57 protein-coding genes, 1 tRNA gene and 3 pseudogenes (2 of these 61 running past the window's edge) are annotated in these 56057 nt (G+C 62.0%); 24 read left to right on the top strand and 37 right to left on the bottom strand.

Going from position 1 to position 56057, the window contains the following annotated elements; translation table 11 throughout:
* On the top strand, positions 1 to 426 hold the 3' portion of the coding sequence (locus BGP02_RS14115; protein ID WP_286798781.1) for a PDR/VanB family oxidoreductase. 519 nt of this gene lie to the left of the window's left edge; the window shows 426 of its 945 coding nt (coding positions 520-945); the start codon falls outside the window, past its left edge; its stop codon occupies positions 424 to 426.
* Between the two features lie 249 nt (positions 427 to 675).
* Here the strand turns inward: BGP02_RS14115 and BGP02_RS14110 are convergent, their stop codons facing one another.
* From BGP02_RS14110 to BGP02_RS22435, 7 genes are all read right to left on the bottom strand, one after another.
* Positions 676 to 843, bottom strand: coding sequence for a hypothetical protein (locus tag BGP02_RS14110; protein WP_017235157.1), 168 nt, complete (start codon positions 841 to 843; stop codon positions 676 to 678).
* Positions 844 to 2062: 1219 nt separating this feature from the next.
* Entirely contained in the window at positions 2063 to 2344 is a 282-nt protein-coding gene (locus BGP02_RS14105) for a hypothetical protein (RefSeq protein ID WP_017235159.1), read from the bottom strand.
* Between the two features lie 106 nt (positions 2345 to 2450).
* Positions 2451 to 3383, bottom strand: coding sequence for a DNA/RNA non-specific endonuclease (locus BGP02_RS14100; protein WP_232424695.1), 933 nt, complete (start codon positions 3381 to 3383; stop codon positions 2451 to 2453).
* Positions 3384 to 3434: 51 nt separating this feature from the next.
* Entirely contained in the window at positions 3435 to 3593 is a 159-nt protein-coding gene (locus BGP02_RS14095) for a hypothetical protein (RefSeq protein WP_017235161.1), read from the bottom strand.
* Positions 3594 to 3711: 118 nt separating this feature from the next.
* Complete coding sequence (locus tag BGP02_RS14090) at positions 3712 to 4356, bottom strand: FMN-binding negative transcriptional regulator (RefSeq protein ID WP_268567553.1); 645 nt, start codon at positions 4354 to 4356, stop codon at positions 3712 to 3714.
* A gap of 109 nt (positions 4357 to 4465) precedes the next feature.
* Entirely contained in the window at positions 4466 to 6088 is a 1623-nt protein-coding gene (locus BGP02_RS14085; protein WP_017235163.1) for a restriction endonuclease, read from the bottom strand.
* A gap of 43 nt (positions 6089 to 6131) precedes the next feature.
* Positions 6132 to 6332, bottom strand: a complete 201-nt coding sequence (locus BGP02_RS22435; protein WP_442796461.1) for a GFA family protein — start codon at positions 6330 to 6332, stop codon at positions 6132 to 6134.
* Between the two features lie 329 nt (positions 6333 to 6661).
* Between BGP02_RS22435 and BGP02_RS14080 the strand changes: the two genes are divergently transcribed.
* The 3 genes from BGP02_RS14080 to BGP02_RS14070 all read left to right on the top strand — a co-directional run bounded on the left by BGP02_RS14080 (position 6662) and on the right by BGP02_RS14070 (position 8617).
* The gene (locus tag BGP02_RS14080) at positions 6662 to 7351 is read left to right on the top strand and encodes a phosphatase PAP2 family protein (RefSeq protein ID WP_017235164.1); all 690 of its coding nucleotides are present in this window, start codon (positions 6662 to 6664) and stop codon (positions 7349 to 7351) included.
* A 137-nt stretch (positions 7352 to 7488) separates the two neighbouring features.
* Complete coding sequence (locus BGP02_RS14075; protein WP_286798758.1) at positions 7489 to 8019, top strand: glycine cleavage system transcriptional repressor; 531 nt, start codon at positions 7489 to 7491, stop codon at positions 8017 to 8019.
* The gene (locus BGP02_RS14070) at positions 7988 to 8617 is read left to right on the top strand and encodes an SRPBCC family protein (RefSeq protein WP_017235166.1); all 630 of its coding nucleotides are present in this window, start codon (positions 7988 to 7990) and stop codon (positions 8615 to 8617) included. The genes BGP02_RS14075 and BGP02_RS14070 overlap by 32 nt, the downstream gene beginning before the upstream one ends.
* Before the next feature lie 105 nt (positions 8618 to 8722).
* Here BGP02_RS14070 and BGP02_RS14065 read toward each other — a convergent pair whose 3' ends face one another.
* Together BGP02_RS14065 and BGP02_RS14060 are read right to left on the bottom strand one after the other, a co-directional pair.
* Entirely contained in the window at positions 8723 to 9481 is a 759-nt protein-coding gene (locus tag BGP02_RS14065) for an IclR family transcriptional regulator (protein WP_017235167.1), read from the bottom strand.
* A 350-nt stretch (positions 9482 to 9831) separates the two neighbouring features.
* Complete coding sequence (locus BGP02_RS14060; RefSeq protein WP_286798756.1) at positions 9832 to 10740, bottom strand: NAD(P)-dependent oxidoreductase; 909 nt, start codon at positions 10738 to 10740, stop codon at positions 9832 to 9834.
* A 296-nt stretch (positions 10741 to 11036) separates the two neighbouring features.
* Between BGP02_RS14060 and ybgC the strand changes: the two genes are divergently transcribed.
* The 9 genes from ybgC (at position 11037) to BGP02_RS14015 (ending at position 18087) form a co-directional block, all read left to right on the top strand.
* Positions 11037 to 11495 (top strand): tol-pal system-associated acyl-CoA thioesterase, encoded by a 459-nt coding sequence (gene ybgC / locus BGP02_RS14055; protein WP_026132192.1) that lies wholly within the window; start codon positions 11037 to 11039, stop codon positions 11493 to 11495.
* Positions 11496 to 11534: 39 nt separating this feature from the next.
* Positions 11535 to 12209, top strand: coding sequence for a protein TolQ (tolQ, locus tag BGP02_RS14050; protein WP_017235170.1), 675 nt, complete (start codon positions 11535 to 11537; stop codon positions 12207 to 12209).
* A 21-nt stretch (positions 12210 to 12230) separates the two neighbouring features.
* Entirely contained in the window at positions 12231 to 12665 is a 435-nt protein-coding gene (gene tolR, locus BGP02_RS14045) for a protein TolR (RefSeq protein ID WP_026132193.1), read from the top strand.
* The gene (gene tolA, locus BGP02_RS14040) at positions 12662 to 13708 is read left to right on the top strand and encodes a cell envelope integrity protein TolA (RefSeq protein WP_286798754.1); all 1047 of its coding nucleotides are present in this window, start codon (positions 12662 to 12664) and stop codon (positions 13706 to 13708) included. The genes tolR and tolA overlap by 4 nt, the downstream gene beginning before the upstream one ends.
* A gap of 101 nt (positions 13709 to 13809) precedes the next feature.
* The gene (tolB, locus tag BGP02_RS14035) at positions 13810 to 15102 is read left to right on the top strand and encodes a Tol-Pal system beta propeller repeat protein TolB (RefSeq protein ID WP_017235173.1); all 1293 of its coding nucleotides are present in this window, start codon (positions 13810 to 13812) and stop codon (positions 15100 to 15102) included.
* A gap of 30 nt (positions 15103 to 15132) precedes the next feature.
* A complete protein-coding gene (locus BGP02_RS14030; protein ID WP_017235174.1) occupies positions 15133 to 15630 on the top strand; it encodes an OmpA family protein in 498 nt (165 codons plus the stop codon).
* Positions 15631 to 15640: 10 nt separating this feature from the next.
* Positions 15641 to 16384, top strand: a complete 744-nt coding sequence (ybgF, locus tag BGP02_RS14025) for a tol-pal system protein YbgF (RefSeq protein ID WP_261938834.1) — start codon at positions 15641 to 15643, stop codon at positions 16382 to 16384.
* Between the two features lie 405 nt (positions 16385 to 16789).
* On the top strand, positions 16790 to 17905 hold the full coding sequence (locus tag BGP02_RS14020) for a YeeE/YedE family protein (RefSeq protein WP_150564634.1): 1116 nt from the start codon (positions 16790 to 16792) through the stop codon (positions 17903 to 17905).
* A gap of 106 nt (positions 17906 to 18011) precedes the next feature.
* Positions 18012 to 18087: transfer RNA gene (locus BGP02_RS14015), tRNA-Lys, on the top strand.
* 159 nt (positions 18088 to 18246) lie between these two features.
* On the opposite strand, the gene BGP02_RS14010 is transcribed toward BGP02_RS14015, so the two are convergent.
* Positions 18247 to 18618 carry a single-stranded DNA-binding protein gene (locus tag BGP02_RS14010; protein ID WP_017232391.1) on the bottom strand — a complete coding sequence of 124 codons (372 nt, stop codon included), beginning with the start codon at positions 18616 to 18618 and terminating at the stop codon, positions 18247 to 18249.
* Positions 18619 to 18808: 190 nt separating this feature from the next.
* Between BGP02_RS14010 and BGP02_RS14005 the strand changes: the two genes are divergently transcribed.
* On the top strand, positions 18809 to 18976 hold the full coding sequence (locus tag BGP02_RS14005) for a hypothetical protein (RefSeq protein ID WP_017232392.1): 168 nt from the start codon (positions 18809 to 18811) through the stop codon (positions 18974 to 18976).
* 45 nt (positions 18977 to 19021) lie between these two features.
* Here BGP02_RS14005 and BGP02_RS14000 read toward each other — a convergent pair whose 3' ends face one another.
* The 4 genes and pseudogenes from BGP02_RS14000 to BGP02_RS22355 all read right to left on the bottom strand — a co-directional run bounded on the left by BGP02_RS14000 (position 19022) and on the right by BGP02_RS22355 (position 20301).
* Positions 19022 to 19351 carry a BrnA antitoxin family protein gene (locus BGP02_RS14000; protein ID WP_286798749.1) on the bottom strand — a complete coding sequence of 110 codons (330 nt, stop codon included), beginning with the start codon at positions 19349 to 19351 and terminating at the stop codon, positions 19022 to 19024.
* 10 nt (positions 19352 to 19361) lie between these two features.
* Complete coding sequence (locus tag BGP02_RS13995; protein ID WP_017232394.1) at positions 19362 to 19628, bottom strand: BrnT family toxin; 267 nt, start codon at positions 19626 to 19628, stop codon at positions 19362 to 19364.
* Between the two features lie 180 nt (positions 19629 to 19808).
* A pseudogene (locus BGP02_RS13990) lies at positions 19809 to 20162 on the bottom strand (cysteine hydrolase family protein); the annotation flags it as partial.
* Complete coding sequence (locus BGP02_RS22355; protein ID WP_353744109.1) at positions 20068 to 20301, bottom strand: hypothetical protein; 234 nt, start codon at positions 20299 to 20301, stop codon at positions 20068 to 20070. The gene BGP02_RS22355 and the pseudogene BGP02_RS13990, both read right to left, overlap by 95 nt.
* Between BGP02_RS22355 and BGP02_RS13985 the strand changes: the two genes are divergently transcribed.
* Positions 20230 to 20394 carry a hypothetical protein gene (locus BGP02_RS13985; protein ID WP_017232396.1) on the top strand — a complete coding sequence of 55 codons (165 nt, stop codon included), beginning with the start codon at positions 20230 to 20232 and terminating at the stop codon, positions 20392 to 20394. The genes BGP02_RS22355 and BGP02_RS13985 overlap by 72 nt on opposite strands.
* A 40-nt stretch (positions 20395 to 20434) precedes the next feature.
* On the opposite strand, the gene BGP02_RS13980 is transcribed toward BGP02_RS13985, so the two are convergent.
* Both BGP02_RS13980 and BGP02_RS13975 read right to left on the bottom strand, forming a co-directional pair.
* Positions 20435 to 21247 carry an IclR family transcriptional regulator gene (locus BGP02_RS13980; protein WP_017232397.1) on the bottom strand — a complete coding sequence of 271 codons (813 nt, stop codon included), beginning with the start codon at positions 21245 to 21247 and terminating at the stop codon, positions 20435 to 20437.
* Positions 21248 to 21421: 174 nt separating this feature from the next.
* Positions 21422 to 21988 carry a VOC family protein gene (locus BGP02_RS13975; RefSeq protein ID WP_150564200.1) on the bottom strand — a complete coding sequence of 189 codons (567 nt, stop codon included), beginning with the start codon at positions 21986 to 21988 and terminating at the stop codon, positions 21422 to 21424.
* Between the two features lie 145 nt (positions 21989 to 22133).
* Here BGP02_RS13975 and BGP02_RS13970 point away from each other — a divergent pair, with 145 nt between their 5' ends.
* The 3 genes from BGP02_RS13970 to BGP02_RS13960 all read left to right on the top strand — a co-directional run bounded on the left by BGP02_RS13970 (position 22134) and on the right by BGP02_RS13960 (position 25976).
* A complete protein-coding gene (locus tag BGP02_RS13970) occupies positions 22134 to 22985 on the top strand; it encodes a fumarylacetoacetate hydrolase family protein (RefSeq protein WP_261938837.1) in 852 nt (283 codons plus the stop codon).
* 56 nt (positions 22986 to 23041) lie between these two features.
* On the top strand, positions 23042 to 24565 hold the full coding sequence (mhpA, locus tag BGP02_RS13965) for a bifunctional 3-(3-hydroxy-phenyl)propionate/3-hydroxycinnamic acid hydroxylase MhpA (protein ID WP_286798747.1): 1524 nt from the start codon (positions 23042 to 23044) through the stop codon (positions 24563 to 24565).
* Between the two features lie 64 nt (positions 24566 to 24629).
* A complete protein-coding gene (locus BGP02_RS13960) occupies positions 24630 to 25976 on the top strand; it encodes an MFS transporter (RefSeq protein WP_286798746.1) in 1347 nt (448 codons plus the stop codon).
* A gap of 69 nt (positions 25977 to 26045) precedes the next feature.
* On the opposite strand, the gene BGP02_RS13955 is transcribed toward BGP02_RS13960, so the two are convergent.
* The 3 genes from BGP02_RS13955 to BGP02_RS13945 all read right to left on the bottom strand — a co-directional run bounded on the left by BGP02_RS13955 (position 26046) and on the right by BGP02_RS13945 (position 29174).
* Complete coding sequence (locus BGP02_RS13955; protein WP_261938840.1) at positions 26046 to 26918, bottom strand: isocitrate lyase/PEP mutase family protein; 873 nt, start codon at positions 26916 to 26918, stop codon at positions 26046 to 26048.
* 95 nt (positions 26919 to 27013) lie between these two features.
* Positions 27014 to 28411 carry an MFS transporter gene (locus tag BGP02_RS13950; protein WP_017232403.1) on the bottom strand — a complete coding sequence of 466 codons (1398 nt, stop codon included), beginning with the start codon at positions 28409 to 28411 and terminating at the stop codon, positions 27014 to 27016.
* Between the two features lie 58 nt (positions 28412 to 28469).
* Positions 28470 to 29174: a GntR family transcriptional regulator gene (locus BGP02_RS13945; protein ID WP_017232404.1), complete on the bottom strand. Its 705-nt coding sequence runs from the start codon at positions 29172 to 29174 to the stop codon at positions 28470 to 28472.
* A gap of 201 nt (positions 29175 to 29375) precedes the next feature.
* Here BGP02_RS13945 and BGP02_RS13940 point away from each other — a divergent pair, with 201 nt between their 5' ends.
* Both BGP02_RS13940 and BGP02_RS13935 read left to right on the top strand, forming a co-directional pair.
* Positions 29376 to 29684, top strand: a complete 309-nt coding sequence (locus tag BGP02_RS13940) for a DUF1153 domain-containing protein (protein ID WP_286798745.1) — start codon at positions 29376 to 29378, stop codon at positions 29682 to 29684.
* Positions 29681 to 30508 carry a DDE-type integrase/transposase/recombinase gene (locus BGP02_RS13935; protein WP_286798744.1) on the top strand — a complete coding sequence of 276 codons (828 nt, stop codon included), beginning with the start codon at positions 29681 to 29683 and terminating at the stop codon, positions 30506 to 30508. The genes BGP02_RS13940 and BGP02_RS13935 overlap by 4 nt, the downstream gene beginning before the upstream one ends.
* Before the next feature lie 92 nt (positions 30509 to 30600).
* Here BGP02_RS13935 and BGP02_RS13930 read toward each other — a convergent pair whose 3' ends face one another.
* From BGP02_RS13930 to BGP02_RS13870, 13 genes and pseudogenes are all read right to left on the bottom strand, one after another.
* A complete protein-coding gene (locus BGP02_RS13930) occupies positions 30601 to 31530 on the bottom strand; it encodes a glycosyltransferase family 2 protein (RefSeq protein ID WP_286798743.1) in 930 nt (309 codons plus the stop codon).
* The gene (locus BGP02_RS13925; protein ID WP_286798742.1) at positions 31523 to 31930 is read right to left on the bottom strand and encodes a GtrA family protein; all 408 of its coding nucleotides are present in this window, start codon (positions 31928 to 31930) and stop codon (positions 31523 to 31525) included. Before BGP02_RS13925 ends, BGP02_RS13930 begins: the two co-directional genes overlap by 8 nt.
* An 8-nt stretch (positions 31931 to 31938) precedes the next feature.
* The gene (locus tag BGP02_RS13920) at positions 31939 to 32850 is read right to left on the bottom strand and encodes a transketolase family protein (RefSeq protein ID WP_286798741.1); all 912 of its coding nucleotides are present in this window, start codon (positions 32848 to 32850) and stop codon (positions 31939 to 31941) included.
* Positions 32850 to 33662, bottom strand: coding sequence for a transketolase (locus BGP02_RS13915; RefSeq protein WP_286798740.1), 813 nt, complete (start codon positions 33660 to 33662; stop codon positions 32850 to 32852). The genes BGP02_RS13920 and BGP02_RS13915 overlap by 1 nt, the downstream gene beginning before the upstream one ends.
* A complete protein-coding gene (locus tag BGP02_RS13910; protein WP_286798739.1) occupies positions 33659 to 34705 on the bottom strand; it encodes an NAD-dependent epimerase/dehydratase family protein in 1047 nt (348 codons plus the stop codon). The genes BGP02_RS13915 and BGP02_RS13910 overlap by 4 nt, the downstream gene beginning before the upstream one ends.
* A 58-nt stretch (positions 34706 to 34763) precedes the next feature.
* A complete protein-coding gene (locus tag BGP02_RS13905; protein WP_286798738.1) occupies positions 34764 to 35561 on the bottom strand; it encodes a phosphotransferase family protein in 798 nt (265 codons plus the stop codon).
* A gap of 73 nt (positions 35562 to 35634) precedes the next feature.
* The gene (locus tag BGP02_RS13900; RefSeq protein WP_286798737.1) at positions 35635 to 36588 is read right to left on the bottom strand and encodes a sulfotransferase; all 954 of its coding nucleotides are present in this window, start codon (positions 36586 to 36588) and stop codon (positions 35635 to 35637) included.
* Entirely contained in the window at positions 36588 to 37652 is a 1065-nt protein-coding gene (locus tag BGP02_RS13895; protein ID WP_286798735.1) for an acyltransferase family protein, read from the bottom strand. Before BGP02_RS13895 ends, BGP02_RS13900 begins: the two co-directional genes overlap by 1 nt.
* Positions 37653 to 37684: 32 nt before the next feature.
* On the bottom strand, positions 37685 to 38773 hold the full coding sequence (gene rfbG / locus BGP02_RS13890) for a CDP-glucose 4,6-dehydratase (RefSeq protein ID WP_286798733.1): 1089 nt from the start codon (positions 38771 to 38773) through the stop codon (positions 37685 to 37687).
* Entirely contained in the window at positions 38770 to 39549 is a 780-nt protein-coding gene (gene rfbF / locus BGP02_RS13885) for a glucose-1-phosphate cytidylyltransferase (RefSeq protein ID WP_286798732.1), read from the bottom strand. Before rfbF ends, rfbG begins: the two co-directional genes overlap by 4 nt.
* Positions 39546 to 41369 carry a hypothetical protein gene (locus tag BGP02_RS13880; RefSeq protein WP_286798731.1) on the bottom strand — a complete coding sequence of 608 codons (1824 nt, stop codon included), beginning with the start codon at positions 41367 to 41369 and terminating at the stop codon, positions 39546 to 39548. The genes rfbF and BGP02_RS13880 overlap by 4 nt, the downstream gene beginning before the upstream one ends.
* 179 nt (positions 41370 to 41548) lie before the next feature.
* Positions 41549 to 43084, bottom strand: a pseudogene (locus BGP02_RS13875) (complex I subunit 4 family protein).
* 293 nt (positions 43085 to 43377) lie between these two features.
* Positions 43378 to 43998, bottom strand: coding sequence for a flavin reductase family protein (locus tag BGP02_RS13870; RefSeq protein WP_286798730.1), 621 nt, complete (start codon positions 43996 to 43998; stop codon positions 43378 to 43380).
* Positions 43999 to 44292: 294 nt separating this feature from the next.
* Between BGP02_RS13870 and BGP02_RS13865 the strand changes: the two genes are divergently transcribed.
* Entirely contained in the window at positions 44293 to 44946 is a 654-nt protein-coding gene (locus BGP02_RS13865) for a DsbA family oxidoreductase (protein WP_286798728.1), read from the top strand.
* Between the two features lie 6 nt (positions 44947 to 44952).
* Positions 44953 to 46359 (top strand): MFS transporter, encoded by a 1407-nt coding sequence (locus BGP02_RS13860; protein WP_017232407.1) that lies wholly within the window; start codon positions 44953 to 44955, stop codon positions 46357 to 46359.
* Positions 46360 to 46410: 51 nt separating this feature from the next.
* Here BGP02_RS13860 and BGP02_RS13855 read toward each other — a convergent pair whose 3' ends face one another.
* The 4 genes from BGP02_RS13855 to BGP02_RS13840 form a co-directional block, all read right to left on the bottom strand.
* Positions 46411 to 46908 (bottom strand): Rrf2 family transcriptional regulator, encoded by a 498-nt coding sequence (locus BGP02_RS13855; RefSeq protein WP_286798727.1) that lies wholly within the window; start codon positions 46906 to 46908, stop codon positions 46411 to 46413.
* A 150-nt stretch (positions 46909 to 47058) separates the two neighbouring features.
* Positions 47059 to 47793: a transporter gene (locus BGP02_RS13850; protein ID WP_150551291.1), complete on the bottom strand. Its 735-nt coding sequence runs from the start codon at positions 47791 to 47793 to the stop codon at positions 47059 to 47061.
* Positions 47794 to 47951: 158 nt separating this feature from the next.
* Positions 47952 to 50705, bottom strand: coding sequence for a magnesium-translocating P-type ATPase (gene mgtA / locus BGP02_RS13845; protein WP_286798726.1), 2754 nt, complete (start codon positions 50703 to 50705; stop codon positions 47952 to 47954).
* A 308-nt stretch (positions 50706 to 51013) separates the two neighbouring features.
* Complete coding sequence (locus tag BGP02_RS13840; RefSeq protein WP_157211361.1) at positions 51014 to 51370, bottom strand: hypothetical protein; 357 nt, start codon at positions 51368 to 51370, stop codon at positions 51014 to 51016.
* A 1170-nt stretch (positions 51371 to 52540) separates the two neighbouring features.
* Here BGP02_RS13840 and BGP02_RS13835 point away from each other — a divergent pair.
* Together BGP02_RS13835 and BGP02_RS13830 are read left to right on the top strand one after the other, a co-directional pair.
* The gene (locus tag BGP02_RS13835; protein WP_017232412.1) at positions 52541 to 52843 is read left to right on the top strand and encodes a putative quinol monooxygenase; all 303 of its coding nucleotides are present in this window, start codon (positions 52541 to 52543) and stop codon (positions 52841 to 52843) included.
* Between the two features lie 30 nt (positions 52844 to 52873).
* Positions 52874 to 55525 (top strand): excinuclease ABC subunit UvrA, encoded by a 2652-nt coding sequence (locus BGP02_RS13830; protein WP_286798725.1) that lies wholly within the window; start codon positions 52874 to 52876, stop codon positions 55523 to 55525.
* A 320-nt stretch (positions 55526 to 55845) separates the two neighbouring features.
* Here the strand turns inward: BGP02_RS13830 and BGP02_RS13825 are convergent.
* Positions 55846 to 56057, bottom strand: a pseudogene (locus tag BGP02_RS13825) (IS3 family transposase) (its annotated part continues 96 nt past the right edge of the window); the annotation flags it as partial.

Here is a 56057-nt window from a genome sequence, read left to right as displayed (position 1 = left end):
CTCGAGCGATACATGGCATCCCAGCCACGCGACGCCCACTTTTACGCTTGCGGCCCCGGTGGTTTTCTGGGGGCCTTCGAACGGGCGTGTCACGACCTGGGGATCCAGAACGGTCACATCGAGCGCTTCTCGGGCGGCACGCCTGCGGCCGAGCCTCGGTCATCGTACGCCGTCACCCTGAATCGGTCGGGAAGAATACTGAGCGTTGAGCCTGGTACAACGCTGTTGCAGACGTTGCTGAGCGCAGGGGTCGAAGTCCCGTACAGTTGCCAGGAGGGCGTGTGCGGTACCTGCAAGACCACAGTGTTGGCTGGCGAGCCAGATCATCGGGACTCGGTGCTAACCGCAACGGAACGCGCGTCCAACACTGTGATGACAGTGTGCGTCTCCGGTTGTCGCACGCCATCACTGCGACTCGATCTGTAGCCGGCGACGGCGACCGGTGTTGCCTGCCCTGTCAAACGCCGCATGCGTCAACGTTGTTGGGTGAATCAAGACCGCAGCGGCACGCCGATCCATGGCGCGCCCGTCGCAACGCTCCCCGCGGCCCAGGTTCCCTATTCGGCGCTTCGGCGCCTTGGCGCAGACGAACACACGCGAACGCGGGACTCGCAGCCGAAGCGAGTCACACCAGCGTTCTTGTGCCCCTCTGGCGGCACGCGACCGTGACGACCATCAGAGCCAGCGCCAGGCAATGGCGACGGCGCCGATGGCAATGCCAACGGAGATGACGACGCCAAACCATGCCAGTTGCGCACGCCGCGCCCGACGACGGCTCGATTCCGAAGTGTCGTAAAAACGACCCAATCCGCCCGAGTACAACTTTTCCCAGCGAATTTCCATGGCGCACCTCACAAATCAATCAAACCGGCCCGCGTGATAATCTTTTTTCTTCTTTATCGAAAATTCTGAGACGCAAGACAATTCGGATAAATCCGGGCAAATCCGGAACCCAGGACTACCCAAAATTCCGACACAGCGCCGTCGGTTCAAGATCGCACTATTCTTTCGATAACGCAATAGCGTGAACCCGCAGAATGCTGCGCCGGCGCCACGAGAGACCACGTCATCGACGATGGATATCAACGTGCTTAACGCGTTTTATCGCAGGCGGCTTCAAATCTTTAAGGGAAATGGCAGCGATTTGCCGCAATTCAGACGTGCCAGCCTTTCCGAAACGCCGTGCTCATGTAACAAAACGTTTCAAAACATCGCGGGTGTGCCGTTGCATCGGGTGATTGAAGCGGCGCGGCGAACGTGCCGAAACCTCCGTAGCATAAGCTCGGGAGGTGGCATAGGCTTGGAAGTCGTGGAAAAGCGTTAGCCGAAGCAACGCGGCGCGGCCGTCCGCCGGAGGCGGTGCCGCGCACGAAAAGGAAGATGGGTGACTTTAGCGTCCCAGGAAGGCCGCACCGACCGACAAGAGCACGAATCCGCCGACGCTACAGGCGATCGCGATTGTCAAAAGGCGTTGAAAGAGCTGCTCGCGCTCGCTCGCGCTGCGATGGGAACGGGGTGCATCGTGATGAATCGTTCCCCAACCACTCGAATACACTTTTTTCCAACGGATGTGCATAAGTTACCTCGCGTTGTTTAGTGTTCTTAGCCTTGCCCGCCATCGATTCACACTGTCGGAATCGACGAGACGCAGGGCTAGTATGCGCTTCGCCGAGCCGCCGTAAACCCCCCATCCGTGCTGCGTCGCCGCAAGCCAACGGCTTGATTTCGATGGATTCCGAGACGAGAGCAAGTGAGGTTGAAGACCGCTCCTCCGACGCAACTCGAGATTCATGAGATGACGTGTCAATGCGACACAATGTCGCAGGTGCGACAAGTTGTCGCGCAACCCGCATGGATCTTGGAATTATGGATTTCAACCGGTGCGACGGGGCCAGTCATGTCGCAGGTGTGACAGCGGTGGCCGGCCGGACGACCCGGGTGTTCGAAGCAGCGTAGGCGTGTCCGGTGCGCGGTATCGTGCAGCGCAACATCGATTATTCGAATAAGCGACAAAGCTGGGGTAAATCCGGGGGAAGGAAATGCGCCCCCCTCCCCGCCAGGGTCACGATTCGAACGGATTTTTCACCTGCCGCGCCGTCGTGCCGCCCGGCGCGCCCGCCTGGGCCGGCAGATCGGCGCGGGAGAGCGTCGCGACCACGGCGTCGAGCACCGCCTTGAGCGTCTGCGCCTGACGCAGCCCTTCGGCATCACGGCGAATCTCAAGATTGCCGAAGAGCGCGACGTGGTCCGTATGGTTTTCGACGTTCAGCTCACCCAGCGTGAGCGCGTCGGCATCATTGGCGAACGGGACGAACGCGTCATTGGCAGAAGACGACGTGGACATTCGGGACTCCTGAATCGAGGGATAGTCAGTCAGTTGAGATCGGCCGACGGGGTGGCCATCCTCAGTGGCGGTGCAAGGACAACGCCCGTGGCGATCGGCGTCGTGCTTAGCGAATGATCGTACGCAAGAAATCGAGCACCGTCTGCACCTCCCGATACGACGGCACGCTCGGATCACGCTTGCGCTTGCCGCCCGCCGCCTTGGGCGCGGGCAGGCGCATAGCCGTGCGCTTGACGTCCGACGGCATGCCCGGGAAGAAGTCGATGCCGGCGAGCGTCTCGAGTTCCGCCACGCTCACCACCGAATAATCGCTCGTGGCCTCGTTCGCCACCAGGTAGGCACCGGCCTGTTTGCGCTTCGGGTCGTAGACGACCTTGTAGAGCTGCGTGGGCACCATCACCCGATCGCCGACCTGCGTGATCGACTTGCCCTTGAACAGCGGGCCCGTAATGACGAACAACTCGCCCCGATCCTGCGCAAGCTTACGCACGCTCGACTCGATGCCCGCCCACAAATATCGATTGTTCTCACTGTTCTGCGGCACCATGTTCGACAGCGAAAAGCTTTCCGACTGCGCTTGCGCATCCGGCATGTCGGCCGAGGGCGCCATGTGCCCCCGGTCGTATCCCGAACGCACGTAATCGCGAAGCTCGGCCCGCTCATCGGCGGGAAGGCGAGATTCGGCATGGAAATTGTTGACGCGCGAGATCTGGCGCGCGTCACGCAAGCCCGCTGCGCTCAGGTGCTCGGCCGACCAGAGCGGGGTACGTGTCACCCCCGAATGCATGACACCGAACGCGCTGAAGCACACTTCGCGCACGTCGCGCTTCATGGCGGACAGGGTAATGTCGGGCGCGGTAGCGGCCCAGTAATGATCCCCGCAGGCCGAAGCGGCGGCGATTGCATGGCCCGACAAAGTCATGACGGACGTCACGACCCCGACTCGGGTAAGGGGGGCCAGAGAGGCGGCCAACTGCCCGGCCATCGCGCGCAAGCGGCTCGCGCGCACCGTGGTGACCGTCCATCGAGACTGCTTCATCGCACTGCTTACGGTAAGACGTGAGGGGGTGCGATTGTAGCGGATGAACCGCTATTCGGGGACGACACTGCTCACACCGTAAGCGGCGCATTGCAGGGTCTGGGCGGGACCGAGGTTGTCGCACTCGTCGGCGTGCGCACTCGGCAGCCACGCCTGCGCCAGGAACAGCACGCAGAGCACCAGCGCGAGCACGAGGAGCAGCGTCTTCATTGCGGCATCCGAGTTGGGATGCCGCATTGTATGCGGGGACGCCCCCACACAACCGGTCCGGCGCGCCCGAGAATTGTTTCGTATCGTTACCGCGCCGCGGGCTGGACGTTCGCCGCCATCACCCCCCGGACACCTCGCCTCGCAGCGCAACGAGCGCGGCCAACGGCTCGCTCAATGCGCCTTCGGCGCGCAGGCCGTCCACCACGCCAACACGATCGGGCATCGCGCGATTCTGCGACATCTTGAATTTGCCTTCGATGCGGCGAATCGGAATTTCCACGCCGACGATAGCGCGCAGCATGCCGTCGATGTAATCGGCCGGCGCCTCTTCCACCGCCCACGGCGCGGCACGCCGCTGCTCCTGCGACTGCGTGAGATCGCCGACGAGACGGCGCAACCACGAGGTATCGTCGATCACACGAGGTTGGCCCCACACATGCACCGCGGCGTAGTTCCAGGTCGGCACGACTTTGCCGTGCTCCGCCTTGGCGGCATACCACGAGGGGGTGATGTACCCTTGCGGGCCGGTAAATGCCACGAGGCAATCGTCGACACCGCGCAGCGCCGCAGCATGCGGATTGGCCCGCGCCAGATGCCCACGCAAGAGGCCGAACTCGCCTTCCTCCGGATACATTAGAAACGGAATCGAATCGGCGATCAGCCCCTGCGAACCGGCGCTGACGAGCAGGCCAAGCGGATGGGTGCGAATGAGGTCGTGCAGGATTTCAGGGCGATCCTCGGCAAAGGCGACGGGCTGGTACATCGACGACTCCGGACAAAAGCAGCGGGAAGGGAATGACGCCGAGCCTACGCCCTTCCATGGCCCTTGGCAAAGACCCAAAACCGATCATTTTCTTGGTGCCACAATACGGTCAGAGCGGCGCGGCGGCGGGGGCGAGTGCCTCGGGCACCCCGACGCTGGCATCGACGCCCGCGTTCTCCTTGAGCAGGAAGACCAGATGATGTCCGGCGAGCAGCTCGATGCGACGATCGCGTGCGAACTCTTCCACCCCATCGTCGAACGCCCCCGTGGTAATCAACATGCCACGGGCGGCGCCAATCTTCTGCATCTCGGCGAGCATGGTGCGCGCGGCGGCGATCTCCAGACGTGCGCCGTGGTGCATGTCGCGATAGACGTGCACGACAACGTCGCCCCCGAAAATCGGATGCGGATCCCACGCACGGCAGGTCAGCATGCCCGCCTGCTCGCCGGGCAGCAGCGGCGGCCCTTCGAAACCGTGCGAGCGCAGCAGGTGGAACATCACCTGCGTGAAGTCCTTGTCGGTGAGTGTCATCAGATTGAAGCGGCGGTCGACGGCGACGTCGGCGTCCGTGACGACCTTCGTCATGTCAACGCCGGCCACCGGCGCGACCGCCTCCAGCGCCTCGGGGCACGCTGATACGCGCGCCCCCAGCGCCGCCAAATGTTCCGCCGGATCGCCCTCGGCCAAGGTGAGCGCCGCGAAGTCGGCGCGCGCCACATGGACGCTCGCCAGACACACGCGGGTATCGCCATCGCTGGCGTACGCATTGAAGACGATGGCGTTCACCTGACGCAGCGGATCCGCCGAGAACAGCTCGTGCAGCGAGCGGAGCACGAGCTGGCGCAACGCGTTGGCATACACCTTCGCGCGGACCGCATCGCTTGCCGGCACGCCCTCCACGCGCCCCTGCGCGGCATGGTAGTGATAGTCGAACGCGACGGGCACAGCGGCGTCGAGCGTCGGCACGTCATAGCCGATGGCGAGCAGCTTGTGATTCTCGACGTAGTGCGCCGCGAGCGTCTGCGTGAACGCTTCGGGATACGGACTGCGGCTGAGCACGATGCGCGCATAGCCCGTGATGGCCGCCGCTTCGCCGCGCAACAGTGCCCCTTCGAAATCGGCCACCGCCGCGTTGTGACGTGCACTCTCGGCCCGTGCAGCTTCCGTGGCCTTTTGCTGCGCGATCTGGAGAATCATCGAACCCTGCGCTCGGCGAACCTTCGATGCCTCGTGCTCGCGTTCCGCATGCACGAACTCGCCACGCGCCTTGGCGACGGCTTGCTCGTAACGCCCCGACGCGCCCGGCATGGCCAGCGCGAGCCGGCCCGGCTTCTCGGGCGCGAAGGCTTCCCACTCGGGCTTGGGCAAAATCTTCGGGAGATGCCGGGTATCGAGCACCGGCGGCGTGGTGCTTGCGCGCAGGTCGGCCGGCGCAATGCGCAGATCGCGCGCGAGACCGTCGGCGAGCAATCGCTCCAGCCGCGCGACCTCCAGTTTGGCCTGAGCGCCCTGCGCGGCCGCTTCGGCTTGTCGCCACGCCACTTGCGTGCGCTCACGCGCAGCGGCGTCGGCGACCGGCGCCGCTTCCATGGCGCGCAATGCCTGATCCACGGCGCGGACTTCCGCCAGCGAGCGCGCCAGCGTTTGCGCATGCTGCTGCTCGCGCACGTGCGCGGCGCGCCAAAACTCACGCGCCAGACGATCAATGATGCTCTCGAATCCCCGGTTCACTACTGCCCCCGCAAGCGATATTGGTTTTGTTTTGTCAAGCCCACTACAACATCCACGACGATCGGAACGACGCCACTCGGTCCGCGCCACGCCGGAAGCGGAAATGCTCACGCAGCGTCGTCGTCGCCGTGGTGAACGCCGCCCCGTGCGCGTTTCGGCAGGTGCCACAGGAACGATGGGCAAAGGGGCCGGAAAACGGGGCCGCTTCATAGGCGTCCGCGCCGCACAGACAACGGCCTTTCATCACGCCCTCCCCCTGAAAACCGCCCGCTGTGCCTTGTGACATCAGGCTGGCACACGACTTTTACGTAGGGGACGATTGTAGGACGATGGCCGCTCGCCAAGCAAAGAATCTTTCGTTTCCTTGCCGGGCGAGCATCTCATGCGCGCAACACGGGTGCCCTGATCGTCATCAAATCGCAATGACGGCACAGACCGGCACATACGCCCCCCGTCCGGGGAAAACGTTGCCCCATTGTCATCAATGACGGTTACCATGGCGCGGTTTCGCCGACGGTCGATTCCGCCGGGGTCCACTCGGATCCGGTTCCATTTTTCTACCGACATCGCGTCATGAACGAGCTAGCGCCCGCCTCCGCCGCCCCTGCCGTCGCCTCGCTTTGCCTGCGTACCGCTTGGCTGAGCGCGTTCGCGTGCTTGTTGCTGGCACTGTTCGCCATCCCGTGGATCGACCGTCCGGTGGTGGACTTCGCGCACGTGCATACTCAAGGTACGCGGTGGATTCAGCACATAGCGGAGTTGCCCTCGCCGCTGTTTGTGCTGGCCTGGCCGACGTTTGGGATCGTTGGCGCCGCGCTCGTCTGGCGACACCGCCTCCCGGCGTGGGCGACGACGCTGTGGCTTGCGGCGGGTGCCGTAGGCGTTGGCAGCGTGCTCAAGCAAGGCCTGAAGTTCGCTTTCGGGCGGACGTGGCCGGCCACGTGGGTTCATGACAATCTGTCTTATCTGCGCGACGGCGTGTTCCAATTCCGGTGGTTCGGCGGCGATGGTGCCGCGTATGCGTCGTTCCCCTCGGGGCATCTCACCGTCATGCTGGCGTTCGCCACCGTGCTCGCGCTGCGACACCCTGCGCTGCGCTGGCCGTGCGCCGTTGCCGTTGTGCTGACGGCCTTCGGCCAGCTCGCCGCCGCTTATCACTGGACGAGCGATGCGCTCGCAGGGGCCGCGCTCGGCATCGCAGTGGGCACGATGTTTGTCGAGGCTTGGCAACGCTGGACCACTCGGCACGGGGTTGCGGTGTAGATGGATTGGCGGGCATGCCGTAGCGGCGCACCGCACGATTGCACTACACTTGAACCTGCTGCGCGCATCGCTCCCCATTGGAGAACGAGCGCGCTGTCTGCGCCGCCTCTTGCCCCTCAGTTTCGACGGAGCCTGTGATGACGACGTCCCTGATTCTCAATGTGATTGGCCCGGATCGTCCGGGTCTGGTCAACGCGATCGCCGATCGCGCGAGCACCGCCGGCGCCAACTGGCTGGAGAGCCGTCTGGCCAATCTGGCCGGCCAGTTCGCCGGCATCATCCACCTGCAAGTCCCCGACGAACACGCCGACGCGCTCACGCAAGCCCTGCAGGCGATGGAAACCCAGGGCCTGCGCATCGCCGTCACGCGCGCCCAGAGCGCCGCCGCCGACCCGGCCGCACGCGCGCTTCAGCTCGATCTCGTCGGGCAGGATCATCCGGGGATCGTCAGGGAAATCTCACACGTGCTCTTCTCGCGCGGCATCAGCATCGATGAACTCGCCACGGAATGCGTCGAAGGATCGATGTCGGGCGGCACGCTGTTTCGCGCGACTGCCCGCCTGCACGTTCCCGCGAGCGTCAGCACGGAATCGCTGCGCGAGACGCTCGAAAGTCTGGCCGACGACCTGATGGTCGATGTCGAACTCGATTCGCCTTCCGGTGCGTGAGCGCGCACCGATGAAGCGGGTCTTCCTGTTCTTCCTCGGGGCGGCCGTCGTCGTCGCCCTGCTCTCGCTGCTGCCCCTGCCGTTCGAGCGCCAGACCCACATCGTGAGCACGGTCACGGTGCAGGCGCCGCCGCAGGCCGTCTACGACTACGTGACCACGCCGGCCAATTGGCCGAAATGGCATCCGGCGTCGCTCGCCGTGCAGGGCGCGACCGATCACTCGCTCGTCGTGGGGGAAAAAGTCGCCGAAGAGTTTCGCCTCGCGGGACGTCACGGCATCATTCACTGGAAGGTCGTCGAGGCGAAGCCGCCGCTCGAATGGCGCCTCGAGGGCGAGATGAACCGACGTCCGTCGGGAGAAGTCCGCTACACGCTCACGCCCGACGGCACGGGTACGCGCTTCGAGCGCGACGTCGTCTATCGCACGCCGAATCTTCTGTTATTGATGCTCGATCCGATCTTCATCGGCCCGCGCATGCGCGCGGAGTCGGCGCAGGGCGCGAAGCAACTCGAACAAATCTTCGCGACCGCGACGGCCGACACCCCCGCGCCGGCGTCGATGTCGTCGGTCGCCACAAGTTCCGCGCAGGCCCACTAGCGGTAGGTGTCGTGATGGCTCGGGGTGGCGTCGTGGTGTCGTAGCGTGCCAGTGGCGTGGTGGCGCGGCGCCGAGGCGTCTCGGTGTCGCCTCGCAGCGCCCAGCCTACTCGTTGAACGTGGCCGCCATCGCCTCGGCCGCCGCCTGAAGTTCCGGCAGAAACGTCATGAGCGCGTCAAGCGTGCGGCGCTGCGCGCTCGCCTGCACCGCGATGGCCGCGCACGCGCGATTGCGGTCGAGCATCACGGGCACGGCCACGGCGATCATGCCCGGCACATGCTCTTCGTTGTTGGTGCCGACCCGGCGCTTGCGCGTCTCGCTCAACTCCTCGCGCAAGTCCTCGAGATCGGTGATGGTGTTCTCCGCACGCGGTCGCAGCGGCAGATGCGCGATCAACTTCTCGCGGCGCGCGCGAGGCAGGAACGCCAGCAGCAGCTTGCCGCTCGCCGTGCAATGCAACGGCACACGCGAGCCCGGCGCGAGCTTGAGCTGACGCGACCAATCCGTCTCGACTCGGTCGAGGTAGACCAGGTCGTCGCCCGAGAGCATCGACAGATTGCACGTCTCACCCAGCTTGTCGACCAGTTGCTGAAGAATCGCATGGCGCGCAGCCGCAGGGCCGACGTGCATCAACGCATTGACGGCCATCGCGCGCACCCGCGACGACGGCTCGTAATGCCGACTGCCGGCTTCGCGCGACACGAGAAACGCCGCTTCGAGCTGCTTGAGAATGCGATGCACCGTCTGCTTGGGCAGACCGATGGCGGCGACAATTTCCGCCAAGGTCATTGGCGTGCCTGACGCACTGAGAATTTCGAGAATGCGAAATGCGCGGACGGCCGCGGCGTTCGACTGATTGCTCATGTCGGTACTGGGGTCTCGGGGTCGAGTTGTGTTCTGAATCGTTATCGCTCGCGGCGGTCTCCCTGCTGCTCAACGTCGACACGCCACCGCCCCAGCCCGCTCCCAAGCTGCCACGCCGCCATGCCGTCGCACCGCGACGTCCCGTTTTCCGCATTCTAGTGCCAATCGGCCTTCGTTGACGATTGGAGACAAACCCGGAGATATGCCAAATACCGGATATCGACTGCCGACTGCCGACCGCCCACCGACGGCAGGCGACGACCCAGCCTGCCGCCGGTCGTCCACCGTCGCCCCGCTCGCTACCGGCATGCCAGGGTCGCGACCGCGGCGGCGACCCCCGACGGTGCCGCTCAGGCCTTGCCCGACAACACGCGCAACCGATGAATCAGGCTCGAGGTGTCCCAGCGCGAACCGCCGAGCGACTGCACATCCCCATAGAACTGGTCGACGAGCGCCGTGACCGGCAGCGACACGCCGTTGCGCTGTGCTTCGGCCAGGCAGAGACCCAGATCCTTGCGCATCCAGTCTACCGCGAAGCCGAAATCGAACTTGCCGTCGATCATCGTCTGCCCGCGATTGTCCATTTGCCAGCTCGCTGCCGCCCCTTTGCTGATGACGTCGAGCACGAGCGGCATGTCCAGACCGGCACGCTGGCCGAAGTGGATCGCTTCCGACAGTCCCTGCACGAGACCGGCGATGCAGATCTGATTGACCATCTTGGCCACCTGCCCCGCGCCGGCCTCGCCCACGCGCGTGACGGCTCGGCCGTAGGCGCCCAGCGTCGGGGCCACCCGGTCGAACGCCGGCGCGTCGCCGCCGCACATGATCGTCAGCACGCCGTTCCTGGCACCGGCTTCGCCACCCGAGACGGGGGCGTCGACGAAGTGCAGCCCCTTCGCGCGCGCGGCGGCGTAGAGTTCGCGTGCCACGTCGGCCGAGGCCGTTGTGTGGTCGACGAAGACGGCGTTCGCCTTCATGCCGGCGAAGGCGCCGTGCTCACCGAGCACGATACTGCGCAGGTCGTCGTCATTGCCGACGCAGGCGGCCACGATATCGGCGTCGCGCGCTGCCTCGGCCGGCGTGGCGGCGGCCGCACCGCCATACTCGTTGGCCCATTGCTGCGCCTTGGCGGCCGTGCGGTTATAGACCGTGACCTGATGACCGGCACGTTGCAGATGACCGGCCATGGGATAACCCATCACGCCCAGGCCGAGAAACGCGACACGGACAGACGTTGCTTGCGATGAAGGGGAAGTCAATTCGAGGGCCTCGCAGGTTGATTCGCTATGAGGGAACCCAGGGGCGCACGAAGCAGGGGGCACCCGCGGGGTCCTGTCTGAAATTCAGGGGGCTTGCGAGCCACCATTATAAAGATGGGCAGCCCTCGGGCGCCAGCGCAATCCCCCGCCACACGGGGGATCCGCGCAAATTGGCCCCAGTTTGGTGCGCCGCGGGGCTTTCAGTAATTCCCCGTAAACATGAGGCCATCGTTACCGTTTGAAAAATTGTGTTTCCGTGACTGGCGTTGGTCTCAGGTTCCGCTACAATGCGCGGCATGGCTGATTTTGATACCTGTTGGTCAATTCGCGTTTACTACGAGGACACGGACGCCGGAGGCGTCGTCTTCTATGCCAACTATCTGAAATTCTTTGAACGGGCCCGAACCGAGTGGCTTCGTTCGCTCGGCATCGAGCAGCTCGCGCTGGCCCGCGAAACCGGCATGATTTTCATTGTGCGTGCAACCGCACTCGACTATCTGGCCCCCGCCCGGCTGGACGATCTCCTCACCATCAAAAGCCGCATCGAGCGCGTTGGCGGCGCCTCTGTCGATTTTCACCAGGAAGCCTGGCGAGACGCGCCGGACGGCAGCAGCGAACTGTTGGTGCGCGGCAGCATCAAAATCGGCTGTGTGGCGGCCAACACGCTGCGCCCAGGCAAGATTCCCGCGAACGTGCGCCTCGCCATGCTGTCGGCCGCCGCAGCGGGTGAGCCGCCCCGTTCGGCAGCCGCCTGAAGCCAACAACAAGAATTCCGGTCAGTCAATAACCACACCATGCCCGATCAAGACCTTTCCATTATTTCGCTGGTCCTGCATGCCAGCGTGCTCGCTCAGGCCGTCATGGGCCTGCTGCTGGTGCTCTCGCTGCTCTCGTGGACCCACATCTTCCGCAAGATCTTCGCGATTCGCCGCGCCCGCACCCAGACCGAGCGCTTCGAACGCGATTTCTGGTCGGGTGGCGACCTTCAGGCGCTCTATCAAAGCGCGCTGAACAACCGTCATCAGACGGGGGCGCTCGAACGCATCTTCGAATCGGGTATGCGCGAGTACATCAAGGCGAGCGAGAAGGGTCTGCACGATCCGAGCGCCATTCTGGACGGCGCGCGTCGTGCGATGCGCGCTTGCTATCAACGCGAAATGGACTCGCTCGAAGCCAATCTGCCGTTCCTCGCATCGGTCGGCTCGGTGAGCCCGTACATCGGTCTGTTCGGCACGGTGTGGGGTATCATGAACGCTTTCCGCGGCCTGTCGAACGTGCAACAAGCCACGCTCGCCAATGTAGCGCCCGGTATCGCGGAAGCACTGGTGGCGACGGCCATCGGTCTATTCGCCGCAATCCCTGCCGTGGTCGCCTACAACCGCTTCGCCAACGACATCGACCGACTGTCGATCCGCTTCGAAAGTTTCGTCGAAGAATTCTCCAACATCCTGCAACGGCAGATTCACTAAGCACTCCGGGAGCGCCGAGACATGGCAGGTTCTATGCGCAACGCTCGCCGCGGCCGTCGCGCCATGGCGGATATCAACGTCGTACCGTACATCGACGTGATGTTGGTGCTGCTCGTCATTTTCATGGTGGCCGCGCCGCTGGTCGCGCCGTCGATCGTCAACCTGCCGAGCGTCGCCAACGCGAGCCCGCAGCAGCAGACGCCGCCCGTGGTCGTCAACATCGAAGCCGACAACCGGATGCTGGTGCGCTACAAGGACGGCGAGAACACCATCGAGCAGCGCATGGGCGCCGCCGATCTGACGGGGTTCCTGCAAGGACGCCAGGCCGCAAACCCGGATCAACCGGTCGTCATCGCCGCCGACAAGTCGGTGCGCTATGAAATCGTCATGAACGTGATGTCCGATCTCAAGGCCCAGGGCGTCAAGCGCGTGGGCCTGCTCGTCAAGCAGAAATGAGCCGCACCGCAGCCCGCACCGACCGTGCCAATCGCCCTATCGGCCCGCGCAACGATGAGCGGGGCACGGGTCGGGCATTTCTCCTCGCGCTGTTCATGCACGCGCTGCTGTTCGCGCTGCTCTTCTATGGCATGCGCTGGCAGAACAGTTCGCCGGCCGGGTCAGAGGCCGAGCTTTGGACACCGTCCGAAGTCGCGGAGCCGACGCCGCCCACGGTGACGCCACCGCCAACGCCCGCGCCGCCCGCCGTGGCCGCGCCGACGCCGCCGGTTGAAGACGCCGACATCGCCCTCCAGCAAAAGAAGCGCAAGCAGGAGCAGCAGGCCGCCGAGCAGGCACGCCTGCTCGAAGCGCAGCAGGAGAAGGCACGTCAGGAAGCGCTCAAGCAGAAGCAACTTGCCGAGCAGCAGGCAGCAGCCGACATCGCTCGCAAGAAGGCGGCGGAGGAAGCCGCCCGTCAGCAGAAGCTGGCCGACCAGAAGAAGGCCGACGAGTTGAAGCATCAGAAGGATGAAGCGGCGAAGAAGGCCGAAGCGCTCAAGCAGCAGCAACTCGTCGATGCACAGAAGAAGGCGGACGCCGAGAAGAAGGCCCAACAAGACAAGGCGGCCAAGGCCAAGGCCGCGCAGGAAGCGGCGGCACAAAAAGCAGCCGACGCCGCACGCGCGCAGCGTCTGGCGGCGTTGCGCGGGATGGCCGGAGGCACGGCCGGCGCGACCGGCAACGGTCTGGGCTCGCAGGCCGGCGGTACGGGCTCGGGCGCAGGCGGCACAGCGTCGGCGGGCTATGCCGATCGCGTGCGCGCGAAGGTCAAGCCGAACATTGCTTATGGCGGCGACACCACGGGCAATCCCACGGCCGTCGTCTCGGTACGTCTGGCGCCGGATGGCAGCGTGCTGTCCATGCAGCTGGTCAAATCGAGCGGCAATCCCGCCTGGGACGCCGCCGTGCAGTCCGCTATCACCAAGTCCGATCCATTGCCACGCGACACCAATGGCAAAGCCCCCCCGAGCGTCAACCTTCGCTTCAGCCCAAAAGGCTGAGAGTGTTGTCAAACGGGAACGATAACCGAGCGACGTGAGTCCATTTTCATCCGAGTGTGGTAAAAATGGCGCTTGCACCGCGTAACTGACCAATCGAACGCATGCGAATTTCCAGTCAATATGCATGGCGTGCGCTGGTGGCCACCTGGCTCACCGCAGCGTGCACGATCGCCCATGCGCAGACGCCGCTGACCGTTGACATTACGGGCGTCGGCACCAACCGTTACCCGATCGCCGTGTCCAATTTCAAGGGCGCCGCGCCGACGGACATCGTGTCCGTCGTCAAGGCCGACCTGAGCAACAGCGGGCGCTTCAATCAGATCGATACGGGCGGCGCCGCCGTCGGCGTGGACGATTCGGTCGATCTCGGCACGTGGCGCGCCAAGGGGGCGAATGCCTTCGTCTCGGGCACGATCGTCCCCGCGGGCAACGGCAACTTCCAGGTCAGCTTCCGTTTATACGATGCCGTGAACGGACAACCGCTCGGCGGTCTGGCCCTCACCTCGTCGGCCGCGAACTTGCGTCTGACGGCGCACAAGATCGCCGACTACATTTACCAGAAGCTGCTGGGCGACCGCGGCGTGTTTGCCACGCGTCTGTCCTACGTGTTGCACAGCGGCAACCACTACCAGTTGCAGATTTCGGATTCCGACGGCCAGGATGCGCGCGTTGCGCTCAACAGCCGCGAGCCGATCATCTCACCGGCCTGGTCGCCGGATGGCACGAAGGTCGCCTACGTCTCGTTCGAGAAGCGCAAGCCCGTCGTGTACATCCACGATCTCCCGACCGGCCGTCGTGCCGTGTTGGCCAACGAGAAGGGCAACAACTCGGCGCCCGCGTGGTCGCCGGACGGCAGCAAGCTTGCCGTGGCCCTTTCGCGCGACGGCAACACCCAGATCTATCAGGTCAACGCCAATGGCGGTGGCCTCAAGCGTCTGTCGCGCAGCGGCGCGATCGACACCGAACCGCAGTATTCCCCGGACGGCAAATGGATCTACTTCACGAGCGATCGTGGCGGTGGTCCGCAAATCTACAAAATGCCGGCCGGTGGCGAAGGGGCAGGTGCTGCGCAGCGCGTGACCTTCAAGGGGAGTTACAACGTCAGCCCGCGAATCAGTCCCGACGGCAAGTTGCTCGCGTTCATTGCGCGACAAGGCGGCGGATTCAAACTGTGCGTGCAGGATATGAGTACTGGCGATGTTACGGCTCTGACCGACACCAGCCACGACGAGTCACCGAGTTTTGCCGCAAACGGCAAGTACATTCTTTATGCAACGCAGTCGGGGGGCCGCAAGGTTCTCGCGGCAGTCTCGGTGGACGGGCAAACCCGGCAGATTCTTCAGGTTCGGGGAGGGGAAGTTCGCGAACCCTCCTGGGGCCCTTTCATGCAATAACATCAACAGCAACATCAATCGGAGGCTCAAATGAGTTCCCTGCTTCGTAATATCCTCGCCATCTCTTCGCTGGCCGCTCTGGCCGCTTGCTCGTCGGGCGTGAAGCTCGACGACCAGGCTAACGCCAACAAGGGTCAAGCCACGGACGCCCGTGCTGTTGCCCCCGTCGACGCCTCGGCTGACGAACTGAACAACCCGAACGGCCCGCTCGCCAAGCGCAGCGTGTACTTCGGCTTCGACCAGTACAGCGTCGATGCTCAGTACACCCCGATGCTCCAGGCGCATGCTGCGTTCCTGAACAAGTACTCGCAGCGCCACGTGCTGGTGCAGGGCAATACCGACCCGCGCGGCACGAGCGAGTACAACCTGGCACTGGGCCAGAAGCGTGCCGAATCGGTGGTGAAGGCGATGTCGGCACTGGGCGCCAACACCAACCAGATGGAAGCCGTTTCGCTGGGCAAGGAAAAGGCAACGGGTACGGACGAGGCCAGCTGGGCTCAGGACCGTCGCGCCGATCTGGCTTATTGATTGAATCGTCATGACGTCTCGTTTGCTTAAAAACATGATCTGCGCGGTGACGCTCGGCACTGCGGTGCTGAGTCCGCTGGCGCATGCCGGATTGTTCGATGACGACGAGGCGCGCAAAGCGATCCTCGATATCCGCAGCCGTCTGGATTCGGACAAGCAGCGGATCGAGGGGCTCACGCGCAACGTGCTGGATTTGAACAATCAGATTCAGCAGTTGCAACGTGATCTGGCCGACCAGCGCGGTCAGAACGAAGATCTGAAAAACCAGCTTGCGAACCTGCAACAGAGTCAAAAGGATTTCTACAACGACCTCGACGGTCGATTGAAGAAATTCGAACCGCAGCAGATGACCGTCGGCGGCGTGACAGGCACCGTCCAACCGGGCGAGAAAGATGTCTTTGACGCCGCGCTGACGAAATTCCGCAATGGTGACTATAAGGGTGCGCAAACGGCATTCCGAACCTTCTCGGCCAAGTATCCCGACAGCCCGTATCAACCCGAAGCTCAGTTCTGGCTTGGCAATGCGCAGTACGCCAACAAGGATCTGAAGGGGTCGACCGCGACGCTGCAGGGGATCGTGACGAAGTACCCGACGAGCCCGAAGGCTGCCGAGGCAATGCTGGCAATCGCCAGTAACCAGGCGGAATCCGGGCAGATTGCGTCAGCGAAGAAAACGTTGCACGATTTGGTGGCCAAGTACCCGGACAGCGAATCGGCGGCCGAGGCCAAGAAACGTGTGGCCAAGCTGAAGTAAGACGTCTCGCGGGAGACTGCGCGAACCAGCCTGCCGTGTGAGGTCACTCGTCAAACGCATAACGCCGCCTTTGGGCGGCGTTGTCGTTTCCAGCGCATGCCGGATCACCGTCGTTGCCGTCATCGTCAACGCTGCCGCGACCGCCAGGCGCTCCCATCCTTCCGGGCTTTGCGGATGCCGACCGCGACCTCAAGTAGAATACGGGCTTTGCAAGCGTTCGAAGCGCGGCGTCTCAGGGGATGTGTGCGGGTCCGATTGGGTCTGCAGGGCATGACGACCGCACCCGCGATGTGATCGCGCGCAGACTGCGCGCGGCACGTCTGATAATTACCATGCCGGCTACGCCCCGTGGCTCGCGACAACGAATCGAACGGCCGGGCACGGCCGCCATCGCCTTCTCGCCTAATGACCGACGTCGATCTCACCGCCCTCTCCCACACCGTCGTGTGGTTCACCTTTGCGCTGGCCTTCGTGTTTGGCGCTGTGCTGCAGCGCACGCATTTCTGCACGATGGGCGCGCTCTCCGACATCGTGAACATCGGCGATTGGAACCGCATGCGGATGTGGTTGCTCGCCATCGGTGTCGCGACCATCGGCACGGGGGCGCTGGCGTCGCAAGGTGTCATCGATCCTATCAAGGCGATTTACACGACGCCGCGCTTTACCTGGCTGTCGTATCTCGTTGGCGGCTGGCTGTTCGGTTTCGGCATGGTGCTGGCGTCCGGTTGCGGCAGCAAGACATTGGTGCGCATCGGCGGTGGGAATCTGAAGTCGCTGCTGGTTTTCGTGATGATCGGTCTGTCGGGCTACATGACGCTCAAGGGCTTGTTCGCGGTATTGCGCGTGACGGCCATCGATAGCGTGCAAACCACGTTTGCGACATCGCAGGATCTGCCGACATTGCTGGGCGGCTGGTTCGGTGGCGACGTACACCGCGCACAGCTCATTCTCGGGTTGGCGATTGGCGGGGCGTTCGTGATCGCGGCGCTCGCGCGACGCGAATTCTGGACGTTCGATAATCTGCTGGGCGGCCTCGTCGTGGGCGCGATCATCGTGGCGTTGTGGTACGTCTCGGGCAAGTTAGGGTACGTGGCGGAGAATCCGAATACGTTGGAGGAGAGTTTCGTTGCCACGAATTCCGGGAAGATGGAAGCGTTGTCGTTCGTCTCGCCGCTCGCGTACACGATGTATTGGCTGATGATGTGGAGCGACACGAGCAACGTCATCACGTTGGGCATTTCGAGTGTGTTGGGTGTGATTGCCGGGTCGTTCGTCTATGCACTGGTGTCGCGCAATTTCCGTTGGGAAGGTTTTCAGGGCACGGAAGACACGGCAAACCACATGGTGGGTGGCGTACTGATGGGCTTCGGCGGCGTGACGGCCTTGGGCTGCACGGTCGGTCAGGGGTTGTCGGGCGTATCGACGCTGGCGCTGGGGTCGTTCCTCGCGACGGCGGCGATTCTCGTGGGCGGCGTCTGCGCGTTCAAGTACCAGATGTGGCGCATTGAGCGCAGCGTTTGAGCACAAGCCGCGCACAACCGCTCGAATCGCGCCAGAAAGAGCCGCCGTCGCGCCGCCCAGGTATTGACACTATGGTGACAGCGCCGCTATAATTTTGGTCTTCGTTGGGTCGTTAGCTCAGCTGGTAGAGCAGCGGACTTTTAATCCGTTGGTCGCAGGTTCGAATCCCGCACGGCCTACCAAACGAATTCAGGGGGTTACAGGCGCTTCGCTTGTAACCCCTTTCTCGTTTCCGGCGTCATGGAACCACCTTGCCGGCGGATTGCGTCAAGGAGACGCTGGCGCAACCGGCGCTACGCGCTGGCATACCACCTCACAACGCCCCGTCCCCCGCATCTCCTTTAGCGATCGTCGTCCTCGACATGGTCGCCGCTCGCCGGCGCAGACTCTCGTTGGACGGCTTGTCGCTTGCACTTGACGTGGTAGGCCGTCAGCACTGCATGCGCCACCATGTCCAGCGCGGGGCGCGTCTCGCCGTTCTTGTCAGTCCATACCTTCGGCGTGAGCGCACCAGACAGCGAAACAGAATCCCCATCATCCAGCGCTAGCAGTGCGGCCCGCGCATCATCGGCAAAGGCAATTACGTTCACGAACAGCGCCTCGCCGTCGCCCCCGGCCGCGAGAACCTTCGCAGTGGCATATGCCGTGCCGCCTTGCCCTTTGCGCTCAGCGGGCGTTCCGTAGACCTTCCCACCAATCAGACCATCAATCATCTTTCACCTCGTTATCACGCGCGACTGCCGCCCACGCTTCATTTGAACCCTCGAACGTCGAACCATACCCGTTCCACACGCCGGCGTGTTGGATACCCGTGAAGCAGCGCCTGAAACACCGGACAAAATCGCCCACTTGAACCAACGGGTCGACATAGAACGTAGACGAACGAGATTCTCCAGGAGGCAGTTGAATGCAGCCGTGCAGAAGGTGGTGAGCCGCGACGCGAAGCTTACCGGGATGGAAAATCGCGTCGCGTTTGCGTTGCGCACGCTATCCGAAATCAAGCGGTTGAGCGACAAGGGTTCAGGCGATACGGCCAACGAGACACGCAGGTTCGCCATGCGATGGATTTAGCAATTCTAGTGTGACGCTGCGCCCGGAATTTCGGGGCAAACGCCATCAAGGACAGCACGCCGGCAACATGTGATGTGACTTGGCATACTCCCGCAAAGCGTCATTCATTCGCGTCTGCCACCCGTCGCCCGACGCCTTGAACGCCTCCACCACATCACGATCAGCGCGCATGTTCAGCGTCACTTTACGTTGACCTTCCGGCAACGCCGGGCGTCCGCGACGCTTCAACACAGCATCCGCGCGCCCTTTCCCCAACACCTCGGTCAGCACTTCGCGCGCCGGACGCATCTGCCCCAACTGCTGGTCGGTCAACGGTGGGTTATCGGGATCCGTCTCGGCGGCACGCGTGATGGCCGTATCCTCGGCGTCGGTCATTGGGGGGGGTCTACGTTTCGTCATACTTTCGTACCTCGCGTCGGTTGGCTTTGCGAAGGCTGATCACTCGAATCGATTCGTCTCGCACTGTCAACACCATCACATGGAGTCTGTCCCCGAGCGGGCCAAGCGCAACAAACCGCGTTTCGTTGTAGTTGGCGCGCGCGTCGATCTCAAGCAACGCAGCCTCCAAGTCGAAAAACTCGGCAAGCGCCAGCGACAGTCCATGTTTTCTACAGTTTGCCTCGTCTTTCGCTGGATCGAACTCGATTTGCATTGATTTATTGTATGGGCATTAATTTACATACGTCAACGATTTTTTGTATGGACGGAAATCCACGACAAGACACCCGTTGACGAGCCGAACCCATCATCGCAGCAACACCGAATTCGAAATCTCAGCAAACTCCGAATCTACAACCGCCACCCGCAGGAACTCCGACAACTTCAGATCTCCCTAGTCGTATCCGCTCCCGCTATTGCTGCGCAAACCGCCCCACGAGCGTTCTCCCTGTTGCAGGCTCGGGGAGCGACAACATTCGGAGAATATCGAGACCTTGTAATCGTGCATCATCGCATCGCGGGCAGTCGATTCGCAGCCGACGTTCGTCACCGTGCCAGTCACGATCACGGTGTCGATGCCGCGCGCGGCAAGGCGTTGATGCAGGTCGGACGAGCCTTGGATAAAAGCGCTGAACCGCGTCTTGTCGACCATCTCATCCGCATCGCGAACGTCGAGCGGCGGATACAACGCGTGTCCGGGATGTCCGTCGACCAAGGTCTCGCCCAGACTCGCCCCCCCATCCCGCGCCGAATTCGTCGAAGCGCTGCCACGGCGCTTCGCCTGGCACGACCTGCGTGTGACGAATCCAATACACATGACCACCCGCCTCACGCAGCGCGCTCGCGAGCCGATTCACATTCGGCACGATCTCGCGCGCCATCGGCAATTCGCCGGGAAAGCCTGGGGCGACAAAGCCGTTCTGCAGGTCGATGATGTTAAGCGCGGCGCCGACAAGATCGCATCCCTGGCGTGGGGATGATTTTCTCAGGCATCGCTCGGCCATGAGCGGCGAAGTCCGACTATGCGGATCGTCTCGGACGCGCCCCACGCTGCGATGAGGCCACGGCGCCGGTCTGACGGCTCTCGATGACATCCCGCGTGCGCTGTGAAATCCGCGACGCGGCCTCCTTGATCGATTCAACGAGCCGGTCGAGATTGGCGAACTGCAGACGCGGCGTCGGCACGATCACCGCGAGCGCGCCGACCGCCTCCCCTGAGTCGTCGGTAAACAGCGGCGACGCCAGCGCCGAAATCCCGACTTCGAGTTCGTCTTTCGAGAGATAAAAGCCCGCGCGCCGAATCCTGAGCAGCGATCCGCGGAAGTCCTCGAGCGTCGTACCGAGTCCGCTCTGCGCGATGTCCTCGGCATATTGCTCGAACAACCCCGCGAGCTTGGCCTTGGGGAAGGTCGACAGGATCGCCTTCGACGCGGCACCGAGAAAAAGCGGACGTGGACGCCCGCGGCCGTATCGGAGGTCAAGCGATGCGTCGTGCGTCTCTCGATGGGTGTCGACAAGCTCGTTCCCGTACCACCGAGACATCACGGTGTCGAAGCCCGAATGCTCGCTCAGCTCGCGCATGATCGGCCGGCCGACCGCAAGCAGCGGGTCGGACACGCGCAAGTGATAGTCGAGCTTGATGATGCGAGGCCCAAGCCCATAGTCCCCTCCTGCAAAACGCACGAGCAAGCCCGCATCCACCAGCTCTCGCACATAGCGGTAAGCCGTCGGAATCGAGCAATCGAGTTCGGCGCCAACGTCTTCGGCGGACAGGAATAGCTTGTCCTCGGAAAAAAGATCGAGGATGGATAAGACTCTCGTGATGCTCGACATCTGGACAGTGAACCCTGTGGACGTGCGTGAATTATAGCCAGAGCGAGCGGCCGCCTGGTCGGCCCATTTGCACATGCAAAGCGCGCGCGAGGGTCGGACACTCCCCGCAGCATCACGCGAAGCCCGACCCCGATTCAAGCGACGACGCATTGCCCCCTGCTTTTCGTCACCTGATCACACAAGCCCCATGCGTTCCGCCATCTCCGCCTGCCAGACGCTTCGAGGCCGGAAACCAGGCAGGGTGCGCGCATGGCGCTCGACATCCGCCATCAGTTCGGCGTCCGGCCGGTCAAAGTCGACCGGCACACGCATCGGCTGGTCAACGTACCACGGCGTATCGATGAACAGTTCCAGCCGGTTGCCCTCCGGATCTCGTGCATAGATCGACACCGCATTACCGTGGGTCACGGGGCGGATCTCGTCGAGCCCCTCCGCCACAAACTTTTGGTGGAACTGCCTGAGCGTCGCAAGACTGTCCGCCTCCAGCGAGATCTGGTTGATCGGATTGAACGCCAGATGCGCCGGGCGCCCGCTCGCAAGCACGATCTGGTGGTGTACCGCCGGATCGCGACTCAGAAATACCAAGCGCACTTCGCCACTCGGCGTCTGCAACTTGCCACGATCCGTCACGGTGAACTCCAACACCCGCGAATAGAAATCCTCGACCCGCGCCATGTCGTTCACATAGAACCCCATGTGGCTCAACGAGAGACCCTGCCGCTTCTGCTTCATCCCTTCCATGCCTGTCTCCGATAGTGATAAACCCTAACGAAAAACACGTTGTGTCATTCGTTAAATCTAGTTTATTCTCAAAATACGATAAACACACTACTTTTTTACGGCGGTGTGCGGATCAAAACTACCGTTATTTATCATCGGAGCATCAATGAAACTCGTCAGCTTCTCCACCTCTCAGGGTCCTTCGTTCGGCGTGGTTCGCGACGACGTCATCTTCGACCTGGGCAAGCGCCTTGATGGGCGCTTCGCGGACCTCAAGGCGCTGATTGCCGCCGACGCCTTCAGGGAAGCGGCTCAGGCCATCGAGGGCGCGCAGGCCGACTACGCGCTCGCAGACGTGGCGCTGCTGCCGGTCATCCCCAATCCTGAGCAGATCTTCTGCGTCGGCCTGAATTACGCCGAGCACGTCAAGGAAACGCATCGCGAAGTGACCGAACAGCCCGTGATTTTCATGCGGCTACCCGCCTCCCAGGTCGGCCACGCTCGGCCGATGCTGCGCCCGCCCGAGTCTCAGCAGTTCGACTACGAGGGCGAGATCGCGGTCATCATCGGCCGCGGCGGACGGCGCATCGCCGAAGCCGACGCCTGGCAGCACATCGCGGGCTACGCCTGCTACAACGACGGCTCCGTGCGTGACTGGCAGCGTCACACGACGCAGTGGGGGCCGGGCAAGAACTTCTATCGCACCGGCGCGTTCGGGCCGTGGATGGTCACGCGCGACGAGATCACGCCAAACGCGCTGATGACGCTCGTCACCCGTCTGAATGGGCAGGAGGTGCAGCGGGCAACCACGGAGATGCTCATCCACGGTATCGCCAAGCAGATTGCCTATCTCTCGACGTTCACACCGCTTTTCGCCGGCGACGTGATCGTGACCGGCACGCCGGGCGGCGTGGGTGCAAAACGTAACCCGCCGCTGTTCATGAAGCCGGGCGACGTGGTCGAAGTGGAAGTGGATCGCATTGGCGTGCTGCGCAATTCGATTGCCGACGAAGCGTAAAGGTCGTGGCCGGGTGCGGCACGCCGCGCCCGGTGTCTGAACAGCGGGAAACGAACATGTCAAATCAAACTATTCCAACGCCTACATGCGACTACGACGTCGCGATCATCGGCCTCGGCCCCACCGGCGCCACATTGGGTAATCTGCTTGCGATCCAGGGGTTGCGGGTGCTGGTGCTGGAGCGCGACAAAGACATCTTTGCGCTGCCCCGCGCGGTGCATTTCGATGGCGAATGCATGCGCGTGTTCCAGACGATCGGGATTGCAGACGCCCTGCTCCCCAACCTGTTCGTCGGCCCGGGAATGAAGTTCGTGAACGCGCAAGGCCAATTGCTGATCGACTGGCCACGTCCGACCCACATAGGCCCTCACGGCTGGTGTGCCAGCTACAAATTCCACCAGCCCGATCTGGAGAATGCATTGCGCGAGCGCCTCGCGCAGCAACCCAACGTTGAAGTCCGTCTGCGTCACGAGGTGTTTTCCCTCGACGAGACAGCCGACGGCGTTCAAGTCCGCTTCGAGGACACGCGTTGCGGCAAACTGGGACACACCACCGCACGATATGTCGTCGGGTGCGACGGCGCGCGCTCCATTGCGCGGCGCTTCATGGGCACCGAGCTGACGGATCTGAAATCGCACGAACGCTGGGTCGTGGTAGACGTGATGCTCAATGCGCCACGGCCTGAACTGGGCGACGTCTCGATTCAGTATTGCGATCCGGCGCGGCCGACCACTTATACGCGAGGCCCGGGCAACCGTCGTCGTTGGGAAATCATGGTGATGCCTGGCGACGATTCGACGCAACTCACAACCCCGGAATGGCTGTGGGACAAGCTCGCTCGCTGGATCTCGCCGGCCGATGCACGGCTCGAGCGCTCAGCCGTCTACACGTTTCACTCCGTCGTTGCCAACGGGTGGCGTCGTGGCCGGTTGCTTCTGGCGGGAGACGCCGCGCATCAAACGCCGCCCTTCATGGGCCAAGGCATGGCCGCCGGCATTCGTGACGCGTCGAATCTCGCATGGAAATTGGGGGCCGTGCTTCGCGGTGAAGCCTGCGACACGCTTCTCGATACCTATGAATCGGAACGCTCGCCGCACGTACGCGAATTCATCGAGACCGCCGTCCAGCTCGGCGCGGTCATTCAGACCACTCATCCTGAGCTTGCGAACGCTCGCGACGACGAGATGGCCGCAGCGATCCGCAATTTCGTCACGCCGCAACCAAAGCTTGGGCCGGGGGAGTGGGTGGACGACCCCTCGGGCACTGCGGGACAGATTGCCCCGCAGCCTCGCCTGAACGACGGACGGCGGCTTGACGACGTCGTCGGCTACCGATTCGCACTGGTTGCCTTACCGGAGTTGCTCAGCGAGTGCCCGGATCTGCCGGATCAGGCGGCCCGCGCGGATGTCGAACTGATCGCAAGCGACGAAGCCTCGATCCGCGAGTGGTTCCGGTCAACCGGCGCCGTCGCCCAATTGGTGCGCCCGGACCGCTACGTATTCGGTGTCGCGCCTGACAGGCATGCCCTGGCACAACTGTTTGAAGAGACACTGACTCATCGGCGCACGGCAAACGCCTGATCGGCCGCCATCGCGCACGCACACCCCTCGTTGGACAAAGAAGCCAACCCTTTCTGGAGACGTCATGGAGACAACCCGCAACCCTGTCGGCGAACTTGGCCGCTCACCCTCCGCCGGCCTGACACGGTCCCAATGGAAGATGATCCTCATCGCGAGCCTGGGCGGCTCACTGGAGTTTTACGACTTCATTGTGTACGGCTTTTTTGCGCAGTACATCGCCGCGCAGTTCTTTCCGAACGCGTCGGCGCTGTTGAGCATGCTCGCCGCCTACTCCGTGCTGGCCATCGGCTATGTGATTCGACCGCTCGGCGGCATCGTGCTGAGTAGCTGGGGAGATCGTTATGGCCGCCGGCCGGTCTTTCTCGGCTCCATCGTTGTCGTGACCACCGCGACGATTTGCCTGGGTCTGCTGCCGAACTATGCGCACTGGGGGATCACCGCGTCGATCCTGCTGATCGTCCTGCGCATGCTTCAGGGGTTCTGTGTCGGCGGGGAAATGCCCGGCGCCATTACGTACGCCGTGGAAGCCGCGCCGCATCGCGCCGGCCTGGCTGCCGGCGTCATCATCTGCGCGGTGAACGTGGGCGTGTTGCTTGCGACCATCGTCAATCTCGTCATCCAGAGTTCCCTGTCGAGCGCGGATGCCGCGGCGTATGGCTGGCGCGTCGCCTTTTTGTTCGGCGGCCTGTGCGGCATCGTGTCGTACTGGATGCGACGCAACCTCGACGAGTCGCCGGAGTTCAAGAAGATGCAAGGGGCCGTCATCAAGCAACCGTTTCGCGAAACGCTTCGGCACCACGGTAAATCGGTCGCCGCTGCCGCGCTTACGATCGCGGTCATGGCCGGTGTCAATGGCATCCTGTACGGACACATGCCGGCTTACCTCGTGCAACAACTTCACTATGCGCCCCGGACGGCGGCGATCGCCCAGAACGCCTATCTGATCGTCAGTTCGTTTGGCCTGCTCGCCGCGGGCTGGCTTGGCGACAAGGTGCCGCGCCGGTATCTTCTGCGTGCGTCGGCGGCGTTGCTGGTGGTATTGAGTTATCCGTTCTATTACGCGCTGGTCGGCCACACCGTGAATCTGGTGACCCTGTTCATCCTCGCGGGAGTGGTCTTCTCGCTCGCCAGCGGTACGTGGGCGTCCGTGCTTGCCGATCAGTTCCCGGTGCAGGTGAGGTTCAGCGGCATCGCACTTTCGTATAACGCCTCCGTCCTCGTCTTCAGCGGTTTCGCGCCGTTGCTGGCGACCATGCTGATCCGCGAGACCGGCTCACTGGCCGCACCGGCGTACTTCGTGATCGGCGCCTGCGCGATCGCGTTGCTCGCGAGCTTTGCCCTGCCCGCCAGCCAATCGACATCGCCACGCGCATTGCCGACGGACCGGCGCGGCGCCGAACCATCGCGCTGAACCTGCACCGCCGCACCGCCACGTGTACGGCGAAAGTCACTGATTGTGCCTTTCGCCGCCTGCACTCGCTCAGTCCGCGTGAGCCCGATCGAACGCCCACACTTCGGGGAAGCCCATCAACTCGCACATTTGCGAGAACGGATACAGGGCGTTGTCGATGCTCATCGTGCCCTTGCCGGCCTTGATCTGCGCGTACGCGTGCTCAAGGGCGCGCGCGGCGGCCAGGAAGCCCGTCGCCGGATAGATCGCGATGGAGAACCCGAGCGACTGCAATTGCGCCGGCGCCAACTGTGGTGTGCGTCCGCCCTCGACGATATTGCACAGCAACGGCACATCGAAGGATTTGCCGATCGTCTCCAGCTCCTCCACGCTCTCGGGCGACTCGATGAACAGGACATCGGCGCCCGCCTTCACATAGGCCTCGCCCCGGCGCAATGCCTCGTCCAATCCGAGCGACGTGCGGGCATCGGTACGCGCCACGATCTGGAAGTTCGCGTCGTCGCGCGTCTGCGCCGCGACCTGGATCTTCTTGACCATATCGCCGGCCGGAATCACGCGGCGACCCGGCGTGTGGCCGCACTTCTTCGGAAATTCCTGGTCTTCAAGCTGAATCCCTGCCGCCCCCGCCCGCTCGTAGCCACGCACTGTGTGCATGACATTGAGCAATCCACCGTAACCGGTGTCGCCATCGCAGATCAACGGCGTGCGGCTGTTGCCGCAGAACGCCGTCACACGATTGACCATGTCGGTATAGGTTGCCAGGCCGGCATCGGGCACGCCCAGATACGAGGCCACCGTACCGAAACCGGTCATGTAGAGGCAGTCGAACTGCATCGCGTCAGCCATGGCGACCGAGATCATGTCGTAAATCCCCGGCGCGACCACAATGTCTTGCCGAGCCAGTTTCGCTTTGAGTTGACTACGTTTTTCTTGGGCGTTCATCACAATTCCAATAAGTCGGTGAAGCAAGATTTCCGACGCGCGGGGCGCTCGACCCACGCGTCGTTTCGAATCCGGACGCCATATTGCGCCAGACGTCAGCGTTGCGATTTCCCAGAGAATTCCGACTCGCCGAGACCGGCCGTTCCAAGCCCGCCCGCGTTCGGTGCGATGTCCTCCAACGAGCGGCGGTTGGTCTCGATGCCGAACAGCGCAAGCACGATCGACATGGCCGCCAGCACGCACGCAATCGTCGTGAGAACCTGCTGGATGCCGCCGGACGCGTAGAGTGCGACGACCATCTGCGGCGCGAGAATCCCGGCGATCCGGCCGGCACAGCCCGCCACCCCATTGCCGCGCATGCGGTTCTCCGTCGCGAACAGTTCGGGGCAATAGGTTGCAATGCCGAGCGCGACCATCAGATAGGTCAGCGTGAACAGCAGGAAGCCGAGCGCGGTCGCCATCTCCACGCTGCTCGAGTGGCCATAGGCCCATCCCACCACCGCCGCGAGTGCCGACACCGCGATCATGCCGTTCTTGCGACCGATCCGGTCGGCCACGAGCACGCCCACCAGCGCGCCCGCCGGACCGCCGAGCGACATCAACGTGGTGTAGCCGAGCGACGACGCCATGCCGATCCCCTGCTTCATCAGGAACGTCGGCACCCAGACAATGAAACCGTAGATCACCACGTTGACACCGATCTGCACGCAGATCGCCACCACCGTTCGACGAATCTGCGAAGGTGTAAACAAGTCCAGCAGCGTGGTGGGTCGCGTGACGACCGGTGGCATCTGGCGCACCGGGGGCAATACGCCGCCGCGCGCGGACTCGGCTTCGGCCGCACGCAGGATCGCGTCGGCCTCGTCGAAACGTCCCTTCGATTCCAGCCAGCGCGGCGACTCGGGCATCTTGGCGCGCACGAACCACATGACCAACGCGCCCACGCCCACGATCGCGAACATCGCGCGCCAGCCCATCGAGGGAATGATCAGATAACCGAGGAACGTCGAGAAGAACAACGCCGAATTCGTGATCAGCGACAGGTAGGCCGACCACTTGCCGCGCACCGCGGGCGGCACGAATTCACCGAGCGAGCCGTAGCCAACCACGATCTCAGCGCCAAGCCCAAGCCCCATGAAGAAGCGACAGACGATCAGCCACGTCATGTTGGGCGCGAATGCACCGGCGAGCGACGCCAGACCAAAGATCGCCAGGTTGAACTGATAGGTGAACTTGCGTCCCTTGCGGTCACCCAGCACACCCGCCGTCAACGCGCCGAGCAGCATGCCGACGAAGGTCGCCGACAGAAACGTGGCGTTGAGCTGCATCGTCGACCATCCGCTCTTGGCCAGGGCCCCCAGCACGCCGCCAGCCAGATAGATGTCGAACGAATCGAGGAACATGCCGCCCCCGATCAGCCACAGGATCCGGCGATGGAACCCAGAAATGGGCAGCCGGTCCAGCCGGGGCCCCGCGTTTATCGAACTCAACATGCGCTGTCTCCTCCGTCGTTATTGACGTGATGTTTTCGGGTACTGCTGATGGAACAGGCTAATCCCCTGCCAATGCGGGCGCGACGGTGTCGCCCGCCGGCGTGCGTGACGCACGGCCCAGCACCACGCTCTGCGCCGCAGCGATATGGCAGCGCACGATCGCCTCGGCCCAGACGCCGTTGCGCTGTGCAAACGCGTCGACAATTTCGAGGTGCTGTCGTGCGCTGCGCTCGCGGTCTTCGGGGTTGTAGGTGTCGAACGTCCACTTGACGAGTGGCGTCTCTTTCATCGATTTGAGAGAGCGGTCGAGGCGGCCGTTGCCAGCGCCGCCGCTGATGATCGCGTGGAAGGCATCGTTAAGCGCAAACCAGCGTTCGGTCAGCGCCGCCGTCGGCGGCTCGCGCGCAATGTCGAACATCGTCACGGCCAGTTCGCGCAGCCGCGCGACATCGTCGTCGGTCGCCCGTTGCGCCGCACGCCCCGCCAGATACGGCTCGATCAGCAACCGAGCCTCGAAAATCTCGCGCGCGTCCTGCTCGGTCCACGCCCGCACACGTACGCCATAGTTGGGCACCGCTTCGACCCAGCCCTCCGCATCAAGCCGGCGCAAGGCCTCGCGCACCGGCGTGCGGCTCACGCCGAAGCGCTCCGCCAGTTGGGTCTCACGCAGATACTGCCCCGCGGCGTACTCATGTTCGGCCAGCGAGGTCTTGATGGCCAGGTAGACATCGGCCGAGGACAGGGTAAGCGGCGCAGACGACATTGTATGCAATGTTTTAATATTTACGAGATTACCCACTAACATCAGGCGAATTTTGTAAACATTGTATGCAATGTTGCGAATCGCTGGATCGGTAATTCCCCCTAGATATTTCGTTCCAGTGGCAGCGATGTAACGAACCAATGAAGACCTGTAATGACCCACTGAAAACCTGCTCAGGTGTTAACCTTCGAGGACAAACACATGAGCATGAAGATGGAAGACGAGATCAAGCGGTGGACGGCCAAGCGCAAGAGCGCGTTGGTGCTCGACATTATTCAAGGCAAAACCACAGTATCCGAGGCGAGCCGGTCGTTTGACCTCACACCCTCGGAAGTCGAATCGTGGGTCGAAGACGGTAAGCGGATCAATGCGCTGCCAGCAAACCCGCTGGACGTTCGGGAGCAATACGAGCGGCAACTCAAAGACCTGCAAGAGGCATACGGCGAGGCGATGCTGGAGCTGCGCGCCAGAAAAAAATTGCAGTCCCTGCTGGGCGAGGACGAGAAGTGATCGAGACGATCCGCCAGGGACTTCAAGCCGACGGCATCACCGTCTCGATTGCCAAGCTGTGCCGATGGTTCGGTGTGCCGCGCCGCACTGCGTATTATCGATCCGTGAAAGCACCCGCCAAAGTACAACCGCGCTTTGCCGAACCCATCAAGGCACTGATCGAGGAGTCACCGTCATTTGGTTATCGGACGGTGGCTTACCTGCTCGGGTTCAACAAGAACACCGTGCAGCGGGTCTTTCAATTGAAAGGCTGGCAGGTCAAGAAGCACCCAATCGGCTTCCGGCCTCGCATACAGGCGCTGCCCTCGGTGGCGACGGCGCTGAACGAACGGTGGTCCCCAGAGCTTTGCCGCATTTGGGCCGGCGGGGATGGCTGGGCGACGTTGGCACTGGTGATCGACTGCCACACGCGGGAATTGCTCGGCTGGCACCTGTCACGCAGCGGCCGTGCGACGACGGCTGGCAGTGCGCTGGAACAAGCGCTGATTGCTCGCTTCGGTACGTTGGGCCGAGTGCCAGCGCCATTCCTGTTACGCAGCGACAACGGATTGGTCTTTACCAGTCGCAGTTACACCGCGCTGGCGCGCAGCTACGGCCTGCGCCAGGAATTCATCACCCCGCATTGTCCACAGCAGAACGGCACGGTCGAGCGCGTCATCCGGACGCGCATGGCGCAACGTGCTTACCGCCATCGCTTCGAGACGCTGCAACACGCCAGCCGTGTAATCGGCGACTGGATTCAAGTTCTACAACCATCGACGACCGCGCCAAGCGCTGAAGATGATGACCCCGGCCAAGGCTTTTGCTTTAGCCGCCTGACCTGAGCAGGTTCCGCTGGGTCATTCCAGCGGATTGACCCAGCGAGAACCTGCTTAAATCAAAATAGCGAGCCTGAATTTGCCACCGTCACCAACCGTCAGAAATTTATGCGTTCAGCCTCGACGACCAACGGCAATTTCCTCACATGAGTATGAATTGCGCCGATGTACTCGCCAAGCAGACCCAGAAACATCATCTGGATCGCACCGAAGAAGAACATCCCGATGAGAATTGGGGCAGTGCCCAGAACGAAGGAATTCCAGAAAAGCAACTTTGCGACCAGATAGCCAAACGCAACCATCAGGCTGAACATTGCGGTGACGAAACCCGTCATGGCCATCAGACGCAGGGGCACTTTGGAATGCTTGGTGATGCCGAGCATCGCCATGTCATACAGTGAGTAGAAGCTCTGGCTTGTAACTCCACGCAACCGTCGCGGCTGCTTGAACGCCACCGTGGCGATCGGAAAACCAATCTCGCACACGAGTCCCCGGAAATATGGGTATGGATCATTCAGGGAACGCAGCACGTCGAGTACCGCGCGGTCAAACAGTCCCGATCCCGTCGCGTTCTGAACCAGAGGAACGTCGGAGATGCTCGACACGATCCGGTAATACAGCCTTCGGATGCGGAACATCAGAAACGACTCTTCGCTGACCGGCTTGACAGCCATCACCGTCTTGAAGCCCGCCTCCCATTTCTCGACGAACTCACGAATGATCTCCGGTGGATCCTGCAAATCCGACGCGATCAGCACCGCAGCATCGCCGCTGGCTTGCAGCAACGCATGAAAAGAAGACCGGACGTATCCAAAGTTCCGCGCGTTGACGATGACCTTCACGTGTGGATCGACCGCAGCAATGTCACGCAACATGGCGACGGTATCGTCCGTCGAGCAATTGTCGATGCACAGGTGCTCGTAATCATAGGGCAGGCCTCGCATAACGACAGCGATTCGTTCGCACAATTCGGCGACATTCTCCTGTTCGTTATAGAGCGGCGTGACGATACTGATGCGTTTACTCATTGCAATTGAAGACGAATCGGCTATGGAGAAGATAGGCTAGTAGTGCGAGCGGAACAACCAGCACAAGGCCGCTCAGATAAGGGTTGATCCCGAGGCGAACCAGCACGGCGAGCGCCATCACATTCACGATATATACCGCACAGTAGACAAGAATGAAGCGCACGATACGCGAATTATCGCTGGATCGAAACACCAAAGCGCCAGTGCTCTTGAAATTGAACAGCGTCCCGAGCACCGTGGAGACAGCAACGGCGAGGCTGTAATGGAGCCCAATCCGAATGCAGCCAACGAATATGCCGTAGCCGAATAGCGTATTAATGCCACCAACGAAAAAATAGTTGGCAAGACGGCACTCTCCACGAAGTGTAGCGCCTGCCGCCGACCTCACCCGAGCCAACATATTGTCAATCAATTGCCAAACCGCGCAAGCGAGAGGCCCGAAACGTGCCGGAGGTAATCCTGACTTCCGCACTCGCCGACAAAGCGATTGGGGATGCCGACTCGCTCGATCTTCGGCATTTTTGGTAGCCCCCCGGAAGCGTACAGGTCACTAATAGCCTCAACGATAGAGCTCCCGAATCCGCCGTTGAGTTGATGCTCCTCGACAGTGACGATCGTGTCGAATTCCATCGACAGTCGCTTTAGCATCCCAAGATCGTATCCGCCTACGAACGGGCAGCTATATACGGCAAAGCCCAGCCCTCGTGCGTCGACTTCCGCAACGACGTGACCGAGAATAGCCCCAGTCGTAAGCACCACGGTTCCGTTCCCACCGCGAAGAGGCAACATCCTGCCGGGCGAGATATCCAACAACGGCCCCGAATCGTGCACGGCCGACTCGCCCGCCTTGTTGATGCGTACGTAACCAGGCCCCTGATGCTTCGCCATAAAATGGGCAGCGGCACGCGCCTCGGTCGGGTCGGCCGGCGCACACACGAGCATGTTGGGGATCGCTCGCATCATCGCAATGTCTTCCGTGGCATGATGGGAAACACCTTGTGGGCCGTAGGCGTAACCTGCGCCGACTGCCACAACTTTTACATTGGCATCGTGATAACAGACATCGTAACGAATCTGCTCCATACACCGCAGCGTCGGGAAATTGCCAATCGAGTAAGTAAATACGTTATATCCCTCACGCGCCAGACCTGCTGCAACCTGGGTCATATTCTGCTCGGCAATTCCGACATTCAGAAATCGATCAGGAAACTGCGCTGCAAACGGCTCTAAAACGGAATATCCCAGGTCACCGCAAAGCAGAAAGATATCGTCTTGTTGCGCAGCGAGCTCGCTCAAGGTCTTGATAAAAGTATTGCGCACTACACCGCTCCCAGTTCCTTGCGCGCCGCCCGATAATTTTCGTCGTCAGGTGACCGATAGTGCCAAACAAGGTGATTTTCCATGAAGCTCACGCCTTTGCCTTTGACCGTATGCGCGATGATGCATTTCGGCTTGCCATCCCGCCGCGCCTTGGCGTCGACAAGCCCTTCACGCAACTGGTGCAGATCGTGGCCGTCCACCTCGGTTATCGCCCAGTTAAAAGCGCGAAACTTGTCACTTAAGGGCTCGAGGTTCATCACTTCGGCCACAGATCCAAAGCTTTGGATCTTGTTGTAGTCAATCACAGCGATAAGATTGTCAAGGCGATGATGCCCTGCGAACAAGATCGCCTCCCAATTCGACCCCTCGTCCAGTTCACCATCGCTAAGGATAGCGAACACCGAATGTGGCTGCTCGCGACGGAGCCCCGCAAGAGCGCTGCCGCAGGCCACGCCAAGCGCATGTCCGAGGCTCCCGGTCGAAAGCTCCACACCAGGCAAGCGATGATTAACGTGCGATGTGAAATACCCGCCATCAGCGATGAAATTGGCACGCAGGTCGTCAGCGGAAAAGAATCCGCGGCGCGCCAATGCCGCGTAAAGCGCAGTACAAGCGTGGCCCTTGCTATAGAAGAGGCGATCACGCGCGGGATCATTGCAACGTTGGGGCGATACATCGAGCACTCCGGAATAAAGGACAGCCAGAATGTCGGCCACCGAAAACGCGCCGCCGATATGCGATGTACGCTTGCTGTAGCATAGCTCCAGCGCACACAAGCGAATGTAGTTTGCGAATTGGGCAACTTCGGTCATGAAAAATCTCGTGAAAAACGGACTCGGTACCAGTCAACGGTACGGCGCAGGCCCTGCTCAAGCGATACGGAAATATTAAGCGCAAGCTCATCTCGTGCCCGGTTAATCGCTGGTACGTAACGTTCGGGAGGCGTGGCCGGTTGAGGGACACCCAACACCCGAATGTCCGGCGAACCCACGCCCGCGGCCCTTGCGACGCGTAAAGCCAGATCGCGAATCGAAACGGCCTGATCTGATCCGACATTGTATGACTGCCCCGACTGCCCTCGCACAAAAATAGCCAGCAACCAGACGACCAGATCGGTCGAGTACATGTACGAGCGAAGTGGGGTACCGTCCCCCTTAATAAGGAAGGGCCGTCCCTTAAGCGCATCGTTGATGAAGTTCCCAGCAGCAAATTGCTTATCCAGGGCAAGAAACGGTCCAATCTGCGCAAAGATTCGAGCGGAAACCGCCGCAGCACCGCCCTCCGACGCGTATGTATTGCACAGCCACTCAGAGACATGCTTCCCGATGCCATACGCGGCACCCGCCTGAGCCACGTCCAGCCCCCCTTGGTACGTTTCCGGAACACGATCGATCTCGTGCGGGATACGGCCGTAAACAGCCCCGGAACTTAGCAACAACAGTCGCTGCGCCTCGCATGCACGGCTCAGGTCGAGTACGCGGCGTGTCCCTGCGACCGTGACATCGAAGGTGTCGAGCGGCGTACTTTTTGCGACTACGTCGGTTGCCGCATGCAACACATGCGTGAAGATTCCCGGCGGGTAGACAAAATTCGTAACATCGCCTTGAATCCATTCAATTGCCGGGTCGCCGGCAATGTCTGAATCGGTTACGCGAAAGCGATCCGGATCGCGACTGAGTACGGTCATTCGCATATCGAGTGCCAGTTCCCGGTTGGCACGGCACAGCGTTGCCAGTAGCCATCTGCCGATGTACCCCGTGCCGCCGGTTACGAACATGCGCGCCTGCTTTAACGTCCGCAAGTCCGTTTCGGAACGCTCCAGGATGTTGTTTAAATCCTCGTCGAATACTTGCATCTAGGTCGATTCAACCTACTAATTTTGTGTCGGCTTTTCCGCCGGATGAGTGTGGCCGTCAGACAAGCACGAATATCTCGCCCAAGCGCTGATCGAAGCTCAACACGTTACCCATCAGGCGACCTGCGCGGACGGAGAGTTCGCACTTTAGCAGCAAGATCATGGTAATCAGGGCGACGTCGATCTCCTTGGTCCAGGGCGTGCGGCCGAAAATCTGCTCCCCGAGATACTTGCGATTATCGAAAAACGTCAGCCAATAGAGAAAGTCGTATCCTGCTACGCCGAGAAACGCGTCCTCCCAATCCACAGCGATAAGGCCCTCGGCATCACACATTAGGTTGGCCGGCCCAAGGTCACCGTGACAGACGACTGGTGACATTGAAGGCACGACCTGTTTCAAGCGATGCAGATGCAACGTCGCCTGCCTCGCCACCGCGGTACCAATATGGCTCGACGAGGCGAGACGTGCCAACGCCTCCTCAGCCTCGCAAAGCAGCGCCTGCATATCGTCGCCCGGCGCCAAGCAAGACACGCACGCGTCAGAAGACAAGCGCGCTTCGTACTGGGATATGGTCGCGAGCATGTCGGCGACTCCCGGAGCAACAATCGGTGTCGACAGCACGTCCGCCACCATCCACAGGCGATCGCTGCATTCGAAGCGATCGACCCGCACCCGTGGGTACGCCATTTGAAACAAGGAAATCTCTTTGTCAAGCGCACGCCGCCCCGCGAGGGTGGCGTGCGACTTGAGGAAGCAGGCACGGCGGCCTGCCCCCCCTACCGTGAAGCACACCCCGAGCGTCCCTATCCGCAACCGCGTCAGCGTATCGGGATCCGAGCCAAGATATTCAAGCAAGGGGCCAGGATCTACAGCCGCTTGACCTATTTCCAACCCCGCCTCAGGATAATCTCCAGAGTAATGCCTCAACTTACTTAGCATCGTAATATTTGGCGAGGTATGGAACCTTGTCGTAACGGAAATGCCGTGCAAGCGCCGTTGTGGCGTGAATGATTTGCGCCTTCTCTGCGTCGTTCAGGTCGTCGATGATTGCCGCGTTGTAATCTTCGGTGCTTTTAAGCACCGTGCCCCAAGGCGCGATATCGTCTTTGATCTCCTTACCGTTCCAGCTCGGATAAAGCATCGAATCTTGGAATTTCACACCAATGAAGCCAGCTACCTCGGTCATGAACGATTTCTTATCGCCTACGAGATCTTCATAGCGGAAGATACGCACATTCTCCGGGTACATCTGAGCGAACATTTCCACCGTCGAATGGTAAATATTCCACGTTATCAGATACTTGCTGAGCGGCTGGGGGAAGGGGCGACGCTTGGTGTCTCGGTACGCCGAGAACGGATTGCGCACGATATGCATGATGCGCACGTTCGGGAAGTCACGAACAAGGCGATCCGAGTCAATGCCTATAGCCGGAGAATAACCGACATGGCGCATACCTTCGGCCGGCGTCGCATAGTAGTTCTTCCACGACGTGAACGTTGAACGGAAAAATGCCTCAATGACCTGACGGCGCGAATGAGGGCCATCGCCAAGCAGCCGCTCGAACTCAGCAATTCGATCGGCTTCATTGAGCTCGAGATCGGCCCCCTTGAACTTCGAGCCGTTCCTCTTCCGCAAGAAAGTCTTCATTTCCTCGTCGATCATCTGCTCATAGAGCTCGATCGCGGTAGCGCCTTCCGGGAATTCGGGATAACGGTACTGCACTCTTTCGACAGACGCCAGAAAATCATTGAAATTTCGGTTGCCGAGTTGGGACTCGAACGGATACACCAGAAGTTCGGAGTGACCGTCAAGATGCCGATGGGTAACGTTACCGCCGTGCTCAAAACCGGCGGAAACCATGACCAGATTGAAATTACTCATTAAAGTGGCTCCATATGCATTGCTTGTATTTTCTTCGGCTTCATCGCTGTCGATTTCCGCCTCATGCGATCGATCGGGCTCTGGATTAGCAATTCAGACACATAGCTAAGAAGTACGCTGCCCGCAATGGTGAACGCTAACAACCCGACTCCCTGGAAGTGCAAAAATCTGCCGACTACCAGAATTAGGAAGTGATTCAAATATATACCGTAAGAAATATTTCCCAGAAACAGGTCAAAGCGGTTCGCGGCCTCTTTAAAAAGCATCGTCACGGCGATCGAAAAAATCGCGATCAGGGCCAAATGCTTCAGAACACCACCGCGCTCGAGGCTAGCTTCGCCGAACAGGCAAAAACATGCGATCAGCGCCACTAGTAACGCAGCACGCGCCACCCGATTTTGAAGCCGAAATGGCTGAAATGCGGGTTGCTCTATCAGAAAGTAAAGTCCGATACCGAGCAGAAAATAACCAAAGTTACCGAAAGGCAGAAAGTACGAAGCGCGCCAGTCCCCCCACGTCGTCAAAGTGCATTTCAGAACGATCAGCGTCGCGAAGCCGACAAAATACCAGATTCCGGCCCGAACGCGGAAAATCAAAGGCACAGCAAGATAGAACAGCAATTCGCTTGCGATGGACCAGCTTTGTCGCACGGGCAACATGAATTGAAGCGATTCGCGCACTGACGCGATGTCCTGACCGAAAAGAAAAACGGTCAGGATCGTCATGAGCGAATTCAGACGATCGAACCCAGTTCGGTCCAAATCGCGAAACAGTTCAAAGATGAAGTCGTCACCGGTCGCCGGGCGGTGCAAAGCCGCATAGGTCAACCAGGTCAGAAGCAAGAGCAGAATATAGGTTGGCCAAAGTCGCAACGCCCGGTTCAAGTAGAAGTGCCATGCGCCGCTGGACAGGTGGCAATACTTCACCTGCCACACTGCCGCCATGTAGACTCCAGACAGCACAAAAAATACCTGCACGCTCGCCAGGGCGCCAATCGAGCCCCCCCCCAAACCGACGTGCGAAGTCAAGACGATCAGTGCCAACATAAATCGAATAATGCCCATTGAGCCCTCTGCGGCGCGCAAATCGGGAAGAATTACCAGTCACCTTCAGCGATGGGCGACTGCTCAAAGGCCCGGATATCCGCCAGTGTGTGCGCACGCATATCATCGCCGGCTACGTAAGCTCGGTGCCAGCTAACGATACGCTGCAGGGCCGTATCGAGACGCCAGCGCGGGTGCCACTGCAGCAACTGATGCGACTTTGAGCAATCGAGTTTCAAGTAATGCGCCTCGCGCGGATGCGTTCCGCAATCGAGCCTCCACGTGGCACCACCGCCCCACAAGTCGGTCATGCGGGTAACGATCTGCTCGACAGGACGAGCGTCGCCTTGAGTCGGACCGAAGTTCCAGCCGCTCGCATAAGCAGCTCCCCCGTCCCACAAACGTTCAGCGAGAAGCAGATAACCTGACAACGGTTCAAGCACGTGCTGCCATGGACGAATTGCGTGCGGCGACCGAATCTGCACCGGTTCGCCAGACTCGATAGCACGCAGGATGTCGGGAATCAACCGGTCTTGCGCCCAATCGCCACCGCCGATCACATTCCCGGCCCGGGCGGAAGCGACTGCCACACCGTGACTTCCATACGCTTCGGCAGAAAAGAATGAGTCCCGATACGCCATCGTGACGAGTTCCGCACACCCTTTGCTATTGCTGTAGGGATCGTGCCCACCCATAGCATCCTGCTCACGATACCCCCAAACCCACTCACGATTTTCGTAGCATTTATCACTGGTCACATTCACCACGGCCCGCACGGAAGGTACGTGCCGAATCGCATCCAGTAAATGTACCGTGCCCATGACGTTGGTCGCGTACGTTCCGACCGGATCGACATACGAATGTCGAACAAGCGCCTGAGCTGCCATGTGGATCACGATGTCGGGTGCACATTCGCGCACGACGTTGGCAACCAGTGCCGCATCGCGTATGTCACCCTCAATGGAGCGCACGTCCCTCGCAACACGAGCAACTTCGAAGAGGCTCGGGGCAGTGTCAGGCGCAAGCGCCAATCCGGTGACATCTGCGCCCAATTCGCTCAGCCAAAGCGATAGCCAAGCGCCTTTGAAGCCCGTATGGCCGGTGAGCAGCACCCGTTTACCGCGCCAGAACTTCGAGTTCATTTGTCCCAAACCTTCCAAGGCGCGCGCGCGCTCGACCACAAATCTTCCAACAGCATCTTGTCGCGCAGTGTGTCCATCGGTTGCCAAAAACCGTGATGTTGATAAGCGGAAAGCTGTCCTTGAGCTGCAAGCGTCTCCAACGGAGTTTGCTCCCAGACCGTCGCATCGTCGATCAACAGATCGATCACTTTCGGTGAAAGCACGAAGAAGCCGCCATTAATCATGGCGCCGTCCCCCTTCGGCTTCTCCTTGAACGTCGCTACTCGATGATCGGGCCGAATGTCAAGGGCGCCGAACCGGCCTGGTGGATAGGTGGCAGTGAGCGTGGCTAGCGTACCCTGCACTTTATGAAACTCGATCAGGGCCGTAACATCGACATCGCTTACTCCATCCCCATAGGTGAAACAAAAAGACTCCTCACCGGCCAGATAAGGCGCGGCCCTTTTCAAGCGCCCCCCTGTCATGGTGTCCTCCCCGGTATCGAGCAATGTCACCCGCCAAGGCTCCGCATGCCGTTGGTGCACATCCATGCGGTTTGATGCCATGTCGAATGTCACATCCGACATATGTAGGAAATAGTTGGCGAAATATTCTTTAATTAGGTAGCCCTTATACCCGCAGCAAATCACAAAATCATTAATCCCGTGGTGCGAGTAAATCTTCATGATGTGCCAGAGAATGGGCTTGCCGCCGATCTCGATCATGGGCTTGGGGCGAAGATGTGTTTCTTCGGAAATTCGTGTGCCGAGACCTCCGGCGAGTATGACCGCTTTCATTTATCCGCTTCCCCATGATTTGTCGAATTTCGTTTACGCGCAGTCAGGCAAGCGATCTCAGCAGCACTCCGCGAACGGATAGGACGAAGCAGGTATTGGGTCCGGGCTCGCGTATATCCGCCAGCCCCCTCAGGCGTCGTCAACGTGCCAACATTCGCGTAGTCGGCTTCAAGGTCGCCACCAAAATGGGCCACAACCGCCTGCGCCGACAAGCTGCGAGGACCGCCGGGCTCATAGAACAACCAAGCGCCCCCAACGTCACGGCAAGACTCGGTATCCAAACTCCCCGTTGCAAGGCGATCGCTGCCCGGATAGGCCCCCACCATCCACGGCTGACCGAGACTGCGGGTCTGAAGGGCGAATAAGACGCCCGACGATTGTCCGGTGAGGTCGATCATAGATGCCCCTGGCGTGAGTCCGTTGGCGCGCGCAATTGTCACCACTTCAGCAAGATACGCGCGGTAATCCGCAGCCAACACCAACTTCCCCCCACCAGGGAAATCAAACGCATCGGTATATTGCCGAAGGTTCGGTGGCTGACGATAGGGCGATGCCATCCCTTCGGAAATCAGCGTTACCGTAGCCATCTGCATAACAAGAGCGAACGGAACCAATGCAACAAGTCGACGATGGGTGGGCAAGACCGAAGCGGCGACAAACACAACTGCGAGCATCCACAACAGCGCAACTGATGCGCCCTGCACCCAGTAATTTCCGTTCGTTCCAAACGCCGAGGCATGGGGCAGCGACAACAGCAATGCGGCCAACAGCCAACGTCGTTTCGGGACGCGAGCGAGTGCAGTATACCCGCTGGTCATCACCACCCCGGCAAGGCTAGCCGCCGACACCAGAAAAATCACCGGGCCGCGCAATGCCACTGGGGTTCGGCCCGAGCCGATGAGCCAAATCGTGCTCGCCGCGAGCGCCGCACATGCTATGGCGCCCAACATGCCCCCCCAGCGCCCTGAACGCGTCAGCGCGAGACCGACTACGGTCACAGTGATCGCAACACATGCTGCCAACTGATACTCTGCATCTGCATAGTTAGCGTTATCGATGCGAAATATCTTGTCGAACTCCTGTCCGCTGCCCAATACGCGCAGCATCTCGATACTGTTGCGCAGCCGAGCGACGAATTGCGCGATCGAGCCATCGATCAGGAAAGCGGTAAGTACCAACAACAACAGCGACAATCCACCCGCGAGTACCATCCGTCGCAGGTGCTTGACGCCCGAGGCGGCCGAATACATCGTAAAAATGACGCCCAGCAACGCCGCCGTGGTCGGCTTACCCATGAAGGTCAGCCACCCGCCGACGGCCACCAGAACGCTGCCGGTCACGGCGACGCGAATTCGTGCGTCATCCATGAGTAGCAGCCCGGTGAGGGCCAGCATGACGGACTGGAACGTTAGCGAGTTGTAGCTCGGTGTAACGAGCCAGCCGGGGAAGCTCGCCAGCGACATCGGCGCCAAGGCCAGCCCCATCGCCCAGTCCGCCTTTGACACGCCCGCGCCATCCATCGCCGCGCGGTGCACCAGACTGATTGACAGAAAACTGGCGAGGCCAAAGGTTATCAATACATTGGCCTGACGCAGCGCACCAATGTCCCCCCCCACCAGAGAGTAAAGTGGTCGGTAGACGAACCCAAATAACGAGACCGGGATATTCAGCGAGTAGGCGTCAGGGGCGACAATGGACGTCAGATAGAAACTTTCGTCTGTAAGATCAAAGCCGTAGCGACAATAATGCAGCGCAAATCCGAGTATAAGGAGGGCGACCGCTGCGGCTAACAAAACCAGAAGCCCATCGCGCCACGGCACTGCCCTGATCTCTATCCCCCGCGCGATTCTCCCTCCCACCCCGAACACCCCAGTCGCCAATGAATCCGCAGATTTTAGCCGAAGCACAAGAGGACGTCACCAAGAGCGAATGTTTCACGAACAAGCCGTATCGTGACGCAGCGCACCAAAAGGGAGGCCCGCCATATGCACCATGATGGTCAGATGTCAGGCTGCGCTCCCTTCACCCTCAATGCCGCGTGACCGGCAGTGACACCGTGACGGCGTCCCGCCATCTCGTCGCTGCCCGGATCGTTCGCGGGCAGGCGATGCTGCTCAATGTCCTGCACCACCTGTACCGTCGCATCGATGCCGTCGGTCAGCGGCTTCGGATCGAGGCCGATACCCAGCACCACCATCGCCATCGCCCCAAGCTGCGCGAACTCACGACGGCTCACATCCTTGAGCGATGTGACATGCGCATTTCCGACGCGTCCGAAAATCGCTCGCTTGACCGTCCACAGCGTGTAAGCCGCGCTTAGCACCAGCGTCAGCGACGCCAGTGCGCCGATCCAGAAATTGACCTTGATCGCGCCCATCAACACGAGGAACTCGCCAACGAAGCCGGACGTCCCCGGCATCCGCACGTTCGCCATCGAGAACAACATCACCAACGTCGCGAAGCGCGGCATCGTGGCAGCCACGCCGCCATAAGCGTCAATCGACGCGCTGGACGTCCCGTCGTACAGCATCCCCGTGCACAGCAGCATTGCGCCGGAGACAATGCCGTACGAGATCATCTGCATCACGGCGCCGTCGGTCCCCATCTCGGAGAACAGGAACAGCCCCAGCGTCTCCAAACCCATGTGCGCGACGGCCGAGTACGCCAGCAACTTGCGCAGATCCGTTTGCACCAGCGCCACCAGGCTCGCGTAAATCACGGCGACCAGCGACGGCAAGACCATGAGCGCCGCAAGGAAATGACTGGCATCGGGCGGCAGCGGCAGATTGAATCGAAGCAGTCCGTAGCCGCCGAGCTTGAGCATGCCGAGCATGACCGCAGCGCCGGTCGGCCCGTCAAGATGCACCTCGGGCAACCACGTGTGCACGGGCCACATCGGCACCTTGACCTAGAACGCCCCGAGAAAGCCGATGAACAACATCACCTGCACACCGCCAGGGGCAGATGCAGCGCCTGCCAACTCGCGATCTCGAAGCTCTGCATCTGCATGTACAGATAGAGCATCGAGAGGAGCATCATCAGCGAACCGGTCAGCGAGATGAAAAAGAACTTCAGGGCCGCGTGGGTGCGATTGGCGCGACCATACACGCCGATGAGCAGATAAAACGGCAGCAGAGTCGCTTCGAAGGAAACGACGAACAGCATGTCGTCCTGCGCCGTAAAGACGCCCTGCATCAGCCCCGACAACATCGGGAAGCTGCCGAAGTACGAACGCACGCGCGTCGTCACGGCGCGCCACACCGGTGAGCGCCACCAGCCACAGGGAAATGCCGTCGATGCCCACATGCCACGACGCATCGAGCGAATCGATCCGGCGAAAGCGCTCGACAAACTGCAGGCTGGCCACACGGGTACGAAACCCACGCACCAGCGGCACGATGGGCGCCGCCGATATCGCGGCTGCGATCAGCGAGGTCCAACGTACGGCATTGGGATGACGATCCCAGCCCAGCAGAATGACGAGTGCGCCAGCCGCGAAAGGAAGCCAGATGAGAAGGGACAAGATGGGAGACATTGGGGGCCCTGATGTGCCGCAACAAAATTCAGCGCGATGGCGCTATATCGACGTTGCCAGGGACGAACCTACCCCACACGCATCGCGGGTCGCGATGCGTGCACATCAAAGCAAATCAATGCCATCGGGAGGGGACGCCAGGCGCGGAGGCGTCAACGAAGGTGGCAAGCATACGTGCCCGAAAAATATTTTGCGTTGCAGCAATTTTACAAATGATTGCGAGTGCGTTGCCCGAACGTGCGGTCGGCGATTGCATCGGGTCGACCTTTCCGCGCGGCAGTCCCCAATGTGGATCAGGCCTTTGGGCGACGCAAATCGAACATCGGTCCGATCTCTGCATAGTCGCCGAGATAACCCGCGCGCATCACCGGATGCGCCTTCGCCGTATCGAAGATGCCGTCTTCGCGCAGATACTCGCGGCGGATGTGCACGCCGACGACCTGCCCCAAGGCGAGCCAGTTGTCCATCGGCTTGCCGTCGAGATTGTGCAGGCGCACGATCTGCAGCAACTTGCATTCGAGCGAGGCGGGCGACTCGGCCACATGCGGTACGTCGACATTGACGCCGGCGGCCTTCGTCAGCCCTGCCAGTTCGAACTCGTCGACGTCGTGCGGCACGGGGGCCGAAGTCCGGTTCATCTGCGTGACGAGCGACTTGCTCGTGAAATTCCAGACGAACTCGCGCGTGGCTTCGATGTTGGCAATCGAGTCTTTGTAGCCCTCACTGCAAAACCCGACGATCGGCGGGAACGTCGCAAAAGCGCCGAAGAAGCTGTAGGGCGCGAGGTTGACCCGGCCGTGCGCGTCGCTGCTGGAGATCCAGCCGATGACGCGCGGCGCGACAATCGCCTTGAACGGATCGTGAGACAGACCGTGACCCTTGGCCGGGTCATAGAAGTGAACGTCGTTGGACATGAGGCAGTGAAGATCCACGTGAATGAATGTCCCACACGATATCGCATTGCCACAGACCGCAGGTCAACAGCCAGCCAAAGATTCACCAATCGAAACAATCATTCCGGCAGTCAAAACACTCCACGCTTCAGGCAACCGCCCCACCTACGCCCCGAATGCCGTATGAATAAAGGCTTGCGGTGCCGCCCGGGCGGTCTCCGGCGAGATTCACCGATTTATGCGACGATTGCCCGTGTTGCGTCGCGCAAGGCGACGCGTTTTTCATTGCGCGCGCCACCACCGCGCAGACAGACCATGCCCGCCACACTCAAGATCGATTTTGTCTCCGATGTCGCCTGTCCCTGGTGCGCCATCGGCCTCGCCTCATTGAAGACGGCCCTCGGCCGTCTGGGCGACGAGGTCGACGCCGACCTACATTTCAGCCCCTTCGAACTCAATCCCGACATGCCGGTCGACGGCGTTCCGCTCGCCGATTACATGTCGCGCAAGTACGGCCTGTCGCCGGAACAGTTGGCACAGAATCAGGCCAACATTGGCGCGCGGGCGGCGGCCGAAGGGTTCCCGATGCGCATGGACCTGCGCACGCACGCCTACAACACGTTCGACGCGCATCGTCTGCTGCACTGGGCACAGACCGTCGGCAACGACACGCAGCTCGCCCTGAAGGAAGCGCTGTTGCGCGCCTACTTCGTCGAGGGCAAGCGCACGAGCGACCCGGAAGTGCTCGTCGACGCCGCGCGGCAAGCCGGCCTCGACACGGCGCGTGCGCGCGAGATCCTCGCCTCCGACGAGTATGCGGAGCAGGTGCGCGCGCTTGAGCGCCACTACCAGAATCTCGGCATCCAGTCGGTGCCGGCGATCATCTTCAACAACCGCCATCTCGTGAGCGGCGGACAACCGTCGGAAGTGTTCGAACAGGCCATTCGTCAGATTCTGGCCGAGGGCTGATCCGTCATGTCGTCCCTGCCCCCGATCGCCGATACCGCGGCGGCCAGCGCCCCAGCGGCGGCGCACACGCACGAGCCGCCCGCCACCGGGCGCGGACTCGCCATGACGGCGATTCTGCTCGCCGTCTCGCTCGCCAGTCTCGACACGGCGATCGCCAACACGGCCCTGCCGCAGATGGCACTCGATCTGAAAACGACGCCGTCGGCATCGGTCTGGATCGTGAACGCGTACCAATTGGCGATGGTGGCGACCCTGCTTCCGTTCGCTTCGCTCGGCGAGCGCGTCGGGCACAAACGCGTCTTCATGTCGGGTGTGGCGGTGTTTCTCGTGGCGTCGCTGCTGTGCGCCCTGTCGCCGACGCTCGGCTTTCTCGCAGGCGCTCGCGTCTTGCAGGGCGTGGGGGCCGCTGCGGTCATGAGCGTGAACATCGCGCTTATCCGGTTCCTGTATCCGGCGCATCAACTTGGGCGCGGTGTGGGCCTGAACGCGCTGATCGTCGGTATTTCGTTCGCCATCGGGCCAACGTTGGCGTCGCTCGTCCTCGCGTTCGGGAGCTGGCCGTGGCTGTTCCTGATCAACGTGCCGACGGCGTTGCTGGCGCTGGCGTTCTCGCGCCGCAACCTGCCCGACACACCGCGCAGCGCGCACAAGCCGGACATGATCGCCGCGTTGCTCAATGTGGCAACGTTTGCGCTGCTGATCTTTGCGCTGAGTCAGAGTGCTCAACGGGCCGATTGGCGTCTGACGGTGACGTGCTTCGTGGGCGCGATTGTGTTTGGCTGGGCCTTGATTCGCCGTGAGCGTGGCCATCGCGCGCCGATGCTGCCAGTCGACTTGCTGCGTCTGCCCGCCTTTGCGCTCTCTACGCTCACGGCCATCTGTGCGTTTGCGACGCAGGGGCTGGGACTCGTGTCGTTACCGTTCTATTTCGAGAACGTGCTGCATCGCAGTCCTATCGAGACAGGCTTTCTGATGACGCCCTGGCCGTTTTTCGTGGCCGCGATTGCGCCCTTGGCGGGACGTCTGTCCGACCGTTATCCGCCCGGCGCGCTGGGCGCGATTGGCCTGGCAATGCTGAGCGCGGGCATGGGGTTGCTGGCGATCATGCCCGAACACGCGCAGCTGTGGGATATCGGCTGGCGGATGGCGTTGTGCGGTCTGGGGTTTGGTTTCTTCCAGTCGCCGAATCTGAAGGCGTTCATGCACAGCGCACCGCCGGAGCGCAGTGGCGGGGCAAGCGGCATGGTGGGAACGTCGCGACTGCTGGGGCAAGCGACGGGCGCTGCACTCGTGGCCCTGGCGTTGGGCATCGCAGGCGCCCAAGGTTCGTTGTGGGCGTTGGCGTGGGGTGCGGCGTTCTCGGCCGCAGGCTGTCTTGCGAGCGGCCTGCGCTTGGTGCGCAGTCGGGCTTGATCGCGCACAGGAGAAACACGCCAGGGAACCGACGTGTTCCCCCTAGGCGATTCAGGAGGACGATTCGGTGACGCGTCGTTTGACCTTGATGTCCGCCACCGGGATCACCGCGGCCACCGCATCCCCGAGCAAGCGACGCAACTCGGTGGATTGGCCGACCAGATCGGCCAACGTGTAGCGGTCGAGCACCGCAAAATAGGTGCGCAACGCCTCGCCCAGCACGCCGCGCAGGTTGCACGCCGACGTGATGACACAGGCGTTATCGCCTTGGTGGAAGCACTCGACCATCGCGAAGTCGGGCTCCATCGCCCGCACCACCTCGCCAAGCCCGATGCGCTCCGGTGCGCGTCCCAGTCGAATCCCGCCCGAGCGCCCGCGCACCGTGTGCAAGTAGCCCAGTTGGCCGAGCTTCTGCACGATCTTCACGAGGTGGTTCTTGGGGATGTCGAACGCATCGGCCACGGCCTGCACGTGCACCAACTCGTCGGGGTGAACCGCGACGTAGATCAGGGTGCGCAAACTGTAATCGGTGTGGTCGGTGAGTCGCATTCGACGGGGGAAGCGCGGCAGGAACGGGTCAGGCGGCACCAAGTGCCGCCTGCAACTATCGCGAACCAGTTTAACATGGCTTTCATAGGCATCTTATGCTGCGCCGAAGCCATGCGCCGCCGGTATGCCTCGACTCGCCAAGGGATCGCCTTACCAGCGCACGGTCATCCCGCCCATCCAGGAATAGTCATACGTCTGCGGATTGAGGCCGCGTCGATAGCCGACGTCCAGATCCAGCCACGACTTCGGGCTGTAGATCGCACCGAGAATCATGAACGCCGGGTGCGTCCGCTGCGTGAAGTCGGGGTTCTGCGAAGCGCCCACATCCAGAATGAGCTGCGTTGTCGGCAACACGCGATACAGCACCGCCCCTGAGACCTTCCACAATGACTGGCGATCGCCTTGACGGTTCGGCTGATAAGCGGCCCCGGCGTTGAACAGAAACGTCCATTTGTCGATCTCGTATTGCGTGAGCAAGGTCGCCCCGGCGTTCACCCGACCGCTGCCAAGCCCGCGCTGGTCGTTACCCGTAGGGAAACTCAGGTACGGCTTGAGGCCGATGCTGAACGCCCCGTCGTCGTACATCCGCCACTTGGCGCCCGTCTCCACATCGCCAACACCATTGCCGGCGGCGTCCGAGCGGTTTTGAAGGTGCGTATAGGGCACGTCGACATACAGATCGAGCGCCTCTCCCACCCCTCGGGTGAGCGTGCTGTTCCAGAGCGTCTGGCGGCCGATTTCCGGCTGCTTCGACGTCACTTCGCCATTGGTCTCGAACTGCCAGTTGCCGTCGCCCTGTGTGCCGGTATCGTCGGACACCAGCGGATGGGCGGCGAAGGCGCTGAGCGGACAGAGCAGCGCCAGAGACATCAGTTGCTTCTTCATGAGTCGTTCTCTTGCTTACGTGTGCCGCCCCGGCGCGGCGAGCGGCGGGGCGAGCGTGTGTGTGTGATTGTCAGCTCCCGCCCGGCCGGGCGGGAGCGTTGTATGAAATCAATGGCGGTAACGATTCGGCCGTCTCGGCTGACGCGGCCGATACCCGATCAGAACCAGCGGCCAAAGCGGCGGATGTAGATCGTCTTCACCACTTGGGCGAGAGCGATGTAGCCGAGCATGGTCGCAGCCAGCCAGTAGAAGTACGTCCCCGGCAGGGCCACGAAGCCCAGCGCTTCGGCAAAGGGCGAGTAAGGCAGCCAGCAGGCCAGCGCGATCGCCACCGTCGTCGACAGCATGATCGGCAGCGCCGGCGTGCTTTGCAGGAACGGGATCTTCTGCGTGCGCAGCAAGTGAACGACCAGCGTCTGCGACACCAACCCTTCGACGAACCAGCCCGAGTTCATGATGACCTGCCCCGCATCGCCGCCATGCGCGTGATACAGCGCGCCCGCACCGAACACCGTCCACATCAGCGCATAGGTCGTGATATCGAACACCGACGAGGTCGGTCCGAGCCACAGCATGAAGCGCCGGATGTTGCCCGCGTCCCACTTGCGCGGCTTCTTGAGGAATTCCGGATCCATGCGATCCCATGGCAGGAACATTTGCGAGATGTCGTACACAAGGTTCTGCACGAGCAATTGCATCGCGAGCATCGGCTGCCACGGCAGGAATGCGCTCGCCACCAGCACCGAGAACACGTTGCCGAAGTTCGAGCTGGCCGTCATGTTCAGGTACTTGAGGATGTTGCCGAAGGTCTCGCGGCCCTTGATGACGCCCTCCTCCAGCACCATCAGGCTCTTTTCGAGCAGGATGATATCGGCGGTTTCCTTGGCGATATCGGCACCGGTATCCACCGAGATGCCGACGTCGGCATCGCGCAGCGCCGCGGCGTCGTTAATGCCGTCGCCCAGGAAGCCCACCGTGTGACCGTTGGCCTGCAAGGCCTTGACCACGCGCGCCTTGTGCAGCGGTGCGAGCTTGGCGAACACAGTCGTGCGACCGACCGCCTCGCGCAGCGTGGCGTCGTCCATCGGTTCGATGTCCGTGCCGAGCAGCGGCGTGCCGGGTTCCAGGCCGACCTGACGGCACACGTTGATCGTGACGATCGGGTTGTCGCCGGTCAGCACCTTCACCGTCACGCCATGCTCGCGCAGTGCGGCAATGGCCGGGGCGGCCGAGTCCTTGGGCGGATCGAGGAAGGTCAGAAAGCCGCAGACCGTCAGTCCCGCTTCGTCGGACGTTTTGTACTGCGTCTTCGTCTCGCCTGCCGGGATGTCGCGCGTCGCCACGACGAGCACGCGGAACCCGTCGGCGTTGTATGCCTCGGCGCGCGCCAGCAGGATGGCACGAGCCGCATCGTCGAGCGCGCGCACGCCCTGGGGGGTCTGCACGTGCGTGGAGACGGACAGCATCTCCTCGACGGCGCCCTTGGTAATCATCAGGTGCTCGCCGTGCGCGTCGGCCACCACCACCGACAGGCGCCGGCGCACAAAGTCGAACGGCAATTCGTCGATCTTGGCGAAGTCGCGCGGTTGCACCGCCTCGCCGATCTCGTTGGCACGGCGGATGATCGCGACATCGATCAGGTTGCGCTGGCCACTCTGGTGATAGCTGTTGAGCCAGCCCAGACGCAACACGTCTTCGCGCTCGTCGCCCGCCACATCGAGATGTTGTTCGAGAATGATGCGGTCCTGCGTGAGCGTGCCAGTCTTGTCGGTGCACAGCACGTCCATGGCACCGAAGTTCTGCACCGAGTTCAGGCGCTTGACGACCACCTTGCGGCGCGACATCGCCATGGCGCCGCGCGCCAGGTTGGCGCTCACGATCATCGGCAGCATTTCCGGCGTCAGACCGACGGCCACGGCCAGCGCGAACGTCAGCGCGCTCACCCAGTCGCCCTTGGTCAGACCGTTGATCATGAAGACGACCGGCACCATCACCAGCATGAAGCGAATGAGCAGCCAGCTCACGCTATTCACGCCGCGATCGAAGCTCGTCTCGACCCGCTTGTGACTCACTACGTTCGTTGCCAGCGCGCCGAAATACGTGTCGCCCGCCGTGGCGACGACCACGCCGGTGGCCGTGCCGCTGACCACGTTTGTGCCCATGAAGCAGATATTGGACAGATCGAGCAGGTTCGCATTGCCCTGCCCGGCCGTCGTCTCGGCGGACTTTTGCGCGACGGCACCCAGCGTGTCGTACTTCTCGACGGGCAGCGCTTCGCCCGTGAGGACCGCCTGACTGATGAACAGGTCGCGCGATTCGATCAAACGCAGGTCGGCCGGGATCATGTCGCCCGCCTGGAGCGTCACGATGTCGCCCACGACCAGCTCGCGCATGGCGACCTCGTGACGCTCCGGCTCGCCCGTCGCCGTCACACGGCGGCGAACGCTGGCCGTGGTGCGCACCATCGCCTTGAGCTTCTCGGCCGCGCGCAGCGACCGGAACTCGGAGAAAAAGCGCAACAGGCCGCTGATCGTCACCATCGTGAGCAGGATGGAGATGCCCATGTAGTCTTCATCGCCCGGATCGGCGAAGTAGACGTCGGTGAAATAGCTGACGGTGGCGAGCGCCAGCAGGACCATCACGAAGGGGTTCTTGAAGGCGCCGAACAATTGCACCGCCCAGTGCGGCGGCTTGTCGTGCGCGATTTCGTTAGGGCCGTAGCGTGTCTGGCGCTGACCGACGTCGGCGAGCGTGAGCCCTTTCAGGTCGGTGTCGAGGGTGTGCAGGACGTCCTGCAGCGGCTCATTGGCGAGTCGGGCAACGACGTCGGGGCCGACGGGCGGCAAGTCTGAGGATGTCGAGCGTTCGACGAAGCCGCGCTGCTTGCGGCGCGAGTGAAGGTGCTTGTTCATGACGAATTCCTGGCGCGGCTTACGCGGGTATGGCGGCCGGCCGGTCTCGTCAGGCGCTACCGGAGGTCATGTCTCCGAAAAAAACGCGCGAACGTATCCAGCCGCGCCGCGCGGCGCGCGGTCGGTGATGGTGAAAAGATTTGTGGATCGCCCGTCGGAACCCCACGTGCCAAGCACAGGGTCCCGACGGGCCTCATTCGACTACTTCCATCTTCCATATTGGACTCCTTACATTTTTATTTTCGGTACACCGGCAGGCACTGGCGCTCTGTCTGGCAAGAAACACCGTTGCGACAGGGACGACGGAATCAGCCGTGTGTGGACCTGGCGCCAGCGCTCGCGTGTCGGGCGGCATCGTCGGACCAGTACACGCGGCGCACGCTGCGCTCGCCGGACAGGCGCATGACGAGCGAAGTGAGCGACGCGCGCGAAGCGGCCGGACAGTCGAGCGTGACGGTGGCCGAGGCTTCGTCGCGATCGCTCCAGCGGGTGATGCTGACGCGCGTGGCACGCAGGCCGAGGGCAGTGAGATCGATGAACATCTGCTTGCGCAATGCCCCAAGGGCATCGGCCAGGCAGACGATGGTCAGACGCGACACCGGGGTGGGGAGCGTCGGCGGGCGCTGGAAAGCCTGAAAAGTTTGCAACGTTTGAATAGCGCGCATGATTTCCTCGCATGGCTGCGAATCGTCCTTACCGCGCACGGCACGGACGGCCGGCCGGTGCGGGCGCGCCGTTGCGATGCCAAACGCATGCGCAAGACGACAACGCCCCTCACGGGCACGACAGTGAAATTTCTGCGGGAATTGCGCCGGAGCGGTCACGCTCAAGACGAGCGTTCGGTGGCGCTAGACACCGCATCCTGCATGAGGACGCGGCACAGGGAATGGCTGTGGATCCTCAGGCAATCAGTCGATCAAAGGTCGACTACTACTGGCATCGGAATTCACGGACAAACCCCTTAAGTGGAAGACAGGGCGGATGGTAACTGCTGCCAAATTGCAACGTCAAGCACAAATTGCTGCGCCGCACACCAGATGGGAACTTGCCCATACACGGTGGCGCCGCCGACGAAGTGAAGCGTGCGACGGATTCGCCACACGTGAGACATTTGGGCGAACTGTACGGCGAAATGCCGCTGCGCAGGCGGGGGCGCAGGTGGGTTTGCGGTGCAAATGTGCCGCCAGGCCGGCACGCGCGTCGTCGCTATCGCATCACGTTCGGTGGACCGCGTCCGCTCCCTGGGCGCTGAGGACGTGATCGACTACCGCCAGGGCGACGGACTTGCCGAGGCCATGCGCCTGCCCCGGGGCCGGGGGTCGATGCGGCGATCGATCGGGTGTCGGCTGACTCGGCCACGGCGCTGCTGCCTTTGCTCCGCCACAACGGCGAGATGGTATGCGTGGTCGGCCGTCCACAAGACAAACACATCCCCCGCAGGCCAAGGCCATTTCGCTGCATGACGTTGCACCGGGCTTCGCCTACCCGCAAGGAGACGCCGACAGCCTGGCGAAATCGCGCGCGTCGGGGAAACCCTTTACCCTACCGCTACCGTTGCCTGGTGTTAAACCCGGCTGACGTATTGCGCCTCGCTGGAGGCGGACGTGACTTGATCCCGCCGCGGGCTAATGCGACGAACACCGTGAGCCGTTCGAAACAATACATGCATCGACGATCCGTCGTGCGAGTAAGATAGAACATCTTTTGAAGTTGGTTGGCCCCTACCCGAAAAAAGCCGACATGCGCCAAAGGCGCCAATATTTTGTGATCAATACACCCGGTGCGGAGCAAGTATCATTGGTCCGTCACCCAGTGCTTGCAACAGGAGCGATGTCATGGTCAATACCGCGTTGTTCGTCCGGCTGGAAGCGAAACCGGGCAGGGAGCAGGACGTAGAAGCCTTTCTGATGGGCGGATTGCCGCTCGTCGAAGCGGAGCCCGCAACGATCACGTGGTATGGTCTGCGCCTCGGGCCGTCCACGTTCGGCATCTTCGACACTTTTCCCGACGAAGCCGGCCGCCAGGCGCATCTTGCGGGCAAGGTCGCCGAGGCGCTGATGGCGAACGCCGCCGACCTTTTTGCCAGGCCGCCCGAAATCGCGCACATCGACGTGCTCGCGGCGAAACTGCCCGGCTAGCTGGCCTGCGTATTGCCGCCGCCCCAGCGGATGAACTCCCGTCGGAAGCCGTCCCCCGAAGTCGCGCGCGATGGCTTCGTGCGCGTGCGTGGCGCGCGCGAACACAACCTGAAGAATATCGACGTTGACATTCCACGCGATGCGCTCGTTGTATTCACGGGCGTTTCCGGCTCCGGCAAGTCGTCGCTTGCGTTCGGCACGCTCTACGCCGAGGCGCAGCGCCGCTACTTCGAGTCGGTCGCGCCTTACGCGCGCCGGCTGATCGAACAGGTCGGCGTGCCCGAATTCGATTCGATCGAAGGATTGCCGCCCGCCGTCGCACTTCAGCAGCAGCGCGGCACGCCGAGCGCGCGCTCGTCGGTGGGAAGCGTCACGACGCTTTCCAGCCTCGTGCGTATGCTTTACTCGCGCACCGGCAGCTATCCGCCGAAGCAGCCGATGCTCTACGCCGAGGACTTCTCGCCGAACACCGTCCACGGCGCCTGCCCCACGTGCCACGGGCTCGGACGCGTGTACGAAGTCAACGAAAAGTCGATGGTCCCCGACGATACGCTCACGATCCGCGAGCGCGCAATCGCCGCGTGGCCGCCCGCATGGCACGGGCAAAATCTGCGCGACATCTTAGTCACGCTCGGCTACGACGTAGATATTCCGTGGCGCGAGCTGCCAAAAAAAGACCGCGACTGGATCCTATTCACCGACGATACGCCCACGGTACCCGTCTACGCCGGCTTAACGCCCGAGGAAACGCGGCTTGCGCTCAAGCGCAAGATGGAGCCGAGCTATCAGGGCACGTTCACCGGCGCGCGCCGCTATGTGCTGCGCACGTTCGCGAATACGCAAAGCGCGCTGATGAAGAAACGCGTGTCGCGTTACATGATCGGCAGCGAGTGCCCGGCATGTCACGGCAAGCGATTGAAGCGCGAGGCCTTGTCCGTGACGTTCGCCGGACTTGACATCGCAGCGTTCTCGCAGATGCCACTCGTGCGCCTCGCCGACCTGCTCGGCCCGATCTCACGTGGCGAACTTCCCGCGCACACCCACGGCATCGACGGCGACAGCGCGATCCTTGGTAAGCAGGCGATGCGCGAAGCGACCGAGAAGCGCGTGGCAGCGGGCGGCTCCGCGCACAAGGCGGCGCCGAACGTGCGGCGTACGCGCAACATGTCGGACGAGAAGCGCGTCGCAGCGCAGCGCATCGCGGAGGAATTGCTCGAGCGCCTCACGACACTGATCGACCTCGGGCTCGGTTACCTTGCGCTCGATCGCTCGACGCCTACGCTTTCATCGGGCGAATTGCAGCGCTTGCGGCTCGCGACGCAGCTCGCCTCGCAACTATTCGGCGTCGTGTACGTTCTCGACGAGCCGTCGGCAGGGTTGCATCCTGCCGATGGCGAAGCGCTTTTCACGGCGCTCAAGCGGCTGAAAGCGTCGGGCAATTCGCTTTTCGTCGTCGAGCACGATCTGAACATGATGCGACGCGCGGACTGGCTCGTCGATGTCGGCCCGGCCGCGGGCGAAGCAGGCGGTCACGTGGTGTACAGCGGGCCGCCGGCGGGGCTCGCGAAGGTCGAGGCGTCGCAGACGCGCAAGCATCTCTTCGCCACGCACAAGCGTGCCGCGTACACGCCCCGCACGCCCTCGGGCTGGTTGCGGCTCGCGAAAATCACGCGCAATAATCTGCACGGACTCGATGCCGCATTTCCGCTCGGCTGCTTCACGACCGTGACCGGCGTCTCGGGCTCGGGCAAATCGAGCCTCGTCAGTCAGGCACTGCCGGAGCTCGTCGCGGAACGCCTCGGCCGCACGATCACACCGGACGCCGACGAAGAACTCGACCCGCTCCTCGCCGCCGAGACACAGCCGACTGGCGGCGACATCGTCGAAGGAATGGAGGCGATCCGGCGGCTCGTGCGCGTCGACCAGAAGCCGATCGGCCGCACGCCGCGCTCAAATCTCGCGACCTACACCGGCCTCTTCGATCACGTGCGCAGGCTCTTCGCCGAGACGCCCGCCGCCCGCAAGCGCCGCTACGACGCGGGCCGCTTCTCGTTCAACGTTGCGAGCGGCCGCTGCCCGACGTGCGAAGGCGAAGGGTTTGTCAGCGTCGAACTGCTGTTCCTGCCGAGCGTGTACGCGCCCTGCTCAACCTGCCACGGTACGCGCTTCAACGCACCGACGCTCGAAATCGAATGGCGTGGCAAGAACATCGCGCAGGTGCTGGGATTGACGGTCGATGCCGCCTGCGACTTCTTTGCCGACGAAGCGCAAGTCATGCGCCCGCTGCAAGTGCTGCAGGACATCGGCCTCGGTTATTTGCGGCTTGGACAGCCCGCGACGGAGTTATCGGGCGGCGAGGCGCAGCGCATCAAGCTCGCGACCGAACTTCAGCGCGCGCAGCGCGGCGACTCGCTCTACATCCTCGACGAGCCGACGACAGGCCTCCACCCCGCCGACGTCGACCGGCTGATGACGCAGTTGCAGGGACTCGTCGACGCAGGCAACACGGTGATCGTCGTCGAGCATGACATGCGTGTCGCGGCGCACAGTGACTGGCTGATCGACATCGGACCGGGCGCGGGCGACGACGGCGGAAGGACGGTTGCCTGCGGCCCGCCTCGTGAAGTTGCGAATGTGGCAGAGAGCCGCACTGCCGCTTACCTGCGCGATCGTTTGTCGTAAGGCCGAAGCCGTAACGCCGGTCAGTTAAGGTTCTTCGTCCGGTATCGATTCGCTGCCGTAGTACATGCACAATGTCAGCCGGCAGGGTAACGGGCATCCTTCGGTTTGCCCGTTCACTACCGGAGGAAACCAAGATGGCTGACTTGCTCGTTGATTCGCCCTCCCTGAATCTCGTCGCTATTGACGTCGCTCGCTAGTCGAACGCTGTGTTGATTGAATCATCGAACGGCAAGCGGCAACGCTTTCGGATGTCGAACAGCGCGGCCGACTTTGACCGATTGTCGAGTTATCTTCACGCGCTACCGGGGCGCTGCAAGGTCGCGCAGACGCTGTGAGAGGGCCATCTTGCGGCGCTTGGGCAATTTGGAGCGAAGCTGCAATTGCGCCTCGCCGTAAAGCCGAAACACTCGATTGCGGCTCACACGCCAGTCTTCGCGCTTGAGCAACACATGCACGCGCCGATAGCCGTCGCGAACCCGGGTATGCGCAACTCGCGCATACGGGCTCGCAACGCCGTCTGGGGATCCTTGAC

The organism is Pandoraea sp. 64-18 (genome assembly GCF_001899225.1).
Lineage (GTDB): Bacteria > Pseudomonadota > Gammaproteobacteria > Burkholderiales > Burkholderiaceae > Pandoraea > Pandoraea cepalis.
This window is presented reverse-complemented; position numbering and strand designations above follow the sequence as displayed.

Excerpts from the sequence above, each read along its gene's own strand:
- BGP02_RS13865 (WP_286798728.1), top strand. The coding sequence starts at position 44,293 with ATGCCCGCCACACTCAAGATCGATTTTGTCTCCGATGTCGCCTGTCCC.
- BGP02_RS13830 (WP_286798725.1), top strand. The coding sequence starts at position 52,874 with ATGAACTCCCGTCGGAAGCCGTCCCCCGAAGTCGCGCGCGATGGCTTC.
- ybgC (WP_026132192.1), top strand. The coding sequence starts at position 11,037 with ATGGCTGATTTTGATACCTGTTGGTCAATTCGCGTTTACTACGAGGAC.
- tolB (WP_017235173.1), top strand. The coding sequence starts at position 13,810 with ATGCGAATTTCCAGTCAATATGCATGGCGTGCGCTGGTGGCCACCTGG.
- BGP02_RS13925 (WP_286798742.1), bottom strand. The coding sequence starts at position 31,930 with ATGTTGGCTCGGGTGAGGTCGGCGGCAGGCGCTACACTTCGTGGAGAG.
- BGP02_RS14110 (WP_017235157.1), bottom strand. The coding sequence starts at position 843 with ATGGAAATTCGCTGGGAAAAGTTGTACTCGGGCGGATTGGGTCGTTTT.
- BGP02_RS14100 (WP_232424695.1), bottom strand. The coding sequence starts at position 3,383 with ATGAAGCAGTCTCGATGGACGGTCACCACGGTGCGCGCGAGCCGCTTG.
- BGP02_RS14090 (WP_268567553.1), bottom strand. The coding sequence starts at position 4,356 with ATGTACCAGCCCGTCGCCTTTGCCGAGGATCGCCCTGAAATCCTGCAC.
- BGP02_RS14095 (WP_017235161.1), bottom strand. The coding sequence starts at position 3,593 with ATGAAGACGCTGCTCCTCGTGCTCGCGCTGGTGCTCTGCGTGCTGTTC.
- BGP02_RS13915 (WP_286798740.1), bottom strand. The coding sequence starts at position 33,662 with ATGACCGAAGTTGCCCAATTCGCAAACTACATTCGCTTGTGTGCGCTG.
- BGP02_RS13955 (WP_261938840.1), bottom strand. The coding sequence starts at position 26,918 with ATGAACGCCCAAGAAAAACGTAGTCAACTCAAAGCGAAACTGGCTCGG.
- BGP02_RS14075 (WP_286798758.1), top strand. The coding sequence starts at position 7,489 with ATGACGACGTCCCTGATTCTCAATGTGATTGGCCCGGATCGTCCGGGT.
- rfbG (WP_286798733.1), bottom strand. The coding sequence starts at position 38,773 with ATGAACTCGAAGTTCTGGCGCGGTAAACGGGTGCTGCTCACCGGCCAT.
- BGP02_RS13960 (WP_286798746.1), top strand. The coding sequence starts at position 24,630 with ATGGAGACAACCCGCAACCCTGTCGGCGAACTTGGCCGCTCACCCTCC.
- BGP02_RS13895 (WP_286798735.1), bottom strand. The coding sequence starts at position 37,652 with ATGGGCATTATTCGATTTATGTTGGCACTGATCGTCTTGACTTCGCAC.
- BGP02_RS14020 (WP_150564634.1), top strand. The coding sequence starts at position 16,790 with ATGACCGACGTCGATCTCACCGCCCTCTCCCACACCGTCGTGTGGTTC.
- mhpA (WP_286798747.1), top strand. The coding sequence starts at position 23,042 with ATGTCAAATCAAACTATTCCAACGCCTACATGCGACTACGACGTCGCG.
- BGP02_RS13860 (WP_017232407.1), top strand. The coding sequence starts at position 44,953 with ATGTCGTCCCTGCCCCCGATCGCCGATACCGCGGCGGCCAGCGCCCCA.
- BGP02_RS13910 (WP_286798739.1), bottom strand. The coding sequence starts at position 34,705 with ATGCAAGTATTCGACGAGGATTTAAACAACATCCTGGAGCGTTCCGAA.
- BGP02_RS13850 (WP_150551291.1), bottom strand. The coding sequence starts at position 47,793 with ATGAAGAAGCAACTGATGTCTCTGGCGCTGCTCTGTCCGCTCAGCGCC.
- BGP02_RS14080 (WP_017235164.1), top strand. The coding sequence starts at position 6,662 with ATGAACGAGCTAGCGCCCGCCTCCGCCGCCCCTGCCGTCGCCTCGCTT.
- tolA (WP_286798754.1), top strand. The coding sequence starts at position 12,662 with ATGAGCCGCACCGCAGCCCGCACCGACCGTGCCAATCGCCCTATCGGC.
- BGP02_RS13855 (WP_286798727.1), bottom strand. The coding sequence starts at position 46,908 with ATGCGACTCACCGACCACACCGATTACAGTTTGCGCACCCTGATCTAC.
- BGP02_RS13930 (WP_286798743.1), bottom strand. The coding sequence starts at position 31,530 with ATGAGTAAACGCATCAGTATCGTCACGCCGCTCTATAACGAACAGGAG.
- BGP02_RS14105 (WP_017235159.1), bottom strand. The coding sequence starts at position 2,344 with ATGTCCACGTCGTCTTCTGCCAATGACGCGTTCGTCCCGTTCGCCAAT.
- BGP02_RS13945 (WP_017232404.1), bottom strand. The coding sequence starts at position 29,174 with ATGTCGTCTGCGCCGCTTACCCTGTCCTCGGCCGATGTCTACCTGGCC.
- ybgF (WP_261938834.1), top strand. The coding sequence starts at position 15,641 with ATGACGTCTCGTTTGCTTAAAAACATGATCTGCGCGGTGACGCTCGGC.
- BGP02_RS13970 (WP_261938837.1), top strand. The coding sequence starts at position 22,134 with ATGAAACTCGTCAGCTTCTCCACCTCTCAGGGTCCTTCGTTCGGCGTG.
- BGP02_RS14065 (WP_017235167.1), bottom strand. The coding sequence starts at position 9,481 with ATGAGCAATCAGTCGAACGCCGCGGCCGTCCGCGCATTTCGCATTCTC.
- BGP02_RS13975 (WP_150564200.1), bottom strand. The coding sequence starts at position 21,988 with ATGGAAGGGATGAAGCAGAAGCGGCAGGGTCTCTCGTTGAGCCACATG.
- mgtA (WP_286798726.1), bottom strand. The coding sequence starts at position 50,705 with ATGAACAAGCACCTTCACTCGCGCCGCAAGCAGCGCGGCTTCGTCGAA.
- tolQ (WP_017235170.1), top strand. The coding sequence starts at position 11,535 with ATGCCCGATCAAGACCTTTCCATTATTTCGCTGGTCCTGCATGCCAGC.
- BGP02_RS14030 (WP_017235174.1), top strand. The coding sequence starts at position 15,133 with ATGAGTTCCCTGCTTCGTAATATCCTCGCCATCTCTTCGCTGGCCGCT.
- BGP02_RS13840 (WP_157211361.1), bottom strand. The coding sequence starts at position 51,370 with ATGCGCGCTATTCAAACGTTGCAAACTTTTCAGGCTTTCCAGCGCCCG.
- tolR (WP_026132193.1), top strand. The coding sequence starts at position 12,231 with ATGGCAGGTTCTATGCGCAACGCTCGCCGCGGCCGTCGCGCCATGGCG.
- rfbF (WP_286798732.1), bottom strand. The coding sequence starts at position 39,549 with ATGAAAGCGGTCATACTCGCCGGAGGTCTCGGCACACGAATTTCCGAA.
- BGP02_RS13950 (WP_017232403.1), bottom strand. The coding sequence starts at position 28,411 with ATGTTGAGTTCGATAAACGCGGGGCCCCGGCTGGACCGGCTGCCCATT.
- BGP02_RS13900 (WP_286798737.1), bottom strand. The coding sequence starts at position 36,588 with ATGAGTAATTTCAATCTGGTCATGGTTTCCGCCGGTTTTGAGCACGGC.
- BGP02_RS13985 (WP_017232396.1), top strand. The coding sequence starts at position 20,230 with ATGACCACCCGCCTCACGCAGCGCGCTCGCGAGCCGATTCACATTCGG.
- BGP02_RS14010 (WP_017232391.1), bottom strand. The coding sequence starts at position 18,618 with ATGATTGATGGTCTGATTGGTGGGAAGGTCTACGGAACGCCCGCTGAG.
- BGP02_RS13835 (WP_017232412.1), top strand. The coding sequence starts at position 52,541 with ATGGTCAATACCGCGTTGTTCGTCCGGCTGGAAGCGAAACCGGGCAGG.
- BGP02_RS13995 (WP_017232394.1), bottom strand. The coding sequence starts at position 19,628 with ATGCAAATCGAGTTCGATCCAGCGAAAGACGAGGCAAACTGTAGAAAA.
- BGP02_RS13940 (WP_286798745.1), top strand. The coding sequence starts at position 29,376 with ATGAGCATGAAGATGGAAGACGAGATCAAGCGGTGGACGGCCAAGCGC.
- BGP02_RS13980 (WP_017232397.1), bottom strand. The coding sequence starts at position 21,247 with ATGTCGAGCATCACGAGAGTCTTATCCATCCTCGATCTTTTTTCCGAG.
- BGP02_RS13870 (WP_286798730.1), bottom strand. The coding sequence starts at position 43,998 with ATGTCCAACGACGTTCACTTCTATGACCCGGCCAAGGGTCACGGTCTG.
- BGP02_RS14070 (WP_017235166.1), top strand. The coding sequence starts at position 7,988 with ATGTCGAACTCGATTCGCCTTCCGGTGCGTGAGCGCGCACCGATGAAG.
- BGP02_RS14000 (WP_286798749.1), bottom strand. The coding sequence starts at position 19,351 with ATGACCGACGCCGAGGATACGGCCATCACGCGTGCCGCCGAGACGGAT.
- BGP02_RS22435 (WP_442796461.1), bottom strand. The coding sequence starts at position 6,332 with ATGAAAGGCCGTTGTCTGTGCGGCGCGGACGCCTATGAAGCGGCCCCG.